Raw genomic sequence first — 55,603 nt, forward strand, 5'->3', positions numbered from 1 at the left:
AGCTGGAGCTGTTGCAGCGCACCGGCTCCTTCAAGGTGCGCGGGGCGACGGCGAAGCTGCTGTCGCTGAGCGAGGCGGAGCGGGCCGCCGGTGTCGTCGCGGTGAGCGGCGGGAACCACGGGATCGCCCTCGCCGTCATGGCCGGGGCGCTGGACGTCAAGGCGACCGTCGTCATGCCGAGCTCGGCGCCCGCTCGTGCCGTCGAGATCGCGGAGGCGGCCGGGGCCGTCGTTCGCGTCACCGACGACATGGCCGGCGCGTTCGCGCTGACCGCCGAGCTGCGGGCGAGCGGGCTCACCCTGGTCCACCCGTTCGACGACCCCGTCGTCATCGCAGGTCAGGGCACGGTCGGCCTGGAGTTCGCCGACGACGCCGACGAGCTCACCGACGTCCTGGTCAGCATCGGTGGCGGCGGGCTGATCGCCGGCGTCGCCGCGGCGCTGCGCGCGCGACGCCCCGATGTGCGGATCTGGGGGGTGGAGACCGGGGGAGCGCAGGCCATGTCCGAGGCGCTGGCGGCGGGCGGACCGGTGCCCGTCGAGCTGTCTTCGATCGTGTCCACGCTCAGCGCCCCCGCGGTCTCCCAGCTGACCTACGATCACGTGTCCACATTGGTCACCGAAGTCCTCGTGGTGCCCGACGCCGAGGCGGTGCGGGGAGTCCTGGACCTGGCCGACCACGCGAAGGTCTGGGCCGAGCCCGCCGCGGGATGCCTCCTCCCGGCCGCGCGCCAGGTGCTCGACCGGGTCGGCCCCGGCGCCAAGCTCGGCCTGGTGCTGTGCGGCGGGAACGCCACGACCGCCGACGTCGCCGCCTGGGCGCGCCGCTTCGGCCTCGGCTGACCCCCGGCGGCCGCGTCCACAATGGAGCGGATCGCGGCTGCTCGATCCGGCCCGACTCTGGGTACCCGGGGCGTGTCGACCGGTGCTTCCGGTGCCGCAACTGCAGAGGGGGCTGTGATGAACGAGCGCTCATGGGAGCGGGCGGGCGCGGCCAGCGGCCTGGTCGCCGCCGTGTTGTTGCTGGTCAGCCTGCTGCTCAACCCCTTGTCGCCGCCCAGCGACGAGCCGGTGCGCACCTACTTCTACGTGACCGAGAACCGCCCGACCGTGCTGCTGGCCGCCTTGCTTTCAACGGTGGCCGCGGTGATCTTCCTGTGGTTCGTGGGGCACCTGCGTCACCTGTTGCAGCGCGCTGAAGGTGGCGCGGAGGCGTTCTCGCCTGTGGTGTTCGGCGCCGGAGTCAGCCTCGCGACGATGACGATGCTGAGCATGCTGCCGGCCACCGCGCTGGTTTCGCTGAGCCGCAACGTGGAGACCGCGAGCCAGGCGATGGTGTTCGTGCTCGCCGAACTGCACCGGCTGTCGCTCGGCGGGCTCGGCCTGCTGGTCGCCCTGTTCGCAGCCGCCGCCGGGGCGGCCGTGGTTCGCGGTGAGCTGCTGGCGCCGTGGCTGGGCTGGTTCGGCTTCGGCGTGGGCCTGATCGGGCTGATCGCCGGCGTCACCTCCTTCTACATGCCCAGCGTTTTCGTCTCGGTCGCCGGCCTGGTGACCGGGATCGTGTTCGCGCTGTGGATCGGCGCGGCGTCGGTGCTGATGGTGTACCGGCCGGAGGTCGACCGGGCCCCGGCCGCCGGCACGGCGTTCGCGCACTGACCCCGGGGCCCGTTCCGGTCAGTCCTCGAGGAACGCGAGGTCGAGGCGGCGGAGACGATCCGGGTCGGCGAGGATGTTGAGCTCCACGACCTTGCCGCGGGCGACCGTGAACGCCGCGAGCGAGATCGGCCGGCCGTCGGAGATCGCCACCGCCCCGGGCGCGCCGTTGACGAGCGCGGGCCGGGTCGCCTCGGCGAGCTGCGCGAAGACGACCGCGCCTCCCGCCACTTCCTTCGCGCCGCGCCGCATGACGCTCGGGCGCAGCGAGCCCCCGTCGGTGCGCACCACGACATCCGGGTCGAGGACCGCGAGCAGCGCATCGAAGTCCCCGGCGCGCGCGGCCGCGAGGAAGGCGTCGACGACTTCGCGCTGCTGGGCCAGATCCGCATCGGGGACCGGGGCCGCACCCTGCACCCGGCCGCGGGCCCGGCTGGCGAGCTTGCGGGTCGCCGTGGAGGTGCGCCCGACGATGGGCGCGATCTCGTCGAACGCCACCGCGAACAGGTCGTGGAGCACGAAGGCGAGCCGTTCAGCGGGCGTGAGCGTCTCGAGGACCACCAGCAGCGCGAGACCGACGGAGTCGGCCAGCAGCGCCTCGTGCTCCGGGGTGATGGCGTCCGGGCCGCTGATGATCGGATCGGGCACGTGCACGTCCAGCGGCTCCTCGCGGCGCGCCGTCCGCGCGCGGAGCATGTTCAGGCACACCCGGCCGACGACCGTCGTCAGCCAGCCTCCGAGGTTCTCGATCTCCGCGGAGTCGGAGCGGCTGAGCCGTAGCCAGGCCTCCTGGACCGCATCGTCGGCCTCGCTCAGCGAGCCCAGCATCCGGTAGGCCACCGCCCGCAGGTGCCCGCGGTGGGCCTCGAAGCGATCCGCCAGAAAGTCCTTCTCGTCCATCGGCCGCATTCCTCCGTCACGTCGTGTTGTAGGAGTGACCCGCCGGACGCGGCCGATGTGACACACCTCGGCCGCCGGCGCACTCCCGGAGGACCTGTCAGCTCGCCGCGGCATCACCGTCCGGGTGCGGCCAGATGCCGGAGGTGCCGCGGCGATGGCTGTCGACGAGATGCGTGTCGACGATGCCGATCGCTTCCATCAGCGCGAACATCGTCGTTGGGCCGACGAAAGCGAAACCCTTGCGGCGCAACGCCTTCGACAGCGCCACGGATTCCGGCGACGTCGTGGGGATCTCGGCCATCGTCCGCGGGCGCGGCGTGGTCTCCGGCTTGAACGACCAGACGAATGCTTCCAGTCCGTCCTCGGCGCGGAGTTCGATGGTCGCGCGGGCGTTGGTGATGGCCGCGCGGATCTTGGCCTTGTTGCGCACGATCCCCGCGTTGCCGAGCAGCCGTGCCTCGTCCTCTTCGGTGTAGGCCGCGATGGCGTCCGGGTCGAAGTCGTCGAACGCCTCGCGGAAGGCCGGGCGCTTGCGCAGGATCGTCGCCCAGGAGAGCCCCGCCTGGAATCCCTCCAGGCTGATCCGCTCGAACAGGGCCTGCTCGCCGTGCACGGGCATGCCCCACTCGGTGTCGTAGTACTCGCGCAGCAGGGGATCGCGGGCGGCCCACGGCGGCCGCGCCAACCCGTCCTCGCCGATCACGACCCCGGCGTCGCTCGTCGTGGTGTCTGCCGCTGCGGGACTCACTGTCTCGTTCTCCTCGGTTTCTCGGCGTTCTCGGTCGTCATGCGGGGCGGTGCACGAGGATGGTGCGGACCACTTCCCAGGTGCCGCCGTCGCGGGCCGCGCCGCGCAGCCCGTCGAAGGTTCCCACGCCGCCCATGGCGATCAGGTCGTCGCTGGCGAGTGCTGCGGTGCCGATCGTACGGGCCGGGTCCCAGCCAGTGGAGTGCAGAAGCCTGCGGCCCATCTGTACCCAGCCGGTGACCTGCCCGGTCACCACCCACGCGTCCGGGCCAGGCTCGGTGAAGCGCCGCGCCTGCCGCAGCCACGACGCGGCGCGCTCCGGCCAGTCGACGACGTCGAGCACGTGCCCGCCCCGCTCGCTCCACGCCCGCTCGACGGCATCGGCGGTCGCCCGGGACGGGGCGTCGCGCGAGCAGCCGATGACGATCGAGGTCGCCCGCGGCCGCAGTCCGGCGAGGAGGGCCACCACCGTCGCCAGCTCGATTTCGCCGTGCGGCGGGGGAATCCGGGCCGCCGTGCCGGTTCCGCGAACCAGCGGGGAGGGTGTTCGTCGCGCCATCGAAGCAGTCCTCGGGTACGTCATGCCGCGTCGTGGAAGACGAGCCCCAGCGTGTGGCGTCGCCCGGAACGCACCGGCGAAACCCCGTGCCGCACCGGGGAAGCGGACCAGCCGCGTGCCGAGCGCACCGGCCGGTCGCGCGTGGTGAACACCAGGCCGTGCCCCTGCGGGATCAGCGTCGCGGTGCCCCGGGATTGGGCGCGCGGGCGCTGCTCCACCAGCAGGAACTCGCCTCCGGTGTGATCGGTCCCCGGATCGTTGAGGTTGATCACCACCTGCAGCGGGAACACCTTGTCGCCGTACAGGTCCCGGTGCAGCGCGTTCCAGCCGCCCGGCTCGTAGCGCAGCAGGATCGGCGTGGGACGGGCCTGCCCGGCCCGGTGGCAGATGTCCAGCCACTCGTCGAGGGTGTCCGGCCATTCCGCTTCCCGGCCGAGCTTCTCGGCCCAGTCCCGGGCGATCGGCAGCAGCCGTGGGTAGAGGGCCTGCCGCAGCTTCTCCACCGGTTCCGGGAAAGGCGCGGCGAAGTAGTGGTAGTCGCCGTTGTCCCCGAAGCGATGGCGGCGCAGGTTGATCGTGGCCCGGAAGTGCTCCGGCTCGTCCCACAGGGCCGCGATCCGCTCGCACTCGGCGACGGTCAGCAACTGCGGCAGCAGCGCGCAACCGTAGTCGTTGACCTCGGCGGCGACCCCCGTCCAGTCCGCCGCCGCGACCCGCTTCGCGTACCGGTCCGTCTTCGACGTGGTCATGCCGCCTCCAGGCTCAGCAGGGTTTCCTTGGCTTCCGCGCCGCCGACGTACCCGCCCGAGGTGCCGTCCGAGCGCACGACCCGGTGGCACGGCACCACCACCGGCAGCGGGTTGGTCGCGCACGCGGTGCCCACCGCGCGAACCGCCCGCGGGCTGCCCGCCGCGGCGGCGACCTCGGCGTAGCTGGCGGTGCGGCCGTAGGCGATGTCGGGCAGGTGCTCCAGCACGTTGAGCCGGAACCCGCGCGAGAGCCGCCAGTCCAGCGGCAGGTCGAAGGTCCGCCGCCGCCCGGCGAAGTACTCGTCGATCTGCCGGGCCGCCTCGTCGAGCCGGGCCGGCGCCCGCAGGATGCGCGGGCTGATCAGCTCGGCCAGCGACTCCAGGACCGAGCTGTGCCCCTGGCGGTCGAAGGCGACCCGCACCAGGCCGCGTTCGGTGGCCGCCAGCAGCAGCTCGCCGACCGGGGTGCCGACGGTGCGGTACGCGACGTCGAGCAGCCCTTCCCGCTGGGCCGCGCTCACCAGGTCGATGTGCAGCCGCTCGCTCGTGTTGAAGTCGATCGCCGGGAGCGCGTCGAACAGGTGTCTGTCGTCGGGTTCGTGGATCGTCATCATCACGCTTTCCTCCCCACTCTCGTGGTGGGCTTATAGGTCGTGCGCAGGGTCTTGATGCCGTCCGCGGCGGCCCGCCGGGCGGCATCGGTGCTGCCGCCGAGGATCGCGGCGATCTCGGCGTAGGGCAGGCCGGCCAGGTAGTGGTAGGCCACCGCCATGCGCTGCTTGGCCGGCAGCGCGCTCAGCGCGGCCCACAGGTCGCCGTCCCAGTCCTCCGGTCGGCCGGTCGTGCTGGGCCGCTCGGGCAGGCGCTCGACCACCACCGGACGGCGGGCCGTCGCCCTGGTGACGTCGACCGCCTTGCGGTGGGCGATCGTGACCAGCCACGCCTCCACGTTGGTGTCCTCGGCCAGCTCCGGGTAGACGCGCAGTGCGGACAGGAACGTCTCGGACCACGCGTCCTCGGCGTCGGCCGGCCCGAGCACGGCCCGGCACACTCGCAGCACCATCGGGCCGTACTCGTCAACGATCTGCTCGAACGGTCTCACTTTCACTCCCCGTAGACGCCCCGCGCCGCGGAAACGTGAGATGCGGATCGGCCCGTTTCCACGATCGTCACCCGGACGTGGCCGTCCCGCGTTCCGGGAGTGGGCCGCCGGCTGCGGTGCCGCGTGACGAGCGTCTCACCGGAGGTGCGGCGACGGGCCGGAAGATCATGTTCAGTCCGGGGACGGTCCCGAGGGGACCGCCCGGCAAGGGCCGGGCGCGTCACCGGCCCTTGCCAACGGCCCCCCGATCGGTAGCCTCCGTTGTGCTGGTGGTTCGTCCGCCCCCTTGAAACGGGGTGGACGAGGCAAGAGGGAACCCGGTGCGAATCCGGGACTGCCCCGCAGCGGTGAGTGGGAACGAACGCCGTCCCCGGTCCCAGACCGGGCACAGCACTGGGCACGCGTGCCTGGGAAGCGACGGCCACTAGGAACCCCGGCTCCGGCCGGGACGCGCCCGCGAGTCCGAAGACCTGCCACCGGCGCGCGCACCGGACGGTGCGCGCGGTCCGGGGTCTCGCGGGAGGACCCGGCGGACGACCGGCTCGCGCCGCGCGGTGCGCGCCGGTCCGCCTGCGCCTTCCCGGACCTCGGGGCATCTGCCGTCGAGCTCGCGAGGAGAGGGCGTTGACCAGCAAGATCGGATCTACCGTACTCGGATACCCCCGGATCGGCCCCGACCGGGAACTCAAGCGCGCGCTGGAGCGCTACTGGTCGTCTCGCATCGGCGAGGCGGAGCTGCGCGCGGTGGCGCGCGAACTCCGCGTCCAGACCTGGCGCTCGCTGTGGGACGCGGGCCTGGATTCGGTGCCGGGCAACACGTTCTCGTACTACGATCAGGTGCTGGACACCGCGGTCACCTTCGGCGCGATCCCGCCGCGCTTCGCGAAGCTCGGGCTGGGCCCGCTGGACACCTACTTCGCGATGGCGCGCGGCGTGGCGTCCGAGCCGCCGCTGGAGATGACGAAGTGGTTCGACACGAACTACCACTACCTGGTGCCCGAGATCGGCCCGGACACGCAGTTCTCGCTGGCCGACCGGACTCCCGTGGAGCAGTACCGGGAGGCCGCCGAACTGGGCGTGACCACCCGCCCGGTGCTGGTCGGCCCTCTCACGTTCCTGCTGCTGGCCAAGTCCGCGGACGGCACGCCGGAGTCGTTCCGGCCGCTGGACCGGCTGGACGCGCTGGTGGACGCCTACGCGGAGCTGCTCGGCGAGCTGCACCGCGCCGGCGTTGAGTGGGTGCAGCTGGACGAGCCCGCCTTCGCCGCCGACCGCTCGTCGGCCGAACTCGCCGCCCTGCGCGCCGCCTACCAGCGGCTCGGCGATCTGGCGGAGCGGCCGAAACTGCTGGTCGCGGGATACTTCGGCGATCTCGGCGAGGCGCTGGAGGTGCTGGCGGCCAGCCCGGTCGAAGCGATCGGCGCCGACCTCGTCGCCGGAAAGTTCACAGTGGATGTCCTGTCGTCGGTTCGCGGGCTGAGCGGCAAAACCCTGGTAGCCGGGCTCGTCGACGGGCGCAACGTCTGGCGCACCGATCTCGACAGGGCGCTCGCGACCGCCGCCACGCTGCTCGGCTCGGCGAACGAGGTCGCCGTGAGCACGTCGTGCTCCCTGCTGCACGTGCCCTACGACGTCGATGCCGAGACCGGCATCGACCCGCAGGTGAAGTCCTGGCTGGCGTTCGCCGCGCAGAAGGTCCGCGAGGTGGTCGTGCTGGGCCGCGCGTTGCGCGAGGGCCGCGACGCGGTGGCCGACGAGCTCGCCGAGGCGCGCGCCGCGATCGCCGACCGCGCCGGCGCGGACCGGGTCCGGAACAATCGCGTGCGCGCTCGGTTGCAGGCGCTGCGGCCGGAATACACGCAGCGCGGCGAGTACGACACGCGGCGCGCGGCTCAGCAGAAGGCGTTGAACCTGCCGCCGTTGCCGACCACGACGATCGGATCGTTCCCGCAGACCACGGACGTCCGCAAGGCGCGCGCCGCGGTGCGCGCCGGCCGCATCGACCAGGCGACGTACCGGCGGCGGATGCAGGACGAGATCGAGCGCGTGATCCGCCTGCAGGAAGGGCTCGGGCTCGACGTCCTGGTGCACGGCGAGCCGGAGCGCAACGACATGGTGCAGTACTTCGCCGAGCACCTGGACGGCTTCGCCAGCACCGACAACGCATGGGTGCAGTCCTACGGGTCGCGGTGCGTGCGCCCGCCGATCCTCTACGGCGACGTCTCCCGCCCGGCGCCGATCACCGTCGAGTGGGCGAGCTACGCGCAGCGGCTGACCGAGAAGCCGGTCAAGGGCATGCTCACCGGCCCGGTGACGATCCTGGCGTGGTCGTTCGTCCGCGACGACCAGCCGCCGGCCGACACCGCGAAGCAGGTCGCGCTGGCCATCCGGGACGAGGTCGCCGACCTGGAGGCGGCCGGCATCCGGGTCATCCAGGTCGACGAGCCCGCGTTGCGCGAGCTGCTCCCGCTGCGCCGGGCGGAGCACGGGGATTACCTGGACTGGGCGGTGACGTCATTCCGGCTCGCCACCTGCGGCGTCGCCGATTCGACGCAGATCCACACCCACCTGTGCTACTCGGAGTTCGGCGACGTGATCAACGCGATCGTCGCGCTGGGCGCCGACGTCACCAGCATCGAGGCCGCCCGCTCGCGCATGGAGGTGCTCGACGACCTCAACGCGGTCGGCTTCGGCCACGGCGTCGGGCCCGGCGTGTACGACATCCACTCGCCTCGCGTGCCGGACACCGCCGAGGTCGTCGACCTGCTGCGGGCCGCGCTGGCGGCCGTGCCGGCGGAACGGTTGTGGGTCAACCCGGACTGCGGGCTGAAGACCCGCGGCTACGCCGAGGTCGAGGCGGCGTTGCAGAACCTCGTCGCGGCGGCGGCCGAACTGCGCTGACGCCGGGCCTGCGGGCGGCGCCGCACCGGTGGCGCCGCCCGCGAAACGGGCCGATCTGCCGGGAATTTTCCCCGCGATGCGGCGACTTGATCCGATCAGGACCAGATCGAGCGAATGGAGCACCGATGTCGCAGGAGAGCATGCCGCAGGGCACCGTTGCCGCTGGATTCGAATCCGTGCGCGAGGAGTTCGCCGCCGTGGCGGCGGCCGAGGGCGGTGACTACGCGGCCCAGCTGGTGGCCCACCTCGCGGGTGAGCGGGTCGTCGACCTGTGGGTCGGCCCCGAGATCACCGGGGAATCGCTGACCGGCGTGTTCTCCTCCACGAAGGGCGCGGCGTACCTGGTCGCGGCGCTGCTGGTGCAGGACGGTGTGCTCGACCTGGACCAGCAGGTGAGCCACTACTGGCCGGAGTTCGGCGCCGAGGGCAAGCAGGACGTCGTCCTGCGCGACCTGCTGTCGCACCGCGTGGGGATCGTGGGCGCGGACGCGGGGCTGTCGCTGGAGGAGGTCGCCGACGACCGGGTCATCGCGGAGCGGCTCGCCGCGCAGCGGCCGTACTGGCGCCCGGGCACCGCGTTCGGGTACCACGCGCTGGTCATCGGGGCGCTGGTCGGCGAGGTGGTCCGCCGGGCCACCGGCGAAACTCTGCAGGAGCACTTCGAGGCGCGCGTCCGCGCCCCGCACGACCTGGATTTCTACCTGGGGCTGCCGGAAGAGCAGGAGCCGCGCTTCCTGACCACCCTGCCGATGGCGCCCACCGCGGAGCAGCAGGCCGCCTTGGAGGCGGGCGCGACCGGCCCGGAGAGCCTGAACGGCATCGCGATGAACCGCAGCCACCCGGACGTGGTGGAACTGTGGGACTTCCCGAACCACCCGGTGGTGCGGGCCAAGGGGCAGGCGTCGGCCGGCGGCGTCGCTTCCGCGCGCGGGCTTGCAGGGATGTACGCGGCCGCGACCACCGGCATCGGCGGGAAGGCACCGCTGCTGAAGCCGGACACGGCCGCGGCCTTCGCGCAGATCCACTCGATCGGCTACGATCTCGTTTCCCGCCAGCACAAGGCTTTCGGGCTCGGCTTCTCTGCATCGGTCGACGTCTACCCGTTCCTCGGCCAGGGCGCGTTCGGGCACAGCGGAGCGGCGGGTTCGCAGGCCATCGCCGACCCGCGCAGCGGCCTCGCCTACGGCTACAACCGGCGCCGCTTCGCCTTCCCGGGCGGCGCTGCCCCGGAGAACGACCGCCTGCTCAAGGCCGTGCACGCGGCGGCGACGGCGTGAACCGGTAGCCCGGTGGGCCGTGCCGATCGCACGGCCCACCGGAGCGGCAGGCCCACCGAGCTATGCCGCCGCGTTGTCCGACCGAGTGAAGACGTAGGTGGCCAGCACGTATCCGGACACACGTTCAACCCGGCGTTGATCGCCCGTAGGGAGTCTGGGTGTAGGTCGTGATGAACGCGGTCGACATGGTGTGCAGCGTCCAACCTTCTTCCGCGATCGCGCTCAGGGGATGACCCCTGTCCGGTCGGCGCTTCCACGTCGACCGCATTCGATCACGCAGCATCCCGCCCGGGGGCCGGATCCCGATCTTCCGTGCCGGATCCGGACAGGGCTTCAGCGGCGAGTTCGAGGTCGGTGGTGCCGGCCGGAACTGGGTGGTGGCAGCGGAACGCGTGGCCGGTCGCGTCGCGCTGCGGGTCCGGCATCTCGGCCGCGCAGGTCTCGTCGGCGCGCCAGCACCTGGTGCGGAACGGGCAGCCGCTCGGCGGCCTCGTCGCCGACGGCACCGGGCCGGTGAGCGGGATCGGCTCGATCGGCGACAGCAGGCCGGGCGTCGCCGAGAACAGCGCCCGGGTGTAGGGGTGGCGGGCGGCGGCGACCGCGCCGGCCGGGATCTGCTCGACGGTCCGCCCGAGGTACATCGTCACCACCCGGTCGCTCATCCGCCGCACGGTCTGGATGTCGTGCGAGACGAACACCATTGCCAGGCCCAGCTGTTCCTTCAGTTCGAGCAGCAGGTTGAGGATCTGCGAGCGCACCGAGACGTCGAGGGCGCTGGTGGGTTCGTCGGCGACGAGCAGCCGGGGGCGCAGCGCGAGGGCCCGTGCGATGGCGACGCGTTGCCGCTGGCCGCCGGAGATCTGGCCCGGCAGCAGGTTCGCCACGCTCGCCGGTAGGCCGACGAGGTCCAGCAGCTCGCGCACCCGCGTCTCGCGTTCCTGGCGACTGCCGTGCCCGTGCACGTCGAGCGGGTCGCGCAGGACCTGGCGGATCGGCAGTCGCCGGTTGAGCGCCGTGGCCGGGTCCTGGAAGACCATGCCGACCTCGGCGCCGATCGCGGCCCGGCGCCCGGCTGCGGTCAGCGACCAGATGTCCTTGCCGCGGAAGGAGATCGTGCCGCTGGTCGGCCGCTGCAGGCCGACCACGACCTTGGCCAGGGTGGACTTGCCGCACCCGGATTCGCCGACGATGCCGACGGTTTCGCCGGCCACCACCGCCAGGTCGACGCCGGTGACGGCGTGCACCCGGTCGCGGCGGAACAGCCCGCCGGAGCGCGCCTTGTGGACGACGTGGACGTCGGCGAGCTCGACGAGGGTTTCGGGTTCTGGGGAGGTCATGGCCGCTCCTGTGCTGCCGCCGCGGCGTGGTCCCGGTCGGCGGTGAGGTCGATCGCCGGGTGGTGGCAGGCCACCGCGTGGAACCTGCCCTGCCCGCCGAGCACCGGTGCCCGCTCCTCGCAGATCGCGGTGGCCATCGGGCAGCGGTCGGCGAACCGGCAGCCGGCCGCGAATTCGGACGGGGACGGCACCACGCCGGGGATCTGGGTCAGCTGCTCGGCGCCGGACTCCAGCGACAGCACCGCGCCGAACAGCCCGCGGGCGTAGTGGTGCGCGGGCGCCTCGACCAGCGCCGAGGTCACCCCGGATTCCACGATCTGCCCGCCGTACATCACCACGATGCGATCGGTGACGTCGGAGACCAGGGCCAGGTCGTGGGAGACCAGGATCAGAGCGAAGCCGAGTTCCGCGCGCAGCCGCAGCAGCAGCTGGATCACCTGCGCCTGCACGGTGACGTCCAGCGCTGTGGTCGGCTCGTCGGCCACGATCAGCTTCGGGTCGCGGGAGAGCGCCATCGCGATCAGCACGCGCTGCCGCTGGCCGCCGGAGAGCTCGTGCGGGTAGGCGGTGAGGGTGCGCGCGGGATCGAGCCCGACCATCTCCAGCAGCTCCGCGGGCGTGTGCCGGCCGCCGCGCCGGACCAGCTGCTTGAGCTGGGACCGGATGGTCATGGCGGGGTTCAGCGACGACAGCGCGTCCTGGTAGACCATCGCCATCTCGTGGCCGAGCAGGCGGCGCCGGGACTGGCGGGGGAGGGTGAGCAGGTCGGTGACGCCGCCCTCGCGGCGGAAGAGGATTTCGCCGCCGATGCGGGCTTCCTTCGGTTGCAGGCCCATCACCGTCAGCGCGATGATCGTCTTGCCGCAGCCGGATTCCCCGACCAGGCCGAGGACTTCGCCGGGGCGGACGTCGAAGGAGATGCCGTCGACGATGTCCACGCCATCGTGGCGGCCGTCGAAGCCGATGGCGAGGTTGCGGACCTGCAGGATCGGTTCGCCGTCGGGCAGCGAGCGCGCCCGCTCCGCGAGCCGCTGCGCCGCCTCGGCGAGGCCGGGCAGCTCGGTGCGCTCGCCGGTGGCCGCCCGCGTGCGCCGCCTGGGTTCCGAGGTGGCCTGCCGGGTGGCCGGCGCCGCCCAGGCGTCCGAAACCCCTTCGGCGAGCACGTTGAGCGCGAGCACCGTCAGCAGGATCACCAGGCCGGGGAAGACCGTCGCCCACCAGCCGCCGGTCAGGACCATGTTGCGGCCGTCGGCGATGACGCTGCCCCACGACGGGTCGGGCGGGCGCACGCCCGCGCCGATGAACGACAGCGACGCCTCGAAGACGATCGCGTCGGCGACCATCACCGTGCAGAAGACCAGGACGGGCGCCGCGCAGTTGATCGCGACGTGCCGGACGAGGATGTGCGGGGTGCGGGCGCCGATGACGCGTTCCGCCGCCACGTAGTCCTCGCCGTACTGGGCGAGGACGTTGGCGCGCACCACGCGGGCGATCGGCGGGACGTTGACGAAGGCGATCGCCAGCACCAGCACCGGGATGCTGCCACCGAAGACCGCCACGAGCACGGCGGCCAGCGCGATGCCCGGGAACGCCATGATCACGTCGAGCACCCGCATGATCGTTTCGCCGATCGCGGAGCGGGAGGTGGCGGCGACCGCGCCGACCACCGCGCCCGCGAGCAGCGCGCAACCGGTGGCGCCCAGCCCGATCAGCAGCGACCAGCGCGCCCCGTAGAGCACCCGCGTGAAGATGTCGCGGTTCGCGCTGTCCAGGCCCATCCAGTGCGTTGCGCTGGGGCCGCCCGCGGCGGCTTCCTGCGCGTACGGCGAATGCGGGGCCAGCATCGGCGCGAAGATCGCGGCCAGGCAGATGACGACGAGCAGGCCGACGGCGATCCAGGAGATCGTGTTGAGCCGCCGGAACCGGATGCCCGGCCGGGCGAGTCGTTCGGCAAGTCCGGTGCGCATCACGCGGCGCTCCTGAGTCGGGGGTTGACCAGCAGGTACAGCACGTCCACGACGAGGTTCACCACGACGAAGCCGACCGCGATGGTGAGCACCGCGCCTTGCACGACGGCGGGATCGCCGTTGAGCACCGCGTTGATCATCAGCTGGCCCATGCCGGGCAGCGAGTAGATGGTCTCGATGACCACCGCGCCGCCGAGCAGGTAGCCGACGCGCAGGCCGAGCACGGTCAACGGGTTGATCAGCGCGTTGCGCAGGACGTTGCGGCCGACCACGACGATCGGCGGCAGGCCGTTGCCGATCGCGGTGCGGACGTAGTCCTTGTCCAGCTCCTCCACCACGGCCGTGCGGATGATCCGGGTCAGCTGCGCGGCCACCGGCAGCGACAGCGAGATCGCCGGCAGCGTCATGGACACCAGCCAGCCGGTGAACGAGTCACCCGGGTTGATGTAGCCGCCGGTCGGGAACCAGCCGCGGTCGACGGCGAGCCACTGGATCGACAGCAGCGCGATCCAGAACGCCGGGGCCGCGACGCCGACCAGCGAGACGATCCGGATCAGCTGGTCGGGCCAGCGGTCCCGGAACAGCGCGGCGACGACGCCGAACACCAGCGCCAGCACGACCGCGATGAACAGCCCCAGGAAGGTCAGCTGCATCGTCAGCGGCAGCGCGGTGGCCACCTGCTCCAGCACCGGTGCCTTGGTCAGCACGCTGGTGCCCATGTCGCCCTGCGCCAGGTCGGCGACGAACCGCAGGTAGCGCACGGGCAGCGGGTCGAGCAGGCCGTTCTCCAGCTGGAACCGGTGGATCTGCTCGGGCGTCGGGTTGGCGCCCTGGAAGTACGCGTACTCCGGCTTGTTGTTGGAGAAGCGCATGATGATGAAGACGAACAGGATCACGCCCAGCAGCAGCGGGATCAGGATGAGGATGCGCCGCAGCAGCATCCTCGCGATCACGACCACGTGGAACTCCGCTCAGTTCTCGTCTCTGAAGCGGCGAAGCCGCTTAGCCCATCTATGCAACTTGCACCGCTGCGGGTTCTCAGACGTCGTCTCGGGAGGACAGCCCCGGGGCCGCGTATTGGTCATACACAAGCCGGGGATCCCGGACTGAGGCGGCGTCTGAGGTTCCGCTACCCGCACCGCCGTGCAAGGTGCGTTCGACTGTTTCAGATTCGCTTGGCTTGCAACAGGTTCATGCCGGGGTAGGGCTGCGGCTCGACGCCGTCGAGCTTCGCCGGGTCCCAGGCCGTCACGAGCTCGTTGTGCAGCACCGGGTAGAGGACCGCTTGGTCGGCCACCACGTCGAGGTAGTCGTGGACGAGTTGCCGCCGCCGGGCCGGGTCGGGTTCCCGGATCGCCTGGTCCATCGCCGCGAACAGCGCCTTGGCCTCGGGGCTGGAGTCCCACTTGGTGTACTTCATCCAGGTGCCACCGGCGGTGTAGTTGTAGCGCAGGATCAGGTCCGGGTCGAGGCCGAACTGGTTCGGGTTCGATGCCGCCGCGACGACCTGGTAGGACTGCGACTGGTCCATCTTGGTGAACAGCGCGCTGGTGTCCTGCGGCTGCAGCTCGGTCTTGACGCCGATCGCCTCCCAGGAGTTGGCGATGGTCGGCAGGCAGTCGGCGAGCCAGCTGACGTTCACCGCCATCAGCGTGATGGTCAGCCCGCTGACCCCGGCCTCGGCGAGCAGCGCCCGCGCCCGGTCGGGGTCGTGGTCGTAGACGGTCTTCGCCCTGGCGTAGGCCGGGTTCTGCTCGTTGAGGAAGCTGGTGGCCGGGGTGCCGTGGCCCTTGAGCGCGACGTCGATCATCTTGCGGGTGTCGATGGCGTGGAACAGGGCCTGCCGGACCCGCTTGTCGTCGAACGGCTTCTGACCGGTGTTGAACATCAGGAACAGGTGGTTCATGCCCTTGCCGCCGTCGACCCGCAGCCCGCTCTGGCGCAGCTGGTCGATGTTGGCGTAGGGGATGTTCTCGGCGACCTGCGCCTCGGCGCCGCCGCCGGAGATCTTCGCGACCCGGGCAGAGGCGTCCACGATGGACAGCCAGTTCATCTTCTGCACCGCGGGCTTGCGCGGGCCGTTGTAGTCCGCGAACGCCTCGAACCTGGTGTTGGCCTTAGGGTTGTGCTCGACCAGCTTGTACGGGCCGGAGCCGATGGCCTTGCCGCTCTTGGCCGCGTCCCAGCCGCCCGGGGCGCCGTAGACGTGCTTCGGCATGATCTTCGCGATCGTGAGGCGCTGGATCCCGTCCGGGAACGGGAACTTCAGGACCAGTTCCACTGTGGCGTCGTCGACCTTGCGGGCCTCCTGCAGCCACGCGGCGAAGAACGAGGACGCCAGGGTGCTCGGGTCGAGGACGCGCTCGAAGGTGAACACCACGTCGTCCGCGGTGACCGGCTGCCCGTCGTGCCACTTCGCGCCCGGGCGCAGCGCGAAGCGCCAGGTGGTTGCATTGGGGTCGGCGGGTGCGGCCGCCGCCAGCGCGGGGTAGGGGTCGCGGGTGACCGGGTCGGTGTCGATCAGTCCTTCGTAGACGTGGTTGTTGCCGGCCATCGCGAACGCCGACGCGGTCATGGTCGGGTCCCAGGTCTGGTCGTTGCCGTAACCGATCACGGCGGTGATCAGGCCCTTGTCGTCGCCGCCGGTCGATGTCGTCGACGCGGGGCCGCCGCAGGCGCCGACGGTGGCGGAGACGGCCGCCGCCGCGCTCAGGATCCCGCTGTAGCGCAGAAAGTCGCGGCGACTGACGAAGGTGCGGGAAACGTGGGGGCTCACGTTGCCTCCTGGCGGGTTGAGCGACGGGACATGGGACGTCCTACGTCAAGTCTGGGAGTGCAGGCTACGGTCGCCTGCGTTCGGCGGTCAAGAACAGTTGATCGAGAGGTTTCCGGCCGGTTTCGCGGAGCCGTCCGCCGAGGCTTTCAGAGGTTCCACGTAGGACGTAGTATGTCTTCCCTCGTTCGCTCTGCTGGAAGGGCATGACATGCGCATAGCACCTGGAGGGCCGCCGCGGCGGTGGAGAGCCGCGGCGTTGAGCGTCCTGCTGTCGGCCGCGATGCTGTCGGGATCGCCGGCCGGCGCGGCCGCCGAACCGGACCCGGCAGCACCGTTCGTCGACGAGCAGGTCCTGTTTGCGAAGCAGGACTTCGGCTACGCGTGCTTCCGCATCCCGGCCGTCGTCCGGGCCGACAACGGCGACGTCCTCGCCTTCGCCGAGGGCCGGGTCGCGGACTGCGGCGACGACGGCGACATCGACATCGTGCTGCGGCGCTCCACCGACGGCGGCCGCACCTGGGGCCCGCTGCAGGTGGTCTCCGACGGCAACGGGTCGACGCACGGCAACCCGGTGCCGATCGTCGACCAGCGCACCGGCCGCATCGTGCTGGTCAGCAACCACAACGGGCCCGATCCCTGCCCGAACGGCTGCGATCGCGATCCGTTCGTCCAGGTCAGCGACGACGACGGGGCCACGTGGTCGGCGCCGCGCGAGATGACCGAGGGCAAGCGCCCGGAGTGGAACTTCTGGTACGCCACCGGCCCGATGCACGGCATCCAGCTCACCCGCGGCCCGCACGCGGGACGGCTGGTGGTCGGCGCCAGCCACGAGATCAACGACAGCGTGCGCCCGCACGTCTACGGCACGCACCTGCTCTACAGCGACGACAGCGGCCAGACCTGGCACATCGGTGCGTCCGCGGCCGTCGACGGCGGGACGGTCATCGCCCAGGAGGTGACCGTCGTCGAGCTCACCGACGGGCGGGTCTACGCGCTGGCCAGGGATCGCGGCACCGATCCGGGCCATCGGTCGGTCGCGATCAGCAGCGACGGGGGAGCGACGTTCGACGAGCCGTTCCAGGCCATCGACCTGGCCATGCCCGACGTGCAGGCGTCGACGCTGCGCCTGCACGCGCGGGACCAGGGCGACGCCGAGGACCGGATCCTGCTGTCCGCGCCGGCGCATCCGGTGGCGCGCGAGGCGATGTCGGTGCGTTCCTCCTACGACGAGGGACGGAGCTGGCAGCCCTGGGAGCAGGGCAAGGTCTTCTGGTGGGGGCCGTCGGCGTACTCGGACATGGTGAAGCTCGACGGCGACGAGATCGGGCTGTACTACGAGGCCGGCTCCGCCACGCCGTACGAGTCGATCCGGTGGGCGCGTTTCAACGAGGCCTACCTGGCGACGCCGAACGGCACGCCGCCGGGCATTCCGGGACCGCCCGAACCCGGTCCGACGACGCCCGATGACTCCGGCCGCGGCAACCCCGCCTTCGTCCGCGGCGACGCGGCGCTGGTGCCCGGGCGGTTCGGGAACGCGTTGGCCCTGGACGGCGTGGACGACCGCGTCGAGGTGCCGTTCGACGAGTCGATCGACCTCGGCGGCGGCGACTTCACCCTGACGACGTGGTTCCGCTACGCGGACACCACCGGCTCGCACGCCCTGCTGTGGGCGTACCGGACCGGCAGCGGCACCACGCCGCAGCTGTGGCTGCGCGCGGAACCCGGCTCGAACCGGATCCAGGCGCTGATCATGGTGGACCGCTTCAACATCACCGTGCAGTCCGCCGGCGCGTACAACGACGACCAGTGGCACCACGCGGCGCTCCAGCGGGTGGACGGCCGGTTCGTGCTGCGCATCGACGGCCGGGAAGCCGGATCGGCCGAGGTGCCGCCGGGTTCCGTCACCGAGGGCAAGGAGTTCGGGGTCGACGGAATCCACATCGGACAGCGCGTGGACGGCGCCAACCGCTTCCACGGCGCCATCGACGACGTGCGCGTCTACCGGCGCGCGCTGACGCAGGCGGAGCTGGAGTCCATCCGGACGCGGAACGCGCAGATCGGCGGCCGCCTCGGGCTCCGGCTCCCGATGGAGGCCATCTCCTGACGGCCCGGGTAGGTGTCGTGAGTGCGAAAGCCGGTAAGAACCGGACAGCCGGTAAGAACCGGACTTCGCGCTCACGACCCGCCGATCGGGCATGATCGGCCCATGCGCACCTTCTACCCGGAGCTGGAACCACACGCCGCGGGACACCTGGACGTCGGGGACGGAAACCTCGTCTACTGGGAGGAATGCGGGAATCCGCACGGGAAGCCCGTGGTGTTCGTACACGGCGGGCCAGGCGCCGGGTGCACCCCGGCGCACCGCAGGCTGTTCCGCCCCGACGCGTACCGGATCGTGCTGTTCGACCAGCGCGGATGCGGTCGCAGCACGCCGAGCGCCGGAGCGGCCGACGGGAATCTGGCCACCAACACCACCTGGCACCTGGTCGCCGACATGGAGCGGCTCCGCGAACACCTCGGCATCCAACGCTGGCAGGTGTTCGGCGGCTCGTGGGGCAGCACGCTCGCGCTCGCCTATGCGCAGACGCATCCCGATCGCGTCAGCGAGCTGGTGCTGCGCGGTGTGTTCACCGTCCGCCGGAGCGAACTCGACTGGTCTTACGCGGGCGGCTCCGCGCATCTGTTCCCCGAGCAATGGCACGACTTCCTGGCGGCCGTTCCCGAAGCGGAGCGGGGCGGCGACCTCCTCACCGCCTACCACCGACTGCTCGACGACCTCGACCCGGCCGTGCACGAGCCCGCGGCCATCGCCTGGAGCGCGTGGGAGGGGCGGCTCATCGCGCTGCGGCCGCGACCGGAGCTGATCGCGGAGTTCACCGAACCCGGGTCCGCGGTTCCCCTGGCCCGCATCGAGAACCACTACTTCCGGCACCGCGGCTGGCTGGAGGAAGGGCAGCTCATCCGCGACGCCGGGCTGCTGAGCGGTATCCCCGGGGTGATCGTGCAGGGCCGGTACGACGTGCTCACCCCGCCGGGTACGGCCTGGGAACTCGCCCGTGCGTGGGGAAACGCGGAGCTGACCATCGTCGAGGATGCCGGGCACGCCTTCGACGAGCCCGGCATCCTCGACGGGCTCATCGCGGCCACCGACCGGTTCGCCGGCCGCGCCTGACGCAGACCGGCGGAAGCCGTGCGCGGGCTCGGGCCGGGTCGACCCGGGCCCGCGCGGGTCGTCAGCGATCGAGGTCGCCTTCCTCGAACCGGGCGTAGCGGATCGAGGCGTGGGCGTCGTTCGACTCCTGCGGGCCGGCCTCGTAGAGGACTCCCGCCCGGCCGCCGCCGAGGTTGACCAGGTCCGAGTAGGCCGCCCAGGTCGCGTCGACGACCGTGCCGACCTCCTGCCACGTCGCGCCCTCGTCGGCCGACGTGCGGATGCGCAACGTGTGTCGCCGGTGCGCCATCTTCGGATCCTCGTTGTACGGCCCGGAGAACAGGATCAGGTCGTTCGGGTCACCGGCCGTCTTGGCGCGCAGCCGCACCACCGAGCCCTGCACCACCGGCCCCTTCAGCTCCGGCACGACCGCGAATTCCTGCTCGAACGTCGCGCCCGCGTCGGTGCTGGTGGCGTCCGCGCGGTTGCCGGTCGAGGTCTCGGTGCCGTTGTTGTCCTGGTTCCGCGCGGCGGCGTACACCGCGCCGTCGGTGGTCTCCAGCAGGTTGAGCTCCTGCGGGTTGATCTTCTTGCCCGTTCGGTCGTCCACGGCGCCGAGTTTCCAGCTGGTCCCGCCGTCGTCGCTGTAGATCAGCCCGGCGCCCTTGCGCCCGCCGCTGCCGCCGAAGGTGATGCCGACGAGCATGCGGTTGCGGTGCTCGCCCTGCGTCAGCTGGAGGCCGTGCCCGGGGCCGGTCGCGTACCAGGTGTTCCACTCGGACTTCGTCAGCTGCGGCTGGGGTTCGGGCGCGGTCCACTTCGTGCCCTTCGGGTCCGCGCTGTGCTGCAGGAACGGCGTGCGGGTGCACTTGGCGCCGGACTTGCACTCCGAGCCCGGATTGTGCGTCGTCAGCAGCGAAATCCGGCCGGACTCACCGTCCACGATGGGCACCGGGTTGCCCCGGGTGTCGCCGCCGCCGTCTGCGACGAGTTCGATGTCGCCCCAGGTCTTGCCGTCGTCGGTGGAGCGCTTGAGGACCACGTCGATGTCGCCGGTGTCGGCGCAGTCCTTGCGGCGCCCTTCGGCGAAGGCGAGCAGCGTGCTGCGGTCCTTGGTGCGCACGACGGCGGGGATGCGGAAGCAGTGGTAGCCGCCTTCGCCCTTCTTGTAGACCTCGGTCCCCGCCAACGCCCGCCCGCCACCGGAGCTTTGGGCGAAGACGGGGCCGGACGGCGCTGCCGCGGGCGCGGCGGGTTCGGGCGCGGTCGCACATGCGCTGCCCAGGACCGCGGTGGCCAGCACCGCCGACGCCGCCTTGGTGCCGATCCTCCAGGTGTGGCGAATGCTCACGAAATTCCTCTCCGCCGTACTGCTACGGCAGGTCGCCCCCGAACAAGATCACCACATCCTGCCAGCGAAGCCGGAAACAAACCGTCGAATTGGGGAAGAGGTGAATTTCGAACATCCGGTGAATCAGGCGGAAATGGACGGTTGACGAACGCCTGCGGGCGACTCGAATCCGGTGCTCACGCGGCGGAGGGGAGCTGGTCGTCGCGCCGGACCAGCGCCGCGTATCGGCCGCCGACGGCCAGCAGTTCGTCATGCGTGCCGCGCTCCGCGATCCGCCCGCCGTCGAGCACCACGATCTGGTCCGCGTCGCGCACGGTCGACAACCGGTGCGCGATCGTGATCGTGGTCCGGCCCGAGGACAGCGCGTCGAGAGCCTGCTGCACCGCGCGTTCGGTCTGGGTGTCCAGTGCGCTGGTGGCCTCGTCGAGGATCAGGATCGGCGGGTCGCGCAGGATCGTGCGGGCGATCGCGAGCCGCTGCTTCTCCCCGCCGGAGAACCGGTATCCGCGCTCGCCGACCAAGGTGTCGTAGCCGTCCGGCAATGCCGCCACGTGGTCGTGGATCTGTGCCGCCTTCGCCGCGGCGACCAGTTCCTCGTCGGTGGCGTCGGGCTTGGCGAAGCGCAGGTTCTCGGCCACCGAGGCGTGCAGCAGGTAGGGCTCTTGGGAGACCACGCCGACCGCATCGGCGAGCGTGTCGAAGCCGAGCTCGCGCACGTCGATGCCGTCGATGCGCACCTGTCCGCCGGTGACGTCGTAGAGGCGCGGCACCAGGTAGCTGAGCGTCGTCTTCCCGGACCCGGTTTCGCCGACCACGGCGAGGCTGGTGCCGGCGGGTACGGTCACGTCGATCCCGGTGAGGGTTCCGTCGGCGGCCTTGGGTGAGTAGGCGAACGACACGTCCGCGAACCGCACCTCGCCCTCGATCCGCGCCGGCCGCACCGGTCGCTCCGGTTCGTCGATGTCGATCGGCAGGTCGAGGTATTCGAAGATGCGGCCGAACAGCGCCAGCGAGCTCTGCACGTCCACGCCGGTGGACAGCAGCGACAGCGTCGGCCGGAACAGGGCCTGCTGCAGGGTGACGAAGGCGACCAGGGTGCCCAGGGTGATCAGCGGGACGCCGAAGGTGCTGGTGACGCCGGCCGCCCAGTAGATCAGCGCGGGCAGCGCGGTCATCACGATCTGGATGCTCGACATCCGCCACCGGCCGGCCATGCTGGAACTGACCTCGAGCCGGGCCAACGCGGCGGACTCGGCGGCGAAGGAGTCGGTGAGCGACCGCGCCCGGCCCATCGTGCGACCCAGCAGGATCCCGCTGACGGAAAGGGATTCCTGCACGCCGGCGGACATGGATGCCAGCTGGCGCTGCCGCTTCGCGGTGATCTTCTTGCGTTCGCGGCCGATCCGGCTGCTGACCCACACGAACACCGGAAGCAGGGCGACCGACGCGATCGTCAGCCGCCAGTCCAGCGCGAGCATCGCGGCCACCGTGGCGACCACGGTGGTGAGGTTGGAGATCAGCGAGGTGGCGGTGGACGTGACGGTGGCCTGCATGCCGCCGATGTCGTTGGCGATGCGGGACTGGATCTCGCCGGTCCGGGTGCGGGTGAAGAACGCCAGCGACATGCGCTGCAGCCGGGCGTAGACCGCCGAGCGCAGTCCGTGCATCACGCTCTGCCCGACCTTGGTGGACAAGTATGTCTGGGCGACGTTGAACACGCTGGTCGCGACGGCCACGCCGATCATGCCGAGCACGAGCGCGGTCAGCAGGCCGAGCCGTTGCTGCGGGATGGCGACGTCGAGGACCTCGCGTAGCAGGAACGGCGACGCGACGGAGACCAGGGACGACACGACGACCAGCAGCGCGACGACCAGCAGCGTGCCTCGATGGGGGCGGAAGAGGCGGCCGATGCGGCGAAGGCGGGCAGGCGGAGGAGTGGATTCCTCGGGCGATGACATAGGCGGCTCCAGTGCGATCGAATTCAGAGTCACCTTCATAGTTACCATAGTTCACTATTACTGTCACTCTGTTAAGCTGGCCGCGTGGATGCCGGTGGTGAGGAAGAACGTCTCGGCGCGCTGTTCCTGCGGCTCGCCAAGTCCGCGCACGTCCTGCAGCGGCGCGGCGCCGGGGATCTCGGGCTGACGCCCGCGCAAGCGCGTGCGCTGTCCGTGCTGGGCAGGTGCGAGACGCCGCCTCGCATGGCGGAGCTGGCCGAGCGGCTGCACGTGGTGCCGCGAGCGGTGACGCCGATCGTCGACGCCCTCGAAGAGGCGGGCCTGCTGCGGCGCGAGGTCGATCCCGGCAACCGCCGCTCCACCCTGCTGGAGCTGACCCCGGAAGGCCGGAAGACGTGCAAGCGGCTGGCCGAGCTCCGCGCCCGCGCGGCGGGTGAGCTCTTCGCCCCGCTCACCGCCGGACAGCGGCAAACCCTGTTGGAACTGCTGGAAAAGGTCGATCAGGCGTCGACGGGCCGATAGGTCGCGGCCGGGCGGGTTCCGGTGGCGAGGAAGAAGGCCCGCAGGTCCGGACGGGACCCGCGGGCCTGAAGAAGTCGAGGCGGATCAGCCGCGGAACGGGCCGGTCACCTCGTAGGTGATGCCGCCGCTGTTGGAGCCCGAAGCGCCGCGCTGCGAGGAGAAGTACAGGCGGTTGCCCGCCGGGTTGAACGCGACCCCGCACAGCTCGGAGGCGGACTGCCCGTTGATCCGGAGGAACGGGGCGACGACGTCGTCGGGGGTGATGATGCAGATCTCCATGTTGCCGCCGTCCTCGGCGACGTAGAGGTCGCCTGCCGGGGCGCCGGTGATGTTGTCGACGCCGGTCAGCGGCGGGTTGCCGGTCAGGTCGTCGTCATAGGCGATGGCCAGGGCGTTGTTGACCGCGTCGTAGGCCCACACGCGGTTGTCGCCCTTGGTGGTGAAGAAGCACGTGCCGTTGCGGTAGTAGGCCCCTTCGCCGCCGTTGAACACCTTGGCCCCGGCGACCTGGCGGCGGGTTCGGGTGGGGCTGCCGTCCGGGTCGGGAACGTCCACCCAGGACAGCGCGCCGCCGTCGTCGACCAGCACCTGCAGGGTGCCCGCGGACAGGTCGCCCCAGGTGGTGGGCACGAACCGGTAGAAGTTGCCGTCGGGTTCGTCCTCGGTCAGGTACACGACCCGGCGATCCGGGTCGGCCGCCGTGGCCTCGTGCTTGAACCGCCCCATCGCGTCCCGCCGGACGGCGGTGTTCGCGCCCCACGGGTCGGTCTCGAAGACGTACCCGAGATCGGTTTCCTCGCACGACAACCACGTGTTCCACGGGGTGGCGCCGCCGGAGCAGTTCTGCCTCGTGCCGGCCAGGACGGGGTACGCGGCGGTGATGTTCGCATTGCCGTCGAACCGCACGGCGCTCACCCCGCCCGCGCCGGAGCCGAGTTCGGCGTTCGAGACGTAGATCCACCCGGTTCCGTCGGCGAAGCAGGCGCCGCCGTCCGGGGCGCCGTGCCAGGTGTGGCCGGTTCCGGCGACCTTCTGGGTGGAGCGGGCGATCACGCGGCTGGTGAAGTTCGCCGGCAGCTGGATGCCGTTGACATCGGCCGCCTGCAGGGGGCCGTAGGGACTGGGACCGGTCTGCGCCGGGTAGGCGATCGCCTCGCGCGTCACGCTGAACCCGAATGCGATGGTGGTGCCACCGGCGACGGCGGCACGCAGAAAGGTGCGACGTTCCACGGCTTTGCTCCTCCGATGAGAAGTGGTGCCCGCGCTGCTGGACCTGCCGGCGGGCACCGTGACACTAGGGGCGGGCCCGGCATCGGATCAGTGCAGAACCGGTGAACACTTCACGACAAGACGGGACCGGCCCGCTCGTGTCCGAAGTGGATGGTCAGGCGGGTTCTGGTGGCCAGGCCGCGGGTTTCAGCACGCCCAGCACGTAGGCGCGGGCCACCAGCGCGGTCCGGTTCGGCACGCGCCAGCGGCGGGACATGCGCTGCAGGTGGTAGTTCACCCCGTCCACGGTCAGGCCGACCGACTTGGCGATCTGCGCGGTGGTCACGCCGCCGGCCGCGAGCGCGAGGATCCGCGCCTCCACCGGGCTGACCAGGTCGGTGGCGGGTTTTTCGGCCGGTTCGGTGACGTCGCCGAGAACGTTCAGCAGCAACAGCAACGCGGTCTCGGCATCCGGGGCCTCGCTGACCACGTCGACGGTCATCTCGCCGTGCCGCTCCGACCCGCCCGGCGCGGACCAGCGCACCTCGACCGGGTAGCGGGACCGGCGGCGCCGCCGCAGCGCCTCGACGACCGGGTGCAGCTGATCGCTGGAGCGCGGGCGGAAGAAGTCGAGCGCATTGCGGCCGCGCAACTGGCTGGGCAGTGTGCCCCACTCCGCGGCCATCAGGGGGTTGGCCAGCGCACCTACCACCCGGTGATGCTGAAGGTGGCTCGCCGCCTCCTCGCGTCCTGGGACCGCCGGGCCGCCGCCGGCGTGCCGGTGGACGTGCCCGACGACATGACGCGGATGACGCTGGACACCATCGGGCTGGCCGGTTTCGGTTTCGACTTCGGTTCGTTCGACCGCGACGAACCGCACCCGTTCGTCGGCTCCATGGTGCGCTGCCTCGCCTGGAGCATGTCGCGGCTGACCATGCCTCCCGGCGCCGATCAAGCCGATCGGGACGCGGCGTTCCGGGCCGACGCGGCGTACCTGGCGTCCGTGGTCGACGACGTCATCGGCGCCCGCACGGCCGCGGGCGAAACGTCGGCCGACGACCTCCTGGGGCTCCTGCACGTGGTGCAGCGCGAGGTGGACGAGCTGTGGGGCGACGCCGAACCGGACCCGACGTTCGAGGACGTCGGCCGCCTGACCGCCACCCGCCAGGTGCTCAACGAGGCGCTGCGGCTGTGGCCGTCGGCCCCGTCCTTCGGGCGGGTGGCGCGCGAGGACACCTTGCTGGGCGGGCGGATTCCGCTGCGCGCCGGGGAAGCCGTGGCGGTGCTGACGCCGGTGCTGCACCGCGACCCGGTGTGGGGCGACAACCCCGAGCTCTTCGACCCGACGCGGTTCACCCCCGAGGCCGAGGCGGCCCGGTCGCCGCACGCGTTCAAGCCGTTCGGCACCGACCGAGCGCGCGTCCAGCCGTGCCGCGAAGCGTTCCGCATCGGCACGGACGTCCCGGTGGTCATGATCGCCGCGGGCACCGGTCTGGCGCCGTTCCGGGGCGCGATCGCGGACCGGCGCGGCCTCGTCGAGAGCGGCGCCCGGCTCGCCCCCGCGCTGTGCTACTTCGGCTGCGACGCGGCGGATGCCGACTACCTCCATGCGGCGGAACTCGCCGCCGCCGAGTCGGCCGGCGCGGTCGCCGTCCGTCCGGTCTTCAGCGAAGCGCCGGTCGACGGGCACCGGTTCGTGCAGCACCGCATCGCGGCGGAAGCCGACGAGGTCTGGAACCTGTTGCAGGACGGGGCGAAGGTCTACGTCTGCGGCGACGGCAACCGGATGGCGCCAGGGGTGCGCGACGCGTTCCGCGCGGTGTACCGCGAGCGAGTTCCCGGTAGCGACGCGGAAACCGCTGACGCTTGGTTGCAGGGCCTCATTGCCGAGGGCCGCTACGTGGAGGACGTGTACAGCGGCTGACGCACTCCGCGATCTGTGCCAAGGTCGGGTGCTGGGCCGTCGGTGGCGGCGGCCGTGGAGCTGTGGAAGGGACGACGAGGATGAGCGAATCCGGGATGGGCTGGGGGCGTCCGGAGCTGCTGTCGAACGTCAACTACCGGAAGCACCGCGAGAACCTCCGCCGGCAGGAGACCGACGCGGTGTTCCGCTACATCTACCAGCACAACCTGTGGGGGAGCGAGGAATCGGTCTCCGGGCACGGTTCGGAGAGCACCGCGACCGAGCACATCAGGACCGAGATCCCCGCTCTGCTGCGCAGGCGTGGCGTGCGCACCGTCGCGGACGTCCCTTGCGGGGACTTCGGTTGGCTCAGCACCACCGACCTGGGCGTCGAAACCTACGTCGGCGCCGACATCGTGCCGGAACTCGTCGCGCACAACCGGGATCGCTACTGCAGTGCGCAACGCCGGTTCGAGATCCTCGACCTCACCGCGGATCCGCTGCCCGCGGCGGATCTCGTGCTGTGCCGGGACTGCCTGGTGCACCTCACCTTCGACCAGATCCGGGCCGCGTTGCGCAACATCCGGCGCAGCGGGGCGCGGTACCTGCTGACCACGACGTTCCCGGAGTTGGCGGTGAACGTCGACGTGGAGACCGGGGACTGGCGCCCGCTGAACTTGCAGCTGGCGCCGTTCGGCTTCCCGGCGCCGCTGGAACTCATCGTCGAGGGCTGCATCGAAGGCGACGGGCGGTACGCCGACAAGGCGCTGGGCCTGTGGGAGGTCGCCGACCTCGGCTGACCCGGGAACTCCCGCCCCGCCGGGGCGGGAGTTCCGCTGTTCACGGGCGGCCGAGCGCGGCGGCGATGCCGGCGAGCAGGCAGCCGAGGCCGAACTCGAAGCGGGCGTCGGGATCGGGGTCGCCGGACTCCAGGATTCCGCGGTTGAAGTGGGGGAACTCGCCGGACTCGACCACCTGTCGCACGTAGACGCCGACCGCGTTCCGCCATTCGTCGACCGTCATGCCCGTTGTGCGCCGCGCCTCCAGCTCGGCCAGCTCCGCGGCCACCGAGCCGAGCACGAAGGTGTTGACGGCGTCGACGACCATGCCCGCCTGCGTCGCGTCGTCGGTCGCCCGGCCCACCACGCCGAGCGTGTGATCGCCCCGCCTGATCACGTTCGGGCCGAGCGCAGGGCACCGGGCGGCCTGTTGCGCCAGCCAGGGGTGCTCCAGCAGCCCGGCGCGGAAGATCCGGGCGCAGGCGGCCAGCTCGGCGAGCCAGTCCTCGCCGTGCCCTTCCGGCAGCGGCATTTCGCCGTACACCGCGTCGATCATCAGCTCGATGAGCTCGTCCTTGTTGGTGATGTGGCGGTACAGCGAGGTGGTGCCGGAGCCCATCTCGGCCGCGATCCGCCGCATGGACAGCGCGTCGATGCCTTCGGCGTCGGCGAGCCGGATCGCCGTGCGGACGATCTGCTCCTCGCTGAGCGCCGGACGGCTGCCGCGCTCCCGGTCGCGCATCCAGACCAGGGCCGCGGGCTGTGATCGAGCGGACATGGGCACAGTGTACGCATCGGGTACAGTGTGCCCAAAGTGGGCACAGTGTTCCCAAATTCGAGGAGGCTCTCATGTCCAGGATTCCGGTCCTCATCGCCGGCGGCGGCACCGTCGGCCTGGCCACTGCGGTGTTCCTCGGCCACCACGGCGTTCCGTCGCTGGTCGTCGAGCGCCGCGCCGCGCCGTCCAACCACCCCCGCGCGCTCGGGATCAGCCCGCGCACGCTGGAGTTCTTCCGCGAGGCCGGGCTGCGCGAAGCGATCGACGAGGTCGCCGTCCGGTCGACGGAGATGTGGAAGGCGGACGCGCGCACGGCCGCCGAGATCGACCGCGGCCAGGCACCGCACCCCTCGCAGTCGCCGATAGCCCCCGATATCTCGCCGGAAATGCCGAATGGGCACTACCCGCAGGACCGGCTCGACGGCGCGCTCCTCCCGGCGGCCCGGGAACTCGGGGCGACCGTCGAATTCGGCGTGGCCGTGACCGGAGTCGAGCAGGATGCCGACGGGGTGTCGGCGACGCTTTCAGATGGGCGCGTGATCCAGGCCGACTACCTGGTGGGCGCGGACGGCGTGAACAGTTCGGTGCGCGACGCGCTGGGGATCACCGCCACGGGCCCGGGCGAAATCGGTGACACCACCGTGAACATCCTGTTCAACGCCGACCTGGTGGGCCACTTCGGTTCGATGCCGGTCATGGTCCAGATCAGCCATCCGGACGCCCCGGGAATGCTGCTGTCCGTCGGCGAGAAGCGCTGGGTGCTGCACGTCGGGCTGGACTCGGTCGGCGACCTCTCCGCACAACGGTGCGCCGCGGCGGTGCGCACCGCGCTCGGCGCGGACGTGCCGGTGGAGATCGTCAACGCGTTGCCGTGGCGGGCGACGGTGCGGATGGCGGATGAATTCCGGTCCGGCCGCGCTTTCCTGGTCGGCGACGCGGCGCGGGCGATCTCGCCGCTCGGGGCCTTGGGGCTGAACACCGGGCTGGCGGACGCGCACAACCTCGCGTGGAAGCTGGGCATGGTGCTGGCCGGGCAGGCGGGTGACCGGTTGCTGGACAGCTACCACGAGGAGCGCCACGCCGTCGCCGAGCTGGTGACCCGGCAGGCGCTGCTGCGCTGGGAGAACCCGCGTCTGCACTGGGACCCGGCGGCGGCCGCGGAGCGTGCCGCGGTCGGGATGTGGAACGCGCCGGTGGTGACCATGGCCTACCGGTACGACTCTTCGGCGGTGATCGACCCGGTGGTCGATGTGCCGTCCACAGAGGACGTCGCCGCGAGCCTCGACGGCGCGCCCGGCTCGCGGCTGCCGCACCGCTGGGTGGACGGGATCGTGTCCACCTTGGACGTGATCGAATCCCGCTTCGCGGTGCTGACCGGCCCCGGAGGCGGTCACTGGGCCGAGGCGGCGCGCGAGATCGGGCTGAAGGCCGTGCAGCTAGACGAGGATTGGGTGTCCTCGGTGAACGTCGACCACGACGGCGCACTCCTGGTGCGGCCAGACGGTTTCATCGCCTGGCGCGCACCAGGAAGCGCGGATCCCGCGACGCTGCGGAAGGCGTTCGCCGCGGTCACCGGTCGTTAGCCGGCCAGGCGCTTCTCGTACCCGGCGAGGCGGACGCAGGTGGTGAGGCCGCGGATCGCCTGCTCCAGCTCCTGACGCCCGGGGTAGCTGGGGGCGATCCGGATGACTGCGTCGTCCGGATCGACGCCGTGCGGGTGGGTGGCACCGGCCGGGGTCAGCGCGATCCCGGCCTCGCCCGCCAGGCGCACGACCTCCTTGGCGCAGCCGTCGGGCACCCGCAGCGAGATGAAGTACCCGCCCTTCGGGGACGTCCACTCGGCCAGGCCCGTGCCGCCGAGCTCCTCGTCGAAGATGCGCAGCACCGCCTCGAACTTGGGCTGCAGCAGCGCGCGGTGGCGGTCCATGTGGGCGCGCACCCCGTCGGCGTCCTCGAGGAACAGCACGTGCCGGAGCTGGTTGACCTTGTCCGGGCCGATCGAGCGCTTCGAGTTGTTGGCCAGCAGCCAGTCGCGGTTGGCCGGCGAGGAGCCGAAGAACGCGACGCCGGCCCCGGCCCAGGTGATCTTGGAGGTCGAGCCGAAGACGAAGGCCCGGTCCGGGTTCCCGGCCTCGGCGCAGGCCGCGAGCAGGTCGGCGATCTCCACCCGCTCGTCGGTGAGGTGGTGCACCGCGTAGGCGTTGTCCCAGAAGATCCGGAAGTCCGGGGCGGCCGTGCGCATCCCGGCCAGCCGCCGCACCGTCTCGTCCGAGTAGCAGGTGCCGTCCGGGTTGCTGTACTTCGGCACGCACCAGATGCCCTTGATCGCCGGGTCCTCGGCGACCAGCCGCTCCACTTCGGACATGTCGGGCCCGTTGGCGGTCATCGCGACCGGGATCATCTCGATGCCGAAGCGCGCGCAGAGGGAGAAATGCCGGTCGTAGCCGGGAACCGGGCACAGGAAGGCGATGCGCTCCTGGCCGGCCCAGCGCGACTCGGCGCCCGGCAGGACGCTCAGCAGCGCGTGCACCAGGCAGTCGTGCATCAGCTCCAGGCTGGAGTTGCCCGCGGCCAGCAGCTGCTCCACCGGCACCTGGAGGAAGTCCGCGAACAGCGCCCGCATCTCCGGCAGGCCCTGCAGGCCACCGTAGTTCCGGCAGTCGGTGCCGTCCGCGGCGGTGGGCCGGCCGGCGCCGGGCAGCTCCTGCAGGCCGGCCGCCAGGTCGAGCTGCTCGGGCGAGGGCTTGCCGCGGGTCAGGTCGAACGACAGGCCGGCGTCCACCAGTTCGCGGTAATCGCGGCGGGCGGTTTCGGCCAGTGTGGAGGTTGTCTCGGCGTTCGTACCAACGGGCATCGTGCGTTCCCTTCGCGTGCGGCGACCTGCGGGAAGCCTACAGGTCGCCGCATCGGCGATCCCGCCCGCGCCGTCGGGAACGGCTGGTGTCCACTGTGGTCAGCCGCGGTACGGGAACTCCGGCGGGCGGCGCTGGAGGAAGGCGTTGATCCCTTCGGTGCTCTCGCCGCTTTCAGTGGACAGGTCCTGCCAGTGCTGGCGGCGTTCGTCGATCGACTCGCCTCGGCTGGCCATGTCGATGAGCTGCTTGGATGCCCGGACCGTCAGCTGGGAGCGCCTGGCGATGGTCGTCGCGAGGGCGATCGCGCGGCCGCGGGCGTCGTCGGTGATCTCGTCGACCAGTCGCATCTGGAGCGCGCGTGCGGCGTCGAAGAAGTCCGCGGAGAACAGCAGCAGTTTCGCGTTCGCCGGCCCGACGAGCTCGGTGAGCCGGGCGACGCTGGAGGCGGGGTAGACGATGCCGAGCTTGGCCGGGGTGATGCCGAAGGCGGCGCCGGTGTCGGCGATGCGGATGTCGCAGGCGGCGGCGAGCTGGCAGCCGCCGCCGATGCAGAGCCCGTTGATCAGCGCGATCGTCGGTAGCGGGCAGGTGAGCAGCGCCCGCTCGGCTGTCACCGTCACGCTCTCCTCTCGGCCGCCCTCGATCTCGTCCAGTTCATTGATGTTCGCGCCGGCGCAGAACGCGTCGCCCGCGCCGGTGAGCACGACGACCCGGACGGCGGGATCGTCGGCGACCTTGGTCAGCAGGTCGGGGACCTGCCGCCACATGCTCGCGCTCATGGCGTTGCGCCTGCCCGGGTTGTCGATGGTGATCCAGGCGATGTGCTCGGCGATGTGCAGGTCCAGCCGGCCCGGTGTGAGGTCGTTCATCGCTTGGTCGCTCCCGTGGTCGTCGGCAGGTGAGTGATGCCGCGGCGGTCCAGATCCTCGATCTCGTCTTCGTTGAACAGCTGGGCCAGGACCGCCGCGGAGTGCTCGCCGAACTCCGGTGGTGGGGAGTGCACCGCGGCGGGCTGGTCGTCGATCCAGATCGGCGCGCGCAGCAACGGCATCGAGGCTCCGGCCGCCGACATGACCTGCTGCACCATACCGAGCGCCTGCACCTGCGGGTCGGCGAAGACCTGATCCATCCGGTGCACGGGTCCGCAGGGGATGCCGGCTTCGCGCAGCGCCGCCACCCAGTGCGCGGAACCCTCGGCGCGGAGCAGTCGTTCGAGATCGGCCCGCAGCGCGGCGCGGTGCTCGACGCGGCTCGCGGCGTCGGCGTACTCCGGGCGCTCGGCCAGGGCCGGGTCGCCGAGCGCGGCGCAGAGCGCCTCCCACTGGCGTGGCGATCCGGCGGCGATGTTGATGGGGGAGTCGGCGGTGTCGAACATCCCGTACGGGCTGATCACCGGGTGGTCGTTGCCCTGCGGTTGTGGGACCTCGCCGGTGCTGAGGTAGCCCTGCGCGTGGAAGGTCAGCGCCGCCAGCGCCGATTCCAGCAGCGAGGTCTGCACGTGGGCGCCGTCCCCGGTGCGTTCCCGCCCGGCGACGGCCGCCGCGACCGAGAGGGCCGCCACGATCCCGGTGATCGTGTCGATGATCGGCACCCCGACGCGCATCGGGGTCTCCGCACCGGCGCCGGTGACCGACATCAGGCCCGACATGCCCTGCGCGATCTGGTCGAGCCCGGGCGTTTCCCGTTCCGGTCCGGTCGGCCCGTATCCGCTGATGCTGGCGATCACCAGTCGAGGGTGCTCCACCCGCAGCCGCGCGGGATCCAGGCCGAGTTTCGCGAGCACGCCCGGCCGGAAGTTCTCCACCAGCACGTCCGCATCGGCGACCAGCCGGGCCAGGACGTCCTGGCCCTCCGGGCTGCGCAGGTCCAGCGCGAGGGAGCGCTTGTTCCGGTTGACCGCGGCGAAGTACTGGCTCCGGTCCCCATCGAACGGGCCGAACGCGCGGGCGCCGTCGCCGTGCGGCACCGGCTCCACCTTGATCACCTCGGCGCCGAGGTCGGCCAGCAGGGTGGTGCACATCGGACCGGCGAGCACGCGAGTCAGGTCGATCACCCGGATCCCGGTCAGCGGCGCGTGCGTCATGGGGCGACCTCCGGTCCTTCGGTCCACGATGTGGTCCATCGATCCGTAAAGTGGACTGAACGGATCTGGACGCTACGATGCGCCGCACATCGCGTCAAGAGGTGGATCATGTCCATGCAGAGCGTCAAGAACGCCCTCCGCGTCCTGGAAGCGGTGGCCGAGAACCAGCCCGCCGGGCTCAGCGACCTGACCCAGCGGTTGGGGTTGCCGAAGACCACCGTCCAGCGCTGCCTGACCACATTGCACGAGGCGGGGTGGATCAAACCCGCCGGGCACGAGCTGCGCCGCTGGACGATCACCGGCCGGGCGTTCTCGGTGGGCAGCCAGGCCGCCAACGACCGGGATCTGCGGTCGGTGGCGTTGCCGCTGCTCAGCGAACTCCAGGCGGCCACCGGCGAAACGGTGCACCTGATGGTGCCGGACGGCAACGAGGTGGTGCTCATCGAGCGCCTCGACAGCGCCCACCAGCTGCGCACGTTCTACTCGCTGGGCCTCCGCTCGCCGTTGCACGCCACGTCCAACGGCAAGGCCGTGCTGGCCGCGATGCCGGATGACGACGTCGCCGACTACCTGGCGAAATACCTGTCCAGGGTCACCGATCGCACGATCGTCGATCCCGATGCGCTGCTGGCCCAGCTGGCGACCATCCGCGGGCAGGGCTACGCCGTGAACGAGGAGGAGCACCAGCCCGGCATCGTGGCCATCGGCGCCGCCATCTGCCCGCCCGGCGCGGGTGCGGTCGGCTCGCTGTCGGTGTCCGCGCCCAAGGTGCGGCTCACGCGCAACCGCTACGCGACCGTCGGCCGGCAGGTCCGCGACACGGCTTTCCGCATCTCCCAAGGGCTCTCGTCGCCGGTCGCCCCGCTGCCGTAGCGGATCGCCGCCGCGCCAACGAATTCCGGCATCGCACCTTGACGTGCCCGGGAGCACGACCCTACGGTGCCGTGGACCACAATGCAGTCAGGTGGACCACGATGCGGTCCGGGCTCGACGGGGAGCGAAATGGCGTCGCAGGTGCTGGCTTTGCTCGTGTTGGCGGTGGCGTTCCTGGTCGCGACCGTGCGACCGGTCCACATGGGAGTCCTCGCCCTGGCCGCGGCGCTCGGCGTCGGCACGACCCTGGGCGGCGCGTCGCTGGACGACGTGCTCAGCGGCTTCCCCGTCGACATCATGCTCCTGCTGCTCGGCGTCACCTATCTCTTCGGCATCGCGCGCAGCAACGGCGCCCTCGACTGGATGATCGACAGGCTGGTCCGCGCGACCGGCAACCGGGTCGCGCTGCTGCCCGCGCTGTTCTTCGCCCTCTCCCTCGCGGTCGCCAGCTTCGGATCGCCGCTGGCGGCGGTCGTGCTCATCCCGATCGGGCTGTCGTTCGCCGGCCGCAACGGGCTGAGCCCGGTGGTGATGGGCCTGGCGATGGCCACCGGCGGCTCGGCCGGGTCGTTCGCGCCGATCAGCCTGTTCGGCCTCATCACGACGAGCATCGCCGGGCGCAGCGGGATCGAGGTGAATCCGCTGCTGCTGTTCGGCGCGGCGATCGGGATCAACGTGGTGCTCTTCGCCGCCGGATCCGTCCTGTTCCGGCGCGCGCTCGTGGCCGAGGCGGCGCCCGATGAGGAGCCCGACGCCGTGCCGGGTTCCGGTGGTGGCGCGGGGGAAACGGCGCTGCTGACCAGGACCGGCACCGCGACCCGGCTCTCGGTGTTCCAGCGGCTGACGATCGTGACGCTGGCGCTGCTGGTCGTGCTCGTGGTCGTGCTGACGGCCGCCGGCCTCGAGGTGAACGTCGGCGCGGTCGCGCTGGGTCTGGGCGTCGTCCTGGCGCTGTGCTTCACCAAGGAGACGGCGCAGGCGGTCAAGGAGATCGACTGGTCCACGATCCTGCTCGTCGGCGGCATCGCCACCTACGTCGGCGTGCTGGACGGCATGGGCGCCGTCCAGCTCGTCGCCGAGGTCGGCGCGGCGATCCCCAGCCCGCTGCTGGCGGCGTTCATCCTCTGCCTGTGCGGCGGGCTGATCTCGGCGTTCGGCTCCACGACCGCGCTGCTGGCGATCATCATCCCGCTCGCGCTGCCGCTGGTGGCCGCCGGCGGGGTGCCGGCGGCCGGGGTGATCTGCGCGCTGGCGCTGTCGTCGTCCCTGGTGGACATCAATCCGATGTCCACCATCGGCGCCACCGTGGTGGCCTCGGGCCCGGAGCGGATCCGCGCGGCGATGCGGAAGTTCTTCTTCCGCTGGGGATTCTCGATGGTCCTGGTCGGTCCGGTCGTCACCTGCGCCTTTCTGGTCCTGCCCGGAATGCTCGCCTAGTCGGCGAGGAGTTCCTGGAGCTCGCGGACCGCCCGGGTGAGGTGCTCGGCGAACGAGTACATCTCGCCGGCCACCGGCTCCGGCGTGCTCAGGTAGAGGTTGAAGCGATCCGGGAGCAGCACGTACGCGACGCCGATGCACTGGCTGCTGGTCGAACCGAAACCGAAGTACTGGATGTTCGTCGACGGCGCCGAGCTCGTGCTCAGGTAGTCGTCGCGCATCTTCAGCCAGCCCGGCGTCTCGTACAGGTCCAGCGGCTCGGTCGCGCCCAGCTCCGCGCCCCGCCGCCGCTGGATGAGCTGCAGCTCCCACAGGTGCTGCTCGGGCGCCTGCCCCGCCTGGCACTCCTTCGCCCGTGCCACGTGCTTCTCCGCGGCGGCACGGAACGCCGCGCGCCGCGTCTCCGCGTCCGCACCGGGATCGTCCATCGTCGCGACGAACCGCAGGACCTCGGGCGTGACGACGCGCATGGCCTCGGTGCGCCCGTTCTGGAACTGGCGGGTGGCGATGGACTCGTAGGTGGCGCCGGTCAGGCCCTTGGAGCGCTTGTGGGCCAGCTGGTACGCCATCTGCACGAACGCATCGGGCGACATGCCCAGCTGTTTGGCCCGGTTCGCCCCGAAGTCCTCGAACGACAGCGTGGTGGTCGCGGTGTTGTCGGCGTACTCCGCGAACGCCTCAGCCGCGGATTGGACGTCGGCGCGCAGGTCGGCGTCGAGCACGAACTCGATCGGATCCACGGCGGGAAGGCCCTGCGCCGCCCGACCCGCTTCCGGTTCGTGCTGGAGCAACGTGTCGACGAAGTTGAGGATCGTGGTGCCGTCCAGGCCGCAGTGCTCCACGTTGATACCGGCGGTGCCGTCGGCGAAGACGATCAGCGACACGGCCTTGTCGAACCACCGGCTGCCGCTGTCGCCGTGCAGCAGGTGGTCGCATGCGTCCAGCGTGTTCTCGGGCGTGAAGTCCTCGAGGCACAGGCAGAACAGCGCGGTCTCGATCTCATCCAGCGCCGCGGCGTTGCCCGGATCGGCGGCCAGCAGCGCTTCCCGGCTGGCGGCCCACTCCGCTCGCGCCTTGGTGGTGAGGTGCCCGACGGAGGTGTCCTTCGCGGCTCGCGTCGCGCCGGCCTTCATGATCGCCTGCAGGCCCGCCGCGAGATCCTCCGGCGTGTGCGGCCGGCCCTCCGGGCTGAGCACCTGCATGCGGAACAGGTTGCCGCGGTAGAACACCGCGATGTGGCGGGCATCGGAGGGCCCGGGCCATTCCGCGGAGTACGGCGCGCGCACCGAGTCCTGCACCTCGCCGGGGATCCGGGTGGTGGAGAACAGGAACTTCTGCTGCTCCATCGAATGCGGCTGTCCACGTTGGACGACCGGCGGGATCGCCTCCGCGTCGAGCAGCTGCTTGTAGTCGATCGCCGCGGCGATGAGGCCGGCCGCCCGCTCGACCTGCTCCTGCGCGGATTCCCGGAACAGGAAGAAGAAGTTGGCGTTCAGCGCGATCCGGTCGCGGCGGCCCAGGTACCGGTACGGCCAGAAGGTGTCGAGCCAGCTGCGCACGCCTTCCTCGGCGTCGTAGCGTTCGAGCGCCGCCTGCAGGGCGTGGGCCGGGCTGCCGGGGCTCTGGAACACCCGAACCGCCGCCTCGGTGGCGGCCAGCTCGTCCGCGCCGAGCAGCGGCGCGCACCACTCGACGAACCGCTCGCAGCTTTCCGCCAGGGTCGGCAGCGGCACCCGGGGCAGCCGGTCCTCGTTGCCGAAGGTGCTGGTCGACCACGTCTCACTGCTGTTCAATGTCATCCTCGACTTCGCTGGATCGCTCGGTGTTCTCGCGGCTGGGAGAGGTGGAGCTCGGCGTAGAACCAGCCGTCGGCCTCCCTGCCCCGCGGCTCGACCCCGGCGGTCGAGAGCGTTTCCAGGACCAACGACTGCTCCTGCTCGGAGATGAACCGGCGCTGCTTGAAGACGCCGGGCATCGGCACGGTTTCGTAACCCGAGTCTGCCAGTCGGCGCGCGATCGGGTCGAAGGGGAACATCCGCAGCACGAAATGCGCCATCCACGGCCGCCTTCCCGCCTCGGCGATCCGGCCGAGGGTGCGTTCGCCGACGTAGCCGATGCACCCCGTCGAGATGACCAGGTCCACCTCGGCCAGCAGCTCGCGTTGCGCGGCGGTGGGGTCGTGGTTCTCCAGGTCGGCGTGCACCGCGTGGTCGATGAACCCGGCCGCGAGCGCGTACGAAAGTGCCGGTTCCGAGCTGTCCAGGCCGACGAACCGGGTGCGGGCGAGCTGACCGCGCGAGCGGACCCAGGCCCGGTCGCGGGCCAGCAGCCGGTCCCGGTCGGCTGCGCGGGCATCGGCGTCGCCGTAGTGCTCGTAGAGCTCGTCGATGGTCGCGTCGCACCGCAGCAGGGCGGCGTTGACGCCGTAGGAGCAGCCGAGGTCCAGGACGGTCGGCACCTCGATGCCGGTCGCCTCGCGGTATTCCTGGATCAGCTTCAGGAAGTAGGGCTTGGCCAGCTGCGGGATGCAGTAGTCGAGTTCGCGCAGGGTGGTGAAGTAGGCGCGCGGATCGGGTCGGGTGTAGATCTGCTCGAGCGAAACCTTGCCGGTGGCATCGAACTGCACGGACGGTGCTCCTCCTTGCTCGACCGGTCGACTCGTCAGTCCAGCAGCCGATCGCCCCGCACCGCGCGGCCCTCGGCGGCCAGGTGTTCCGGCAGGACCCGGCCGAAGATCTGCTTGGTCCGGGCGACGCTGCCGATCACGCCGGGCCGCTCGCTGTAGGCGAAGATGGAGGAATGGCGCTGCTCGCGGCCCTGCACGGTGGTCACGCGGTGCAGCGAGAAGCGGCCCTTGAACAGCTGGAGATCGCCGGGGCGCAGCGCCAGCCGCCGGATCAGCCGCTCGCCGTCCCCGGCCAGCACCGCCCGGACGTCGGCGAAGTTCTCCGAGCGGGCGGACCGGATGTTCGCGCAGTACTCGAAGATCCCGCCGGCCTCCGGCTCCTGGGTGAGCATGCTGACCGCGAACTCGTTGGTGTCGAAATGCCACGGGTGGTCCATACCGGGCCGCACCACGTTGAGGCAGAGCCCGGCCAGCGGATCGGCCAGCTCGTGGACGGCGGGCAGCTCGACGCACTCGGCGATGAAGCGCTTGAACAGCGAGCTGGTGTAGAGCCGGTGGATGATCGAGCGCGGTGGGATCTGGTCGCGGGCCACGAACGCGTTGCCGCGCGTCATCGTGGTGCGGGCCGGGTGGTCCGCCGGCAGCTCGGTGTTCGTGTCGATGTTGTAGGCGTTGACGACCTCGACGTCGTAGTGCGCCAGCGGCGCGATCTTCGCGCCTTCCCGCCGCAGCTCCTCCTGCCGCGACGGGCGGATGAAATCGGGCAGCACGCTGCAGCCGTCTTCCCGCAGGTCGTGCCGGGCCCGGTGGACGGCATCCCGCCAGGCGGCGCTCGCCGGGTCCGACAGCGGGTAGCGCGCCGTGTCCACCAACTGCTCCACAAGCTCGACTTCCGCTGCGCTCATGAAGTTCCCCTCCACGTGCAAAGCTCGCCAACGCCGGATTCGGGGCGATCGACGTTGATCGCGCCTGCACTACCGTGATCAACGACGGATGATCATCGCGGTTACTGCCGAGTTCGCCGCCGGGGCAGTGACGGTGGCCATAGTGCGCGGCCGATCCGGGCGCCGACCGCCACTCGATCGTGCAGAACTCGCCGGAAGCCGAGAGGATCAGGAGGACCCGACGAGGAAGGGCGGTACTGGTATGGACGACGAGACCAGTCGGCGGCTCGCCGAGGTGCGTTCACTGGCCGACGAACTGCATCCCGAGCAGATCGAGGCCGAGATCGGCCGCGCGCGGGTCGAGGCGTACCAGGAGGGCATGCGCTTCGCCGCCGACTTCGTCGAGAACGGCCCGCAGGGCCGCCAGAGCGCGCACATCCCGCTGCCGCGGAGCTGACCGGTGGCTCAGGAACCGCGCAGTGCGGTGGCGACCTCCCGGGCGGCCCGGAGGCCGGATTCCACCGCGCCGTCGATGAAGCCCGCCCAGCCGGTGGCGAGGTCGGAGCCCGCGAAGCGGACCGCGCCGTGCGGCCGTTGCAGGGCGGCCAGGTACTTCGTGAGCTGTCCCGGGCGCTGCATGGGCCAGGTTTCCCGGGAGAACTCGTCGGTCATCCAGTTGTGCCCGGCGACGTCGACGACCTCCAGGTCCGGCCGCCACGCGGCGAGCGCGCGGGCGACGCCCGCCTTGTCGGTGGGATCGAGGTCGTGGGCGCGGGTGCCGAAGGCGACGAGGACGGTGTCGCCGTCGACCGCGTACTCCGGGCGGACGAAGGTGAGGTCGTGGTCGTCCGGCGCGTAGCCGGTGAACGGCGGGACGTCGCCGCGCACCCGGATCCAGGTCTTCAGTCCCTGCGACGCGGTGCGCTCGGCGCTCGCCGCCAGCTTGGCCGCCGGGAGCGCGGGCCGGAAGTCGATGGTGGCCAGCACGTTCAGCGGCAGCGTGCAGATCACCTGCCGGGCCGCGAGTCGGGTGCCGCCGGCCGTGGTGATCGTCGCGCCGCCGTCGTCCTGGGCGATGGCGGTGACGATCGTGCCGAGCCGGACGTCGGCATCGCTGTCGGCCGCCATCGCCGCCGCCAGCGAGGCGGTGCCCTCGACGAGCCGGTATCCCGAGGTCGCCTCGTGCAGCAGCCGCCAGTCGCCCGACGCCGCCGCGCACCACCGCATGGCCTGGCTGAGCCCGGAAACCGAGGCGGGGCCGTTGAAGTGCTCCGCCCAGACGCCGGTGTTCACCTCGCGCTCGGCGGGCGGGAGGTCGAGCCTGCCGAAGTAGTCGGCGACCGACTGGTGGTCGATGCGGTCCAGGTCCTCGCGCAGCAGCGGCTCGTAGGGGAGCGGGAACCAGGTGCGGCTGTCCGCGGCGAGCCGGTCCATGCCGCGTTCGATCAGCGCGTCGAACTCCGCGGGACTGCCCCGGTGCACCGCGCCGTCGGCGATCCAGTACACCTCCTCCGAGCTCGGGCTCTGCTCGACGGCCTGGCCGTAGCGGGTGATCTCGCTCCACGTGTGCGGCTGCAGCCAGTGCACCCAGGTGCCGCCCATCTCCAGGCGGCGGCCGAGCCGCTCATCGGTCCAGGTGCGACCGCCGATGCGGTCGCGTGCTTCGAGCACCGCCACCGAGCGGCCGCGCCGCGACAGCTCGCGAGCGGCGGTCAGCCCGGCGAACCCGGCACCGACGATGACCACGTCGTAGGACTCCATGCTGCGCATTCTGGTGCGTGCACGCCGATGCCTCGATCCACCGATCGAGCGCTCTTGGCAGGGGCGGCCTGCGGCCGCGGCCGCGGAGTCCGGCCTGCCGCTACACCATCTTCAACTGCCGCAACTGGCTGTAATCGGGCAAGTCGATGCCGTTGATCACCTGGAGCATCTTCCGCATCATCAGCGCCTTGCCCGGGACGTAGGGCAGCATTCGGATCATCTGGTACTGCGCCCAGACGGCGAAGCGGCTGCGCGCGGCGACGCGCTTCGCGTTGTCCGCGCCCATTTTCTGGTTCGCGATCACGTAGTCGCGCATCTTCTTCTCGTACTCGGCGAAGGCTGCATGTGCCGCATGTGCTTGCGCAGCAACGCCTTCTGCCCGGCGGTGTCGCGGTGGTCGTAGTCGGAGCGGTCGCCGGGGATGCTCAGCATCGCCATCGCCGCGTGGTTGTCCCGGATGCTGCGGATCGTGGCCGAGCAGTTCGGCTCGGCGTAGCTGACCATCCAGTGGTCGAGATCGAGGTGGTTCGGCACGGTGAAGAACGCGAGCAGGTAGCCGAGATCGCGCAGGTACCGCGATTCCGGGCCGAACACCAGCGAGCGAAGCCCGGAGTGCAGCCCGTCCGCTCCGACCACTACATCGAACGCCTCGGTGTGCCCACTGGCGAAAGCGGCCACGACCCCGTCCCGGGTCTGCTCAACGCCGTCGATCGTGTCGCCGAATCGATAGTCGACGTGGTGCCTGGTCGCCTCGTAGAGCACCGCGGCGAGATCGCCGCGCAGGATCTCGATCTCGGCGACCATGCCGTCGCCGCCGAACATGTCCGCGCGAAGCTGCGCGCGGACCTTGTTGTCCCTGCTCACGAACGACATTCCGCGGGTGTCCGTGCAGGCCGCGCGGACCTGCTTGTCCAGGCCCATCCGCCGGACGACCTCCTTGCCGACACCGCGAAGGTCCACGGCCTGGCCACCGGGGCGTAGCTGCGGTGCCCGCTCCACCACCGTCACGGTGAACCCGTAGCGGTGCAGCCAGTGTGCCAGCGCGGGGCCGGCGATGCTCGCCCCGGAGATCAACACCCTCTTGGTCATCTTTCGCCTTTCCGTTGGAGCGCCGGGAGAACCGGCCTCGCCCCCAAGTGATGCACCCGACCGTACAGCCGGATGAGACAGTTGTGCAATACAGATGTGCAAGACGTTCGTATTAGGAGTGGGATAGACTGTCTGTCATGGGTAATCGCGAGGACCTGCTGGCCGCCGCCCTGGAGTGCCTGCGCACCAAGGGCTACGCGCGCACCACCGCGCGGGACATCACGGAGATCGCCGGCACCAGCCTCGCCGCGATCGGCTACCACTACGGCGGCGTCCGGAACCTGCTCAACCAGGCGGTGTTCGCCTCGATCGAGCAGTGGAGCGACCAGGCGCAGGAGAGGCTGCGCGCAGATGCCACTTCTGAGCAGACCTACCTGGAGCGCTTCGCCGACGTCTGGCGGCGCACGGTCGAAGGGATCAGCGCGGACCGCGCTCTCTGGGCCGCATCGATGGACATGATGGCGCAGGTGGATCACGTACCGGAGATTCGCGACATGTTGCGGCAGGGGATGCGCGATGCGCGTACCGGGAACGTCGCCATGTTCGACGCGGTCGACGAGAACACCGTTGACGAGGAGCAGGCCAGGACAGTCGGGGCGCTCTACTACGCGATGCAGGTCGGTGTGGTGATCCAGTGGTTGCTGGACCCGGACAACGCTCCCACCCCCGACGACCTCGTCACCGGACTCCGCGCGATCGCCAAGCAGGCCACCGAGCACGATTGATGTCGACGCCGCCAGCGAGCCGCCGCGCAGCGGCGCAGGCCAGGGCGTCGCACGATCAGATCCCGCCGCTCACTCGGTGTGGGCGATCGCGGTGACGACCAGGCCGCCGGCGGCCAGCCAGCGCCCGTGGAACTCCCGCAGCGGCGGGCCCGCGGCGGCGGGGCTTTCGGCGAGCAGCCGGGCGCGGAAGGTGCCGCCGTCCGGGTGCAGCTCGATGGACGCCTCCGCGAAGTCAAGCCAGGTCCGGGTGAGCGGGAACCACGTCTTGTACACGGATTCCTTGGCGCTGAACAGCAATCTGTCCCAGTTCGGCCCCGGCGGCAAGCCCCGCAGGTGGTCCAGTTCCTCCGGGCGGGCGATGGCTTCGAGAACGCCGTCCGGCAGCGGCGCGTCGGGCTCCGCGTCGACGCCGACCGAGGCGAGGTCCGCGGCGCGCGCGACCACGGCCGCCCGGTATCCGGCGCAGTGGGTCATGCTGCCGACCACGCCGCCGGGCCAGCCCGGCGCACCCCGCTCACCTGGGAGGATCGGGCTCGGCGGATGCCCAAGCGCGGCGAGCGCCTCGCGCGCGCAGTGCCGGACCGTGGCGAACTCGGTGCGGCGCTTGGCGACCGCGCGGCTGATGACGGTCTCTTCCTCGGGGAACAGCTCGACGTCGACGCGATCGTCGAAGACCTCGGCGAACCGGGCCTCGTCCGGGAGGATCACGCCGATCAAGACGGGGCCCCCGCCGGGAGCACCTGGCGGAGCAGGCCGTGCGGGTGGCCGTGGCGGCGCCATTCCCGGGGGTAGCCGATGGAGACCTCGTGGAACGGCACGTCGTCGTGGCGGGTGATCCGCGGGATGTGCAGGTGCCCGTAGACGACGCACGAGGCGCGGTGGCGGCGGTGCCAGTCCGCGGTGAGCTCGGTGCCGCACCACTGCGCGAACTCGGGGTAGTGCAGCACGTCCGTCGGCTCCCGCACCAGCGGGTAGTGGTTGACCAGGACGGTGGGCAGCCCGTCGTCCAGCTCGGCCAGCCTGCGCTCGGTCTCCGCGACCCTCGCCCGGCACCAGGCGTCCAGGCTCGGGTGCGGGTCCGGGTGCAGCAGGTACTCGTCGCTGCACACGACGCCCTTGGCGTGGGCCTGCTCGAGCCCTTCGGCCTTGTTCTTCGCCCCGGGCGGCCGGAACGAGTAGTCGTAGAGCAGGAACATCGGCACGATCCGCGCCGGGCCGCCGTCGCCGGTCCACACCGGGTACGGGTCTTCCGGGGTCAGGACGCCCAGGCCGCGGCACAGCTCGACGAGGTGCCGGTACCGCTGCTCGCCGCGCAGCTGCAGCGGGTCCTTCGGGTGGGTCCACAGGTCGTGGTTGCCCGGCACCCAGATCACGGTGGCGAAGCGCTCGCCGAGCAGCCGCAGCGCCCACTCGATGTCGGCGGCGAACTCGCCGACGTCCCCGGCCACGATCAGCCAGTCGTCCGGGGATTCCGGCCGGAGTTCCGCCACGATCGCCCGGTTGTCCGGGAACGCCACGTGCAAGTCGCTCACGGCGAGCAGCCGACCAGTGCTGTGCATGATCCGGATCCTACCGATCCGCGGCCGGACCGCTAGGCGCATTCGGACGACCACAATGGACCGATCTCGCTATTGTTTCGCGCCGGTTTCGTTCGGAACGACCAGGATTTGAAACGCGGTTGAACGAGCCGAATCGCCCGGTAGTGTCCGCGGCAGAGCGACCCGCCCCGGCCATCGAGGGCCGTGCCTGCGGTCGCACCGGCGGCCCGGTCACGGGCCCTGGCCGGTGGTTCTTCCCCCGCGAATCGAGGTTTCCATGGTCGACATCATCTCCGGCGACGCCGAAGCGCTGGCCGTCGCCGCCCGGCTGGGCGAGCGGTTCGCCGCCGGCGCTTCGCGGCGCGACGCGCAGCGGATCCTGCCCGCCGACGAGCTCGACGAGCTGTCCGAGAGCGGCCTGCTGGGGATCACGGTGCCGAAGCCGCACGGCGGCGCGGAGGTCTCGAACCGGACGCTGGGCGCGGTGTTCCGGCTGCTGGCGGCGGGAGATTCCAGCATCGGACAGATCCCGCAGAACCACTTCTTCTTCCTCGGGGTGCTCGCGCACAACGGGACGCCGGAGCAGCTGGACTTCTTCTACCGGGAAGTGCTGGCGGGCAAGCGGTTCGGCAATGCGCTCGCCGAGGCCGGTGCCAAGAACGCGCACGCCTTCGAGACCAAGCTGATCAAGCAGCCGACCGGCGATTTCCGCATCAGCGGCACCAAGAACTACACCACCGGCGCGCTGTTCGCGCACTGGATCCCGGTGTTCGCCGTCGACGAGGACGGGCGGATCAACGCCGCGTTCGTGCCGGCCGGCGCCGACGGCCTGACGGTGGTGGACGACTGGGACGGCATCGGGCAGCGCACGACGGCCAGCGGAACGGTACTGCTGGAGGACGTCCTGGTGCCGGCGGACCGGGTCGTGCCGTACCACCGGACCTTCGAGAAAGCCGAGATCTTCGGGGCGTTCGGCCAGTACCTGCACGCCGCGATCGACGTCGGCATCGCCGATGCGGCCCTGCGCGACGGCGGGGCCGCGGTGCGCGAGCTGAGCCGCCCGTGGTGGGAGGCGGGCGTCGAGCGCACCGCGGAGGAGCCGCTGGTGGTGCAGCGCTTCGGCGAGCTCGCGCTGCGGGTCCGGGCGGCCGGCGCGTTGCTGGGCGAAGCCGGCGACGCGCTCGACGCCGCGCGGCATGCGCTGGACGCGGGCGCGGCGGACGCCGACGAGCTGGCGGCCGAGGCTTCCGTGGCGGTGGCCGCCGTGCGCGCACAGGCGGACGAAGCGGCCGTGTCGGTGTCCAGCGAGATCTTCTCGCTCATCGGCGCCCGCGCGGCGCGCACCGGTCGCAACCTGGACCGGCACTGGCGCAACGCCCGCACCCACACGCTGCACGACCCGCGGCGCTGGAAGGTCCAGCACCTCGGGAACCACGCGCTGAACGGGATCCGCCCGCCGCGCAACGGAATCGTCTGACGGGAACGGGAGGGTGACGGTGCACGACTACGAGGCGCTGGCGGCGCGGTTCCGGCCGGTCTTCGACCGGATCGCGGCGGGCGCGGTGGAGCGCGAACGGCGGCGCCGGCTGCCGTTCGAGGAGGTCCGTTGGCTGCGAGAGGCCGGGTTCGGCGCGGTGCGCGTCCCGGTGGAGTCCGGCGGGTCTGGGGCGGGCCTGGACGACCTGTTCCGGCTGCTCGTCGAGCTGGGTGAGGCGGATTCCAACCTGACGCAGCTGCTACGACCGCACTTCCTGTTCGTGGAGGAGCAGCTGCGGCAGCCGCCCGCGGCGGTGCGGGACGAGTGGCTTCGGGCGGTGGCCGGGGGAGTCCTGTTCGGCAACGCGATCAGCGAACGGGAGTCCCACCAGGTGGGGCGGTCGAACACGACGCTGTCCGAGCGGGATGGCCGCCTGCTGCTCAACGGCACCAAGTTCTACTCCACCGGGAGCCTGCTGGCGGACTGGATCACCGTCCGCGCCGAGCGGGCGCCGGGCGAGCTCGTCGTGGCGCGGGTGCCAGCCCGGGCGGCGGGCCTGGTCCAGCGCGACGACTGGGACGGCTTCGGGCAGCGGACCACGGCGTCGGGCACCGTGGAGTTCACCGATGTCGAGGTCGACCCGGCGCACGTGACGGTCTGGGACCGCGACCCGGGCGTGCACACCGCACTGGCGCAGCTGGTGTTGCTCGCCGCGCTGGTGGGAGTCGCGCGGAGCGCCGCTCGCGACGCGGCCGAGTTCGTGCGCGACCGCCGTCGCTCCTACAGCCACGCGAGCGCGCCGCTGCCCAAGGACGATCCGCTGGTCCAGCAGGTCGTCGGGAAGATCCACAGCGCCGCGTTCGCCGCGCAGGCGACGCTGGAGGCCGCGGTCGGCTCGGTGCGCCGCGCGCTGCAGGGCTCGCGGGCGGAGGTCATCGCTGCGGAGGTCGACGTCTCCAAGGCGCAGGTCGGCATCGCGGATCTGGTGCTGCGCGCGGTGACCGAGGTCTTCGACGTGGGCGGATCGTCGGTCGTGAGCCAGGAGAAGCTACTCGACCGGCACTGGCGCAACGCCCGGACGCTCACCGTGCACAACCCGCTGGTCTACAAGGCCCGCGCGGTGGGCGACCACGCCATCAACGACAGCCTCCCGGTGTTCGCCTGGACGACCGGATCGCCCGGCGCGGCGTGACCGGTGGTCGTGAGTGCGGAAGCCGGTTCTTACCGGCCTTCGCGCTCACGACCCGGAGCGGCCGAAGTACAGGTCGCGCGGGCGCAGGGACAGGGTGGCAGCGGCACCGATTGCGCCGGTGAACGCCAGGTAGGCGCAGGCCCACCACGGCGAACCGCCGCCGGCGGCCAGCAGCGCGGTGACGATCAGCGGCGTCAGGCCCGACGCGTAGATGCCGGAGAACTGGTACACGAACGACATCCCGGTGTAGCGGAGCCGGACCGGGGTCAGCTGCGCGTACAGCGTTCCCTGGGGCGCGTAGAGGACCGCGTGGACGACGCCCAGCACCAGGACGATCACCAGGCCGATCAGCAGCGGGTCGCGCGTCTGGAAGGCCAGGAACGCGGGGTAGACCGACAGCGCGAACAGCGTCGCGCCGAAGGCGTAGGTCCGGCGCGGCGTCCACCGGTCGGCGAGCCGGCCGAACACCGGCAGCAGCACGGCCAGCGTGATCGCCGCCAGCATGACCGCGACCAGCACATCGGTGCGCGGGAGCTTGAGCGTCGACGTCGCGTAGGCGAGGAAGAACACCGCCCAGGTGTTGAAAGCCGCGCCCTCGGCCCAGCGGGAGAGCAGGCCGAGCAGCGTGTTGCGCCGCGCCGTGCGGTCGCGGAAGAGGTCCAGGAAGGGCGCGCTGGAGGTGTCCCGGGCCGCCCGGACCTCCTCGAAGGCGGGCGTTTCGGCGACCTTCAACCGGATCACCAGCCCGATGACGACGAGCACGATGCTCAGCCCGAACGCGATCCGCCAGCCGTAGCCCAGGAACTGCTCGTCGCCCAGCAGGTTGCCGAGCAGGGCGAACAACCCGGTGCCCAGTCCGAGCCCCAGCGCAAGACCGACCTGCGGCCAGGCCCCGTAGCGGGCCTGCTTGCCCGGCGGCGCGTACTCGACCGCCATCAGCACCGCGCCCGCCCACTCGCCGCCGATCGCCAGGCCCTGCACCACGCGCAGCAGCACCAGCAGGATCGGCGCGAGCAGGCCGATCTCGGCGTACGTCGGCAGCGCGCCCATCGCGGCCGTGGCCAGGCCCATCAGGACCATCGTGGTCACCAGGGTCCGCTTGCGCCCGATCCGGTCGCCGATGTGTCCGAAGAGGACACCGCCGAGCGGGCGGGCGACGAAGCCGACGAAGAACGTGGCGAACGCCAGCACGGTCGACACGGTGGGGTTGTCGGTGGGGAAGAAGAGCTTGTCGAAGACCAGGCCGGCGGCCGTGCTGTACAGGAAGAAGTCGTACCACTCCACGGTGGTGCCCATCAGGCTGGACACGATCACCGTGCGGACGTTCTTCTCCGACACCTGACGGGCTCCGGGCGCATCGACGTGCGTACCCGCGGTCATGCTGCTGCCTCCTGGGGGCGGTGCTTCCGGGTTCGGGCGGATCAGGACGCCGAACACGCCGCCGAGGCCACCCGCAGCAGGTCCACGTGGTGGCGGTTGGTCAGCAGTACCGGTCGGAGCACGCGCCGACGCTATGGACGCGGTCGAACGGGTGTCAAGAAGATCGCGCGCCGGTCCGGCAGGTGGGATCGGTTGACACCCCCGGGGCCCTCTGCTGCCATTGCCGCGTGATGGTCGCGACGTGGTTCACCAGGCGGCGGCACGTGGATTTGCACCGCGTGGCGGCGCAGGCGTGTCCTCGCTGACCTGATTTCCGCTCGCCGCGGCCGGTCCCCGGCCGCATCTGTCCACGATGGACGTCCGTGGTCGGTTCCGATCACCGGCCTTCCCTGGAGTTGCGCATGTCTTTGACGTTCCACTGGTTCCTGCCCACCTACGGCGACAGCCGGTACCTCGTCGGCGGTGGCCACGGGGTGGCGACCACCAACACTGCGGCGGGATCGCGGCCGGCGACGCTGGCCTACCTCGGCCAGATCGCGCGCAGCGCGGAGCAGCTCGGCTTCGAGGGCGCGCTGACGCCGACCGGTGCGTGGTGCGAGGACGCGTGGCTGTCGACGGCGATGCTGGCGGAGGTCACCGAGCGGCTGAAGTTCCTGGTCGCGTTCCGGCCGGGCCTGCTGTCGCCGACGCTGGCCGCCCAGATGGCCGCGACGTTCCAGCGGCACTCCGGGCAGCGGCTGCTGCTCAACGTGGTCACCGGCGGCGAGAGCGCCGAGCAGCGCGCCTACGGCGACTTCCTGGACAAGGACGCCCGTTACGCGCGTTGCGACGAGTTCCTGCACGTCGTGCGGGCGTTGTGGCGGGGCGAGCGGGTCGACTTCGACGGCACCCACATCCGGGTCGCGGGCGCCGAGCTGGCGCGGACGCCGGACCCGGTGCCGGAGCTGTACTTCGGCGGTTCCTCGCCCGCGGCCGGTGTCGTCGCGGCCAACCACACCGACGTGTACCTGACCTGGGGCGAGCCGCCGCACAAGGTCGCGGAGAAGATCCAGTGGATCCGCGGCCTCGCCGCCGAACGGGGCCGCGCCCCGCGCTTCGGCATCCGGTTGCACGTGATCAGCCGCGACACCAGCGAGCAGGCGTGGGCGGAGGCGCAGCGGCTGCTGGACGCGCTCGACCCGGCGACCATCTCGCGGGTGCAGGAGGGGCTGGCGCGCAGCGAGTCCGAGGGCCAGCGGCGGATGCTGGACCTGCACGGCGGCTCGACCGCGGGCCTGGAGATCTACCCGAACCTGTGGGCCGGTGTCGGCCTGGTGCGCGGCGGCGCGGGGACGGCGCTGGTCGGCAGCCACGCGGAGGTGGCCGAGCGGATCGAGGAGTACCACGCGCTCGGCATCGACGAGTTCGTGCTCTCCGGCCACCCGCACCTGGAGGAGGCGTACTGGTTCGGCGAAGGCGTGCTGCCGATCCTGGAGCGCAAGGGGCTGTGGCGGCACCCGGCGGGCCCGGCGGAAGCCGGCCCGGCGAGCATCCCGTTCGCCGAAGCCTCGAGGGAGCCCGCCGCCACCTCCTGACGCGCGGCGCTCGCCGCCTGGCGAATCGGGGCCGTGAGTACTTTGTGCTGCTATAGCGACACGAAGTGCTCACGGCCTCTTTATTTGTCCAAAGAGGATTTTTCTTGAGGTGCGTCCGTCAGGTGGGACGCGTGGTGCGTCCGTTGACACGGGTGCCCGTTTTTGGTGGCATGACTACGTGTTCTTCGCAGACAGGCTCACGAAGCGCCGCCACGTCGACCTGGTTCGCGTCGGCGCGCAGGCCTGTCGCGACTTCTGATCTCCTCCCTTCTCCGCAACGGCGGAATTCCCCGCCGATTCCCCCTTTCTTTCGCACGAGGTGAATTGCGACCTCGTGTCCCGATAGCGCACGTCTGCGTGCGCTGCCGCGTCATGCGCGACAGGAGATGAGAATGCCCGACGCCGTTCCGGCCGAACCGCTGAAGTTCGCCTACTGGGTGCCCAACGTCAGCGGCGGCCTCGTCACCAGCCGCCCGGTCGCGCAGGCGCGATCCGATTCGCACAACTCGAGGAGTTCTTGATGTCAGTCTCTCCGCCCGCCAGTGCCGAACCGAGCACTGCGGGTTTGGTGCGTGACGACGCCGAGGCGCTGGAACTGGCGGCGCGGCTCGCGCAGCGGTTCGCCACCGGTGCCGCCGAGCGCGACCGCGAACGGCTGATCCCGCACGAGGAGCTCGACGCACTGTCGACGAGCGGCCTGCTGGGCATCACCGTGCCGCGCAGCCACGGCGGCGCCGACGTCGCTGCGCGGACCCTGGTCGAGGTCTTCCGGCTGCTGGCCGCAGCCGACCCGAACATCGCGCAGATCCCGCAGAGCCACTTCGCCTACGTCAACGTGCTCCGGGAGAACGGCACCGCCGAGCAGCGGCGGTTCTTCTTCTCCGAGGTGCTGGCCGGCAAGCGGTTCGGCAACGCGCAGTCGGAGGCGGGCAGCCGCACGGTGCAGGAGATCCAGACCAGGCTGGCGTCCGCAGTGGACGGTGGTTTCGTCCTGCAGGGCAAGAAGACCTACTCGACCGGGGCCCTGCTGGCGCACTGGATCCCGGTGCTCGCCAAGGACGACCGGGACCGGCTGCAGGTGGCCTACGTGCCGCGGGACGCCGCCGGGGTCACCGTCGTCGACGACTGGGCGGGCATGGGCCAGCGGACCACCGCCAGCGGCACCGTCGAGCTCGACCAGGTCCGGGTTCCCGCGGACCGGATCGTGCCGCACCACCTGACGTTCGACCGCCCGCAACTGCACGGCGCGCTGGCGCAGGCGCTGCACGCCGCGATCGACGTCGGCATCGCCGGGGGAGCGCTCGCCGACGCGGCCGAGTTCGTGCGCACCCGCAGCCGCCCCTGGGGCGAAGCCGGAGTCGAGCGGGCGGCGGAAGATCCGCTCACCATCCAGCGCTTCGGCGAACTCGCGGTCCGGCTGCGCGCCGCCGAGGCGCTGCTGGAGAAGGCGGGTGCGGCGCTCGACGCGGCACGCGCCGACCTCGACGCCGACTCCGCGGCGGAGGCGTCGATCGCGGTCGCCACCGCGAAAGTGTTCGCCGACGGCGTCGCGGTCGAGCTGAGCAGCGCGTTGTTCGAGGTCTCCGGCACCAGGTCGAGCCTCGCGGAGACCAACTTGCACCGGCACTGGCGCAACGCCCGCACGCACACCCTGCACGACCCGGTCCGCTGGAAGGTCCAGCACATCGGCCGCTACGTCCTCAACGGCACCCGCCCTCCCCGGCACGGCCAGATCTGACGAAGAGAGCATCGAGAAAGTGTCCCAAACGCACCACAGTTCCCGCCCCACCCTCCGCGCGCTGCGACTGATCCCGCTGATCGGGCTGCTGGTGGCGGCCCTGACCGGCTGCGGGCTCGCCGGCGGGTCCGCAGCCGACGACCGCACCATCACCATCGTCGCCACCGACAGCCCGCCGTACCACGAACCCCTCGAACTGGCCCGCAAGCAGCTCGAAGCCGGCGGCTGGCAGCTGGACGTGCGCTACGTGACCGACATCGTGCAGCCGAACCACGCGGTCAGCTCGGGCGAGGCGGACTTCAACTTCTTCCAGCACGGCGCCTACCTGCAGACCTTCAACCGCGACAACGGAACCGACGTCGTCCCGCTGTTCTACGTCGTCGGCTCCCCGGCCGGGCTGTACTCCACCCGCTACGACGACATCTCGCAGCTGCCCGACGGCGCCCGGATCGCGCTGCCGGTGGATCCGGCGAACAACGGCCGGGCGCTGCACCTGCTGGCCGAGTCCGGCCGGCTGAAGCTGCGCGACGGCGCCCAGGTGGTCACCACCAGCCAGCGCGACATCGTGGACAACCCGCACCGCTACTCGTTCGTCGAGGTCGACCAGCAGACGCTCACCCAGACCCTGCCGGACGTCGACGCCGGATTCCTGTTCTCCCGCCAGGCGATCGAGATGAAGCTGGCCGTCGAGGACGACGCCCTGCTGCGGGAGGAGGACGTCGACGCCATCCCGTACCGGATCGTCGTCGGCGGGCGCGCGGACGAGGCCGGCTCCGAGAAGGCGCGGGCGCTGCAGGCCGCGTTGCAGAGCCCGCCGGTCCGCGACTTCTTCCTGAAGTTCTACGGCGACTGGGCGCCGCTGCCGTGGACCGAGGACCCGCGGGCCCAGCTCGGCCAGTGGTGGAAGGACGGCGGACGTTGATCACGCTGCGAGGTGTCACCAAGCGGTTCCCAGGCCCGGACGGCCCGCTGACCGCCGTCGACGACGTCGACCTGCACGTGCCGCGCGGCTCGGTGCAGGGGATCATCGGCTTCTCCGGCGCGGGCAAGTCGACGCTGGTCCGGCTGATCAACCTGCTGGAGCGCCCGGATTCCGGCTCCGTGCTGGTCGACGGCGAAGAGCTGACCATATTGGACGAAGAGGCGCTGCGCCGCAGGCGCACCAAGATCGGCATGATCTTCCAACACTTCAACCTGCTGGCCAACCTCACCGCCGCCCAGAACATCGAGCTCGCCCTGCGCATCGCCGGGGTCGGCAAGGCGGCCCGCGCGGCCCGGGTCGCGGAGGCCTTCGCCGTGGTCGACCTCTCCGACAAGGCCGACGCGTACCCGGCGAAGCTCTCCGGCGGGCAGCAGCAGCGGGTGGCCATCGCGCGGGCGCTGGCCAACGAGCCGTCGGTGCTGCTGTGCGACGAACCCACCAGCGCCGTCGACCCGCGCACCACGATCACGGTGCTGCGCTACCTCCAGGAGGTCAACGAGCGGCTCGGCATCACAATCGTGCTGGTCACCCACGAGATGAACGTGGTCCGGGCGATCGCCGACGACGTCGCGGTGATGGAGGGCGGCAAGGTCGTCGAGCACCTGCGGCTGGACGGCTCGCCGCTGCGGCCGCAGACCGAGATCGCCCGGTTCCTGCTGGACGACCGCATCCGGTTGCGGCCCGAACGGAGCCTGGAGGACAGCAATGCAGGCTGACAGCATCACCGCCGCCCTGCCCGAAATGCTGGCGGCGCTCGGCGAGACCGCCGTCATGCTGCTGATCACGGTGCCGATCGCGGTGCTCGCCGCCATCCCGGTCGGCGTCCTGCTCTGGGCGAGCAGACCGGGCGGCCTGCGCCCGGCGCCGCGGCTGCACCAGGTCGTGAACGCGGTGGTCAACCTGGTGCGCTCGTTCCCGTTCCTGATCCTGCTGATCGCGATGATCCCGGTCACCCGGCTGATCGTCGGCACCAGCGTCGGCACCGTCGCGGTGACCGTGCCGCTGTGCGTCAACGCCATCGCGTACCTGTCGCGGTTCGTCGAGCAGAACCTGCTGCAGATCGACCCCGGCGTGATCGAGGCCGCCCAGGCGATGGGCGCCTCGAAGCTGCGCACGATCTGGAGCGTGCTGCTGGTGGAGGCCCGGCCCGCGCTGGCGGGGTCCATCACGATCATGGTGGTCAGCTTCATCTCGTACTCGGCGATCGCGGGCCTGGTCGGCGGCGGGGGCATCGGCGACTTCGCCATCCGCCACGGCTACTACCGGTACGAGACGGGGGTGATGATCGCCGCGGTGGTGGTCATGATCGTCCTGGTGCAGCTGATCCAGCTGACCGGCACGCTGACCGCGCGACGACTGGACAAGCGGCTGTGAGCGCCGGGAACCGCCGTCGCCTGCGGTTGAGCGCGTTCGTCATGGCGACCACCTCGCACATCCTGGAAGGCCAGTGGCGCCGCCCGGACGCCCAGCAGCACCGGTTCGACGAGCTGTCGCTGTGGACCGACCTGGCCCGCCGGCTGGAGGCGGCCAAGTTCGACGCGATGTTCTTCGCCGACGTCGTGGGGCTGTACGGCAACTACCGCGGCAACTGGGACATCTTCGCCACCGAGGGGCTGCAGATCCCGTCGCACGACCCGTCGGTGATGATCTCCGCCCTCGGCGCGGTGACCGAGCACCTGGGCCTGGCGTGGACCAGCTCGGTGATCCAGGAGCACCCGTTCACCTTCGCCCGCCGCGCAGCCACGCTCGACCACCTCACCGACGGCCGGACCGGCTGGAACATCGTCACCTCGGCCCTGGAGAACGCGCACCGCAACTACGGCCTGCCCGGACTCACCCCCCACGACGAGCGCTACCGGTGGGCCGACGAGTACGTCGACGTCGTCTACAAGCTGCTGGAAGGAAGCTGGGAGGACGACGCGCTGCTGCGGAACAAGTCGGGCAGCCACGCGAACCCCGCCGGAATCCACAAGATCCACCACGAGGGGCCGCGGTACTCCGTCGAGGGGCCGCACCTGGTCGCGCCGTCGGCGCAGCGCACACCCGTGCTGTTCCAGGCGGGAACCTCGCCTGCGGGCATGGCGTTCGCGGCGCGCAACGCGGAGGCGGTGTTCATGTTCGCCGGTTCGCCGGGCAGCGCCCGGAAGGTCACCACCACGGTCCGCTCGCTGGCAGTCGAGCACGGCCGCAGACCTGCGGATGTGCTGTTCTTCGCGGGACTGTCCTTCGTGGTCGGCAGCACCGAAGCCGAGGCGCGGCGGCGGAAAGCCGACTACGACGAGTACCTCTCGGTCGACGGCCTGGCCGCGCACATGCTCGGCGGGATGGGCGTCGACCTCGGCGACGCGCCGGTCGACACCCCGCTGAAGGACCTCAAGGTCGAGGGCGGGCGAGGGGTGCTGGAGGCCGTCATCGACTCCGTGCCGGGCGGCAATCCGACCATCGAGGACATGGTGCGGTACCGGGCGGAGCGGATGCGGCTGGCCGGCACGCCGGAGCAGATCGCCGACGAGCTGGAGCGCTGGCAGGACGCGGGAGTGGACGGGATCAACATCATCAACCACGTCATCCCGGGCAGCTACGCGGAGGTGATCGAGGGCCTGCTGCCCGAACTGCGCCGCCGCGGCCTGGCGCAGACCGAGTACCCGCAAGGAACGTTCCGCGACAAGCTGTTCGCGGACGTCGCCGAGCACCACGGGCGCCTGAACCCCCGCCACCCAGCGGCGGCGTACCGGGGCGCGTTCCGCAACGCGCCGCGCTGACCGGTCCGCGTTTCTCGGGACCAGGGCGGCGACCGCGGGGTCAGCCGCGATCGCGTGCCCCCCTCGTGGTGTTGGTCAGTCCTCGTCCGGCTTGGCGTGGTCGGGCACGCCCGGGCGCGGGTCGCGGGACAGGTCGATCAGCGGGTGCACCCCGGCGCCTTCCGGCGCGGCGTGGCTGTGCCTCCCCGTCTCGGCCTCGTTGCTGGGACGGTCGGGTTCGGTGCTCATGCTTCCCTCCGGTCGGGATCTCGGGACAACATCAGCATGCCAACCGGATGTGCCCGGACGCCGGAGATCGGAGTGCGACGCGCGTCACCCGTCGGCGGAGGTGCCGAACTCGGCGTGGACCAGCCGGAGCCAGTCGCGCAGCGCCGGGAACCGGGCCACCCCGTCGAAGATCAACTCGCCGCCGGCTGCGCCACTCAGTGGCCGGATCCGCCGTATCGTCGTGTCGATCAGCCAGCGCACCGCAGATTCCCGGAGGACTCCGTGCCCGCACCCACGGCCATCGACTTGACCCCGCGCAGCACCGCCCTCGGCGGTTCCCCGAAGCTGACCGGTCACCTCGCGACGCCGGCCGGGCCCGGCCCGTGGCCCGGCGTGGTGGTCGTCCACGAGGCGTTCGGCGTCGACGACGTCATGCTGCGGCAGACCGAGCGCATGGCCGAGGCCGGCTACCTGGCGCTGCTGCCGGACCTGTTCACCGACGGCGGCACCCGGCGCTGCCTGGTCCCGACCATGCGCGCGGCGCTGTCCGGTCGCGGCCGCGCCTACGCCGACCTGGAGGCGGCCCGCACCGAGCTGGCCGACCGGCCGGACTGCACCGGCAAGGTCGGCCTCATCGGCTTCTGCATGGGCGGCGCCTTCGCGCTGGTCGCCGCGGGCCGCGGCATCTACGACGCGGCCTCGGCGAACTACGGCCAGCTGCCCAAGGACATCGACCGCGCGCTCGCCGAGGCCTGCCCGGTCGTCGGCAGCTACGGCGGCCGCGACCGGATGCTGAAGGGC

General features: G+C 71.3%; 55 protein-coding genes and 1 riboswitch (2 of these 56 only partly in view). Of the genes, 25 read left to right on the forward strand and 30 right to left on the reverse strand.

The features are described 5' to 3' along the window. On the forward strand, positions 1-842 hold the 3' portion of the coding sequence (locus tag E1288_RS02750; protein ID WP_235883294.1) for a threonine/serine dehydratase. Its footprint begins 142 nt before the window's first position; only the last 842 of its 984 coding nucleotides appear in the window; its start codon lies off the left edge, out of view; its stop codon occupies positions 840-842. Positions 843-959: 117 nt separating this feature from the next. After that, on the forward strand, positions 960-1,655 hold the full coding sequence (locus E1288_RS02755; RefSeq protein WP_132480140.1) for a hypothetical protein: 696 nt from the start codon (positions 960-962) through the stop codon (positions 1,653-1,655). An 18-nt stretch (positions 1,656-1,673) separates the two neighbouring features. Here E1288_RS02755 and E1288_RS02760 read toward each other — a convergent pair whose 3' ends face one another. From E1288_RS02760 to E1288_RS02785, 6 genes are all read right to left on the reverse strand, one after another. Then, entirely contained in the window at positions 1,674-2,552 is an 879-nt protein-coding gene (locus E1288_RS02760) for a sigma-70 family RNA polymerase sigma factor (protein WP_132480143.1), read from the reverse strand. 97 nt (positions 2,553-2,649) lie between these two features. Next, positions 2,650-3,300, reverse strand: coding sequence for a DNA-3-methyladenine glycosylase I (locus tag E1288_RS02765; protein WP_132480146.1), 651 nt, complete (start codon positions 3,298-3,300; stop codon positions 2,650-2,652). A gap of 37 nt (positions 3,301-3,337) precedes the next feature. Beyond that, positions 3,338-3,859 (reverse strand): type 1 periplasmic-binding domain-containing protein, encoded by a 522-nt coding sequence (locus E1288_RS02770; protein WP_132480149.1) that lies wholly within the window; start codon positions 3,857-3,859, stop codon positions 3,338-3,340. 20 nt (positions 3,860-3,879) lie between these two features. Further along, positions 3,880-4,608, reverse strand: coding sequence for a 2OG-Fe(II) oxygenase (locus tag E1288_RS02775; RefSeq protein WP_132480152.1), 729 nt, complete (start codon positions 4,606-4,608; stop codon positions 3,880-3,882). After that, a complete protein-coding gene (locus E1288_RS02780; protein ID WP_132480155.1) occupies positions 4,605-5,222 on the reverse strand; it encodes a methylated-DNA--[protein]-cysteine S-methyltransferase in 618 nt (205 codons plus the stop codon). The genes E1288_RS02775 and E1288_RS02780 overlap by 4 nt, the downstream gene beginning before the upstream one ends. Next, positions 5,222-5,716, reverse strand: a complete 495-nt coding sequence (locus E1288_RS02785; RefSeq protein ID WP_132480158.1) for an RNA polymerase sigma factor — start codon at positions 5,714-5,716, stop codon at positions 5,222-5,224. The genes E1288_RS02780 and E1288_RS02785 overlap by 1 nt, the downstream gene beginning before the upstream one ends. Before the next feature lie 247 nt (positions 5,717-5,963). Further along, positions 5,964-6,202: riboswitch (cobalamin riboswitch) on the forward strand. Positions 6,203-6,334: 132 nt separating this feature from the next. Between E1288_RS02785 and metE the strand changes: the two genes are divergently transcribed. Next, the gene (gene metE / locus E1288_RS02790) at positions 6,335-8,611 is read left to right on the forward strand and encodes a 5-methyltetrahydropteroyltriglutamate--homocysteine S-methyltransferase (protein ID WP_132480161.1); all 2,277 of its coding nucleotides are present in this window, start codon (positions 6,335-6,337) and stop codon (positions 8,609-8,611) included. A 125-nt stretch (positions 8,612-8,736) separates the two neighbouring features. Then, positions 8,737-9,888 (forward strand): serine hydrolase domain-containing protein, encoded by a 1,152-nt coding sequence (locus tag E1288_RS02795; protein WP_132480164.1) that lies wholly within the window; start codon positions 8,737-8,739, stop codon positions 9,886-9,888. Between the two features lie 272 nt (positions 9,889-10,160). On the opposite strand, the gene E1288_RS02800 is transcribed toward E1288_RS02795, so the two are convergent. The 4 genes from E1288_RS02800 to E1288_RS02815 all read right to left on the reverse strand — a co-directional run bounded on the left by E1288_RS02800 (position 10,161) and on the right by E1288_RS02815 (position 15,968). After that, on the reverse strand, positions 10,161-11,225 hold the full coding sequence (locus E1288_RS02800) for an oligopeptide/dipeptide ABC transporter ATP-binding protein (protein WP_132480167.1): 1,065 nt from the start codon (positions 11,223-11,225) through the stop codon (positions 10,161-10,163). Beyond that, a complete protein-coding gene (locus tag E1288_RS02805) occupies positions 11,222-13,192 on the reverse strand; it encodes a dipeptide/oligopeptide/nickel ABC transporter permease/ATP-binding protein (protein WP_132480170.1) in 1,971 nt (656 codons plus the stop codon). Before E1288_RS02805 ends, E1288_RS02800 begins: the two co-directional genes overlap by 4 nt. Next, positions 13,192-14,151, reverse strand: coding sequence for an ABC transporter permease (locus tag E1288_RS02810; RefSeq protein ID WP_132480173.1), 960 nt, complete (start codon positions 14,149-14,151; stop codon positions 13,192-13,194). The genes E1288_RS02805 and E1288_RS02810 overlap by 1 nt, the downstream gene beginning before the upstream one ends. Before the next feature lie 206 nt (positions 14,152-14,357). Continuing rightward, positions 14,358-15,968, reverse strand: coding sequence for an ABC transporter substrate-binding protein (locus E1288_RS02815; RefSeq protein WP_132480176.1), 1,611 nt, complete (start codon positions 15,966-15,968; stop codon positions 14,358-14,360). Between the two features lie 256 nt (positions 15,969-16,224). Here E1288_RS02815 and E1288_RS02820 point away from each other — a divergent pair, with 256 nt between their 5' ends. Together E1288_RS02820 and pip are read left to right on the forward strand one after the other, a co-directional pair. Then, the gene (locus tag E1288_RS02820; RefSeq protein WP_235883295.1) at positions 16,225-18,072 is read left to right on the forward strand and encodes a sialidase family protein; all 1,848 of its coding nucleotides are present in this window, start codon (positions 16,225-16,227) and stop codon (positions 18,070-18,072) included. A gap of 102 nt (positions 18,073-18,174) precedes the next feature. Then, the gene (gene pip / locus E1288_RS02825; RefSeq protein WP_132480182.1) at positions 18,175-19,140 is read left to right on the forward strand and encodes a prolyl aminopeptidase; all 966 of its coding nucleotides are present in this window, start codon (positions 18,175-18,177) and stop codon (positions 19,138-19,140) included. Positions 19,141-19,201: 61 nt separating this feature from the next. Here pip and E1288_RS02830 read toward each other — a convergent pair whose 3' ends face one another. After that, a complete protein-coding gene (locus tag E1288_RS02830; RefSeq protein WP_235883296.1) occupies positions 19,202-20,470 on the reverse strand; it encodes a sialidase family protein in 1,269 nt (422 codons plus the stop codon). Here E1288_RS02830 and E1288_RS46710 point away from each other — a divergent pair. Next, on the forward strand, positions 20,463-20,615 hold the full coding sequence (locus E1288_RS46710; protein ID WP_165967953.1) for a hypothetical protein: 153 nt from the start codon (positions 20,463-20,465) through the stop codon (positions 20,613-20,615). The two genes, E1288_RS02830 and E1288_RS46710, sit on opposite strands and share 8 nt — an antisense overlap. Before the next feature lie 31 nt (positions 20,616-20,646). On the opposite strand, the gene E1288_RS02835 is transcribed toward E1288_RS46710, so the two are convergent. Beyond that, positions 20,647-22,428, reverse strand: a complete 1,782-nt coding sequence (locus E1288_RS02835; protein WP_132480185.1) for an ABC transporter ATP-binding protein — start codon at positions 22,426-22,428, stop codon at positions 20,647-20,649. 84 nt (positions 22,429-22,512) lie between these two features. Here E1288_RS02835 and E1288_RS02840 point away from each other — a divergent pair, with 84 nt between their 5' ends. Further along, positions 22,513-22,950, forward strand: coding sequence for a MarR family winged helix-turn-helix transcriptional regulator (locus tag E1288_RS02840; RefSeq protein WP_132480188.1), 438 nt, complete (start codon positions 22,513-22,515; stop codon positions 22,948-22,950). 84 nt (positions 22,951-23,034) lie between these two features. On the opposite strand, the gene E1288_RS02845 is transcribed toward E1288_RS02840, so the two are convergent. Both E1288_RS02845 and E1288_RS02850 read right to left on the reverse strand, forming a co-directional pair. Then, positions 23,035-24,180 carry an alkaline phosphatase PhoX gene (locus E1288_RS02845; protein ID WP_132480191.1) on the reverse strand — a complete coding sequence of 382 codons (1,146 nt, stop codon included), beginning with the start codon at positions 24,178-24,180 and terminating at the stop codon, positions 23,035-23,037. A 154-nt stretch (positions 24,181-24,334) separates the two neighbouring features. Next, positions 24,335-24,871 (reverse strand): LuxR C-terminal-related transcriptional regulator, encoded by a 537-nt coding sequence (locus E1288_RS02850; RefSeq protein ID WP_235883297.1) that lies wholly within the window; start codon positions 24,869-24,871, stop codon positions 24,335-24,337. 6 nt (positions 24,872-24,877) lie between these two features. On the opposite strand from E1288_RS02850, the gene E1288_RS02855 reads away from it, so the two are divergent. Next, positions 24,878-26,083, forward strand: a complete 1,206-nt coding sequence (locus E1288_RS02855; protein WP_132480194.1) for a cytochrome P450 — start codon at positions 24,878-24,880, stop codon at positions 26,081-26,083. Between the two features lie 80 nt (positions 26,084-26,163). After that, positions 26,164-26,862, forward strand: a complete 699-nt coding sequence (locus tag E1288_RS02860) for a class I SAM-dependent methyltransferase (RefSeq protein ID WP_207954139.1) — start codon at positions 26,164-26,166, stop codon at positions 26,860-26,862. Between the two features lie 40 nt (positions 26,863-26,902). Here the strand turns inward: E1288_RS02860 and E1288_RS02865 are convergent, their stop codons facing one another. Beyond that, a complete protein-coding gene (locus E1288_RS02865) occupies positions 26,903-27,619 on the reverse strand; it encodes a TetR/AcrR family transcriptional regulator (protein WP_207954140.1) in 717 nt (238 codons plus the stop codon). Between the two features lie 71 nt (positions 27,620-27,690). Between E1288_RS02865 and E1288_RS02870 the strand changes: the two genes are divergently transcribed. Then, positions 27,691-29,202: an FAD-dependent monooxygenase gene (locus tag E1288_RS02870; protein ID WP_132480196.1), complete on the forward strand. Its 1,512-nt coding sequence runs from the start codon at positions 27,691-27,693 to the stop codon at positions 29,200-29,202. Here E1288_RS02870 and E1288_RS02875 read toward each other — a convergent pair. The 3 genes from E1288_RS02875 to E1288_RS02885 all read right to left on the reverse strand — a co-directional run bounded on the left by E1288_RS02875 (position 29,199) and on the right by E1288_RS02885 (position 32,557). After that, positions 29,199-30,473: an aminotransferase class I/II-fold pyridoxal phosphate-dependent enzyme gene (locus E1288_RS02875; RefSeq protein WP_132480199.1), complete on the reverse strand. Its 1,275-nt coding sequence runs from the start codon at positions 30,471-30,473 to the stop codon at positions 29,199-29,201. The genes E1288_RS02870 and E1288_RS02875 overlap by 4 nt on opposite strands. 99 nt (positions 30,474-30,572) lie before the next feature. Next, entirely contained in the window at positions 30,573-31,343 is a 771-nt protein-coding gene (locus E1288_RS02880) for an enoyl-CoA hydratase/isomerase family protein (RefSeq protein ID WP_132480202.1), read from the reverse strand. After that, positions 31,340-32,557 (reverse strand): CaiB/BaiF CoA transferase family protein, encoded by a 1,218-nt coding sequence (locus tag E1288_RS02885; protein WP_132480205.1) that lies wholly within the window; start codon positions 32,555-32,557, stop codon positions 31,340-31,342. The genes E1288_RS02880 and E1288_RS02885 overlap by 4 nt, the downstream gene beginning before the upstream one ends. 108 nt (positions 32,558-32,665) lie before the next feature. Here E1288_RS02885 and E1288_RS02890 point away from each other — a divergent pair, with 108 nt between their 5' ends. Both E1288_RS02890 and E1288_RS02895 read left to right on the forward strand, forming a co-directional pair. After that, positions 32,666-33,430: an IclR family transcriptional regulator gene (locus E1288_RS02890; protein WP_235883298.1), complete on the forward strand. Its 765-nt coding sequence runs from the start codon at positions 32,666-32,668 to the stop codon at positions 33,428-33,430. 129 nt (positions 33,431-33,559) lie between these two features. Next, positions 33,560-34,867, forward strand: a complete 1,308-nt coding sequence (locus tag E1288_RS02895) for an SLC13 family permease (RefSeq protein ID WP_165967954.1) — start codon at positions 33,560-33,562, stop codon at positions 34,865-34,867. Here the strand turns inward: E1288_RS02895 and E1288_RS02900 are convergent. Genes E1288_RS02900 through E1288_RS02910 form a run of 3 tightly spaced genes read right to left on the reverse strand, consistent with a single transcriptional unit; the run spans position 34,864 to position 38,398 of the window. Then, positions 34,864-36,666 carry a choline/carnitine O-acyltransferase gene (locus E1288_RS02900; protein WP_132480211.1) on the reverse strand — a complete coding sequence of 601 codons (1,803 nt, stop codon included), beginning with the start codon at positions 36,664-36,666 and terminating at the stop codon, positions 34,864-34,866. The genes E1288_RS02895 and E1288_RS02900 overlap by 4 nt on opposite strands. After that, on the reverse strand, positions 36,663-37,493 hold the full coding sequence (locus E1288_RS02905) for a class I SAM-dependent methyltransferase (RefSeq protein WP_132480214.1): 831 nt from the start codon (positions 37,491-37,493) through the stop codon (positions 36,663-36,665). Before E1288_RS02905 ends, E1288_RS02900 begins: the two co-directional genes overlap by 4 nt. Before the next feature lie 35 nt (positions 37,494-37,528). After that, positions 37,529-38,398: a HalD/BesD family halogenase gene (locus tag E1288_RS02910; protein WP_132480217.1), complete on the reverse strand. Its 870-nt coding sequence runs from the start codon at positions 38,396-38,398 to the stop codon at positions 37,529-37,531. A 241-nt stretch (positions 38,399-38,639) separates the two neighbouring features. Here E1288_RS02910 and E1288_RS02915 point away from each other — a divergent pair, with 241 nt between their 5' ends. Then, on the forward strand, positions 38,640-38,834 hold the full coding sequence (locus E1288_RS02915; protein ID WP_132480220.1) for a hypothetical protein: 195 nt from the start codon (positions 38,640-38,642) through the stop codon (positions 38,832-38,834). Between the two features lie 8 nt (positions 38,835-38,842). Here E1288_RS02915 and E1288_RS02920 read toward each other — a convergent pair whose 3' ends face one another. The 3 genes from E1288_RS02920 to E1288_RS02930 form a co-directional block, all read right to left on the reverse strand. Further along, positions 38,843-40,147, reverse strand: coding sequence for a flavin monoamine oxidase family protein (locus E1288_RS02920; RefSeq protein ID WP_132480223.1), 1,305 nt, complete (start codon positions 40,145-40,147; stop codon positions 38,843-38,845). Positions 40,148-40,238: 91 nt separating this feature from the next. Beyond that, positions 40,239-40,454 carry a hypothetical protein gene (locus E1288_RS48545; protein WP_132480226.1) on the reverse strand — a complete coding sequence of 72 codons (216 nt, stop codon included), beginning with the start codon at positions 40,452-40,454 and terminating at the stop codon, positions 40,239-40,241. Continuing rightward, positions 40,439-41,227 carry an FAD-dependent monooxygenase gene (locus tag E1288_RS02930; protein ID WP_132480229.1) on the reverse strand — a complete coding sequence of 263 codons (789 nt, stop codon included), beginning with the start codon at positions 41,225-41,227 and terminating at the stop codon, positions 40,439-40,441. Before E1288_RS02930 ends, E1288_RS48545 begins: the two co-directional genes overlap by 16 nt. 137 nt (positions 41,228-41,364) lie before the next feature. Here E1288_RS02930 and E1288_RS02935 point away from each other — a divergent pair, with 137 nt between their 5' ends. Then, complete coding sequence (locus E1288_RS02935) at positions 41,365-41,952, forward strand: TetR/AcrR family transcriptional regulator (protein WP_132480232.1); 588 nt, start codon at positions 41,365-41,367, stop codon at positions 41,950-41,952. A 69-nt stretch (positions 41,953-42,021) separates the two neighbouring features. Here E1288_RS02935 and E1288_RS02940 read toward each other — a convergent pair whose 3' ends face one another. Together E1288_RS02940 and E1288_RS02945 are read right to left on the reverse strand one after the other, a co-directional pair. Then, entirely contained in the window at positions 42,022-42,660 is a 639-nt protein-coding gene (locus E1288_RS02940; protein WP_235883308.1) for a 4'-phosphopantetheinyl transferase family protein, read from the reverse strand. Between the two features lie 5 nt (positions 42,661-42,665). Continuing rightward, the gene (locus E1288_RS02945; protein WP_132480238.1) at positions 42,666-43,511 is read right to left on the reverse strand and encodes a metallophosphoesterase family protein; all 846 of its coding nucleotides are present in this window, start codon (positions 43,509-43,511) and stop codon (positions 42,666-42,668) included. 256 nt (positions 43,512-43,767) lie between these two features. Between E1288_RS02945 and E1288_RS02950 the strand changes: the two genes are divergently transcribed. After that, entirely contained in the window at positions 43,768-44,967 is a 1,200-nt protein-coding gene (locus E1288_RS02950; protein WP_132480241.1) for an SfnB family sulfur acquisition oxidoreductase, read from the forward strand. Between the two features lie 19 nt (positions 44,968-44,986). Continuing rightward, on the forward strand, positions 44,987-46,159 hold the full coding sequence (locus E1288_RS02955; RefSeq protein ID WP_235883300.1) for an acyl-CoA dehydrogenase family protein: 1,173 nt from the start codon (positions 44,987-44,989) through the stop codon (positions 46,157-46,159). Positions 46,160-46,204: 45 nt separating this feature from the next. Here the strand turns inward: E1288_RS02955 and E1288_RS02960 are convergent, their stop codons facing one another. Both E1288_RS02960 and E1288_RS50270 read right to left on the reverse strand, forming a co-directional pair. Beyond that, entirely contained in the window at positions 46,205-47,539 is a 1,335-nt protein-coding gene (locus E1288_RS02960) for an MFS transporter (protein ID WP_132480247.1), read from the reverse strand. A gap of 41 nt (positions 47,540-47,580) precedes the next feature. After that, on the reverse strand, positions 47,581-47,661 hold the full coding sequence (locus tag E1288_RS50270) for a putative leader peptide (protein WP_358566847.1): 81 nt from the start codon (positions 47,659-47,661) through the stop codon (positions 47,581-47,583). Between the two features lie 279 nt (positions 47,662-47,940). Here E1288_RS50270 and E1288_RS02965 point away from each other — a divergent pair, with 279 nt between their 5' ends. The 7 genes from E1288_RS02965 to E1288_RS02990 all read left to right on the forward strand — a co-directional run bounded on the left by E1288_RS02965 (position 47,941) and on the right by E1288_RS02990 (position 54,595). Beyond that, a complete protein-coding gene (locus E1288_RS02965; protein WP_132480250.1) occupies positions 47,941-49,113 on the forward strand; it encodes an LLM class flavin-dependent oxidoreductase in 1,173 nt (390 codons plus the stop codon). A gap of 392 nt (positions 49,114-49,505) precedes the next feature. Further along, positions 49,506-49,634, forward strand: coding sequence for a hypothetical protein (locus E1288_RS49770; RefSeq protein WP_268951788.1), 129 nt, complete (start codon positions 49,506-49,508; stop codon positions 49,632-49,634). Then, positions 49,634-50,851, forward strand: a complete 1,218-nt coding sequence (locus E1288_RS02970; RefSeq protein ID WP_132480253.1) for an SfnB family sulfur acquisition oxidoreductase — start codon at positions 49,634-49,636, stop codon at positions 50,849-50,851. Before E1288_RS49770 ends, E1288_RS02970 begins: the two co-directional genes overlap by 1 nt. A gap of 19 nt (positions 50,852-50,870) precedes the next feature. Further along, positions 50,871-51,773, forward strand: coding sequence for a MetQ/NlpA family ABC transporter substrate-binding protein (locus E1288_RS02975; RefSeq protein ID WP_165967955.1), 903 nt, complete (start codon positions 50,871-50,873; stop codon positions 51,771-51,773). Then, the gene (locus E1288_RS02980) at positions 51,770-52,549 is read left to right on the forward strand and encodes a methionine ABC transporter ATP-binding protein (RefSeq protein WP_132480259.1); all 780 of its coding nucleotides are present in this window, start codon (positions 51,770-51,772) and stop codon (positions 52,547-52,549) included. The genes E1288_RS02975 and E1288_RS02980 overlap by 4 nt, the downstream gene beginning before the upstream one ends. Then, positions 52,539-53,207, forward strand: coding sequence for a methionine ABC transporter permease (locus E1288_RS02985; protein ID WP_132480262.1), 669 nt, complete (start codon positions 52,539-52,541; stop codon positions 53,205-53,207). Before E1288_RS02980 ends, E1288_RS02985 begins: the two co-directional genes overlap by 11 nt. Beyond that, entirely contained in the window at positions 53,204-54,595 is a 1,392-nt protein-coding gene (locus tag E1288_RS02990; protein ID WP_235883301.1) for an LLM class flavin-dependent oxidoreductase, read from the forward strand. The genes E1288_RS02985 and E1288_RS02990 overlap by 4 nt, the downstream gene beginning before the upstream one ends. 75 nt (positions 54,596-54,670) lie before the next feature. Here E1288_RS02990 and E1288_RS46715 read toward each other — a convergent pair whose 3' ends face one another. Both E1288_RS46715 and E1288_RS46720 read right to left on the reverse strand, forming a co-directional pair. Continuing rightward, positions 54,671-54,823, reverse strand: coding sequence for a hypothetical protein (locus E1288_RS46715; protein WP_093270020.1), 153 nt, complete (start codon positions 54,821-54,823; stop codon positions 54,671-54,673). An 84-nt stretch (positions 54,824-54,907) separates the two neighbouring features. Continuing rightward, the gene (locus E1288_RS46720) at positions 54,908-55,063 is read right to left on the reverse strand and encodes a hypothetical protein (protein WP_165967956.1); all 156 of its coding nucleotides are present in this window, start codon (positions 55,061-55,063) and stop codon (positions 54,908-54,910) included. A 21-nt stretch (positions 55,064-55,084) separates the two neighbouring features. Between E1288_RS46720 and E1288_RS02995 the strand changes: the two genes are divergently transcribed. Next, positions 55,085-55,603, forward strand: partial view of a dienelactone hydrolase family protein gene (locus tag E1288_RS02995; protein ID WP_132480265.1) — the 5' portion only. 219 nt of this gene lie beyond the right edge of the window; the window shows 519 of its 738 coding nt (coding positions 1-519); it begins with the start codon at positions 55,085-55,087; the stop codon falls past the right edge of the window.

The organism is Saccharopolyspora elongata (assembly GCF_004348985.1).
Lineage (GTDB): Bacteria > Actinomycetota > Actinomycetes > Mycobacteriales > Pseudonocardiaceae > Saccharopolyspora > Saccharopolyspora elongata.

Excerpts from the sequence above, each read along its gene's own strand:
- E1288_RS48545 (WP_132480226.1), bottom strand. The coding sequence starts at position 40,454 with ATGCGCGACTACGTGATCGCGAACCAGAAAATGGGCGCGGACAACGCG.
- E1288_RS02965 (WP_132480250.1), top strand. The coding sequence starts at position 47,941 with ATGTCTTTGACGTTCCACTGGTTCCTGCCCACCTACGGCGACAGCCGG.
- E1288_RS02780 (WP_132480155.1), bottom strand. The coding sequence starts at position 5,222 with ATGATGACGATCCACGAACCCGACGACAGACACCTGTTCGACGCGCTC.
- E1288_RS02855 (WP_132480194.1), top strand. The coding sequence starts at position 24,878 with ATGCTGAAGGTGGCTCGCCGCCTCCTCGCGTCCTGGGACCGCCGGGCC.
- E1288_RS02920 (WP_132480223.1), bottom strand. The coding sequence starts at position 40,147 with ATGCGCAGCATGGAGTCCTACGACGTGGTCATCGTCGGTGCCGGGTTC.
- E1288_RS02945 (WP_132480238.1), bottom strand. The coding sequence starts at position 43,511 with ATGCACAGCACTGGTCGGCTGCTCGCCGTGAGCGACTTGCACGTGGCG.
- E1288_RS02890 (WP_235883298.1), top strand. The coding sequence starts at position 32,666 with ATGTCCATGCAGAGCGTCAAGAACGCCCTCCGCGTCCTGGAAGCGGTG.
- E1288_RS02865 (WP_207954140.1), bottom strand. The coding sequence starts at position 27,619 with ATGTCCGCTCGATCACAGCCCGCGGCCCTGGTCTGGATGCGCGACCGG.
- E1288_RS02800 (WP_132480167.1), bottom strand. The coding sequence starts at position 11,225 with ATGACCTCCCCAGAACCCGAAACCCTCGTCGAGCTCGCCGACGTCCAC.
- E1288_RS02935 (WP_132480232.1), top strand. The coding sequence starts at position 41,365 with ATGGGTAATCGCGAGGACCTGCTGGCCGCCGCCCTGGAGTGCCTGCGC.
- E1288_RS02910 (WP_132480217.1), bottom strand. The coding sequence starts at position 38,398 with ATGAGCGCAGCGGAAGTCGAGCTTGTGGAGCAGTTGGTGGACACGGCG.
- E1288_RS02870 (WP_132480196.1), top strand. The coding sequence starts at position 27,691 with ATGTCCAGGATTCCGGTCCTCATCGCCGGCGGCGGCACCGTCGGCCTG.
- E1288_RS02985 (WP_132480262.1), top strand. The coding sequence starts at position 52,539 with ATGCAGGCTGACAGCATCACCGCCGCCCTGCCCGAAATGCTGGCGGCG.
- E1288_RS02875 (WP_132480199.1), bottom strand. The coding sequence starts at position 30,473 with ATGCCCGTTGGTACGAACGCCGAGACAACCTCCACACTGGCCGAAACC.
- E1288_RS02930 (WP_132480229.1), bottom strand. The coding sequence starts at position 41,227 with ATGACCAAGAGGGTGTTGATCTCCGGGGCGAGCATCGCCGGCCCCGCG.
- E1288_RS02900 (WP_132480211.1), bottom strand. The coding sequence starts at position 36,666 with ATGACATTGAACAGCAGTGAGACGTGGTCGACCAGCACCTTCGGCAAC.
- E1288_RS02950 (WP_132480241.1), top strand. The coding sequence starts at position 43,768 with ATGGTCGACATCATCTCCGGCGACGCCGAAGCGCTGGCCGTCGCCGCC.
- E1288_RS02795 (WP_132480164.1), top strand. The coding sequence starts at position 8,737 with ATGTCGCAGGAGAGCATGCCGCAGGGCACCGTTGCCGCTGGATTCGAA.
- E1288_RS02760 (WP_132480143.1), bottom strand. The coding sequence starts at position 2,552 with ATGGACGAGAAGGACTTTCTGGCGGATCGCTTCGAGGCCCACCGCGGG.
- E1288_RS02885 (WP_132480205.1), bottom strand. The coding sequence starts at position 32,557 with ATGACGCACGCGCCGCTGACCGGGATCCGGGTGATCGACCTGACTCGC.
- E1288_RS02915 (WP_132480220.1), top strand. The coding sequence starts at position 38,640 with ATGGACGACGAGACCAGTCGGCGGCTCGCCGAGGTGCGTTCACTGGCC.
- E1288_RS46715 (WP_093270020.1), bottom strand. The coding sequence starts at position 54,823 with ATGAGCACCGAACCCGACCGTCCCAGCAACGAGGCCGAGACGGGGAGG.
- E1288_RS02970 (WP_132480253.1), top strand. The coding sequence starts at position 49,634 with ATGTCAGTCTCTCCGCCCGCCAGTGCCGAACCGAGCACTGCGGGTTTG.
- E1288_RS02775 (WP_132480152.1), bottom strand. The coding sequence starts at position 4,608 with ATGACCACGTCGAAGACGGACCGGTACGCGAAGCGGGTCGCGGCGGCG.
- E1288_RS02880 (WP_132480202.1), bottom strand. The coding sequence starts at position 31,343 with ATGAACGACCTCACACCGGGCCGGCTGGACCTGCACATCGCCGAGCAC.
- E1288_RS02960 (WP_132480247.1), bottom strand. The coding sequence starts at position 47,539 with ATGACCGCGGGTACGCACGTCGATGCGCCCGGAGCCCGTCAGGTGTCG.
- E1288_RS02835 (WP_132480185.1), bottom strand. The coding sequence starts at position 22,428 with ATGTCATCGCCCGAGGAATCCACTCCTCCGCCTGCCCGCCTTCGCCGC.
- E1288_RS02895 (WP_165967954.1), top strand. The coding sequence starts at position 33,560 with ATGGCGTCGCAGGTGCTGGCTTTGCTCGTGTTGGCGGTGGCGTTCCTG.
- E1288_RS46710 (WP_165967953.1), top strand. The coding sequence starts at position 20,463 with ATGCTCACGAAATTCCTCTCCGCCGTACTGCTACGGCAGGTCGCCCCC.
- E1288_RS02770 (WP_132480149.1), bottom strand. The coding sequence starts at position 3,859 with ATGGCGCGACGAACACCCTCCCCGCTGGTTCGCGGAACCGGCACGGCG.
- E1288_RS02805 (WP_132480170.1), bottom strand. The coding sequence starts at position 13,192 with ATGCGCACCGGACTTGCCGAACGACTCGCCCGGCCGGGCATCCGGTTC.
- E1288_RS02860 (WP_207954139.1), top strand. The coding sequence starts at position 26,164 with ATGAGCGAATCCGGGATGGGCTGGGGGCGTCCGGAGCTGCTGTCGAAC.
- E1288_RS49770 (WP_268951788.1), top strand. The coding sequence starts at position 49,506 with ATGCCCGACGCCGTTCCGGCCGAACCGCTGAAGTTCGCCTACTGGGTG.
- pip (WP_132480182.1), top strand. The coding sequence starts at position 18,175 with ATGCGCACCTTCTACCCGGAGCTGGAACCACACGCCGCGGGACACCTG.
- E1288_RS02755 (WP_132480140.1), top strand. The coding sequence starts at position 960 with ATGAACGAGCGCTCATGGGAGCGGGCGGGCGCGGCCAGCGGCCTGGTC.